This window comes from Epilithonimonas lactis (assembly GCF_900110605.1).
Taxonomy (GTDB): Bacteria; Bacteroidota; Bacteroidia; order Flavobacteriales; family Weeksellaceae; genus Epilithonimonas; species Epilithonimonas lactis.
The window spans coordinates 57,672-115,342 of the sequence record NZ_FOFI01000006.1 but is presented as its reverse complement, the minus strand read 5'-3'; the positions used below and the strand labels follow the sequence as shown (position 1 = coordinate 115,342).

The following is a 57,671-nucleotide window of genomic DNA, read 5'->3' as shown; positions in this document are numbered from 1 at the left end:
AATATATTAACAGCAATGATTTGGAACGTTTGGCTCCGCTTGGAACTTCTTGTCCGGATCACTTCTTAAGAACAAAGATTCAGCCGTTGGTTTTGACTTTAGATAAAAATGAAGACTTGTCTGATTCAAAAGCGATTTTGGAGAAATTAAATCCACTTTTCGAACAGTACAGACAAGAATACAAAGACTACTACGAGACTTGCAAACATCCAAACAGCCCTGCGATGCGTGACCCAAATCCGGTGATCATCATCTATCCAGGCGTTGGAATGTTCAGTTTCTCAAAAGATAAGCAGACAACACGTGTTGCGAACGAATTCTATGTGAATGCGATCAACGTGATGCGTGGTGCAGAAGCTATTTCGGAATACACATCTTTGCCAAGACAAGAAGCCTTCGACATCGAATATTGGTTGCTGGAAGAGGCAAAACTTCAAAGAATGCCGAAAGAAAAACCATTGTCCAGAAAAATTGCTATCGTAACAGGTGCTGGTGGTGGAATAGGACAGGCCATCGCAGACAAGATGGTAGCTGAAGGTGCAGTGGTCGTTTTCACAGACCTTAACCAAGAAGCAGCGGAAGCAGTTACGGCGAAATACAGCAAAGATCAGGCAATCGCGGTTCAATGCGACGTGACAAGTGAGCAAGGTATTGCCGATGCTTTCAAAGAAACGGTTTTAGCTTTTGGTGGAGTAGATATTTTGGTTCATTCCGCAGGTTTAGCGATTTCTAAATCACTAGAGGACACAACTACAAAAGATTGGGACCTTCTGGAAAATGTTTTGGTCAAAGGTCAGTTCTTAATCGCAAAGAGCGGAACAGAGATCATGAAAAAACAGAATCTTGGAGGTGACATCGTCAACATCGCCAGTAAGAATGGTCTTGTTGCAGGTCCAAACAACGTAGCGTACGGAACTGCGAAAGCAGCGCAACAACACATGACAAGATTATTGGCCGCAGAATTGGCCGCTGATAAGATCAGAGTGAATGTCGTGAATCCTGACGGTGTGATTGTCGGAAGCAAGATCTGGGAAGGTTCTTGGGCAGAAGGCCGTGCGAAAGCAAACGGAATTTCTGTAGAGGAATTGCCAGCATTCTACGCCAAAAGAAATTTATTGAACGAAATTATTCTTCCTGAAGACATCGCAAACGGCGTTTTTGCTTGCGTTGCGATCTTGGATAAGACCACAGGAAACATCATCAATGTAGATGGCGGAATGGCAAATGCGTTCCCAAGATAAATTTAATTTTTTAGAAGGTTTTTATTTTAATAAATTGAAGGCTTGCTTTTAATATAACCACAAAAGTAAAAAAAGACTCAAATACTATAGTTTTTGAAAATCTTTGATTTTCTTCTTATGTGTACTTTTATTTTCAGTTTTTAAACTTTAATTCCTAAGTTTTTAAATTTTAATAAAACTTTTGTGCCTTTTGTGGTTCAAAAATATTGCAAGTCTTCAGTTTTAAAATTTTAAGATATATCATGATAATAGGAAAAGATATTATTGATCAGTACAACAAAGCAGGCGTTGAAAACTTCAATTCAGATTTCGATTTTCTGCAAAATAAACTGACGAGATCAGGAGCAAACGTTGCTGAGATCGTGAACAAAATTGCCGATTTCCAGGTCGCGATTCCAAGCTGGGCCTTGGGCGCAGGCGGAACAAGATTTGGGAGATTTTCTTACGGTGGCGAACCTGCAGTTTTGGAACAAAAATTAGATGATGTTGGATTGCTTCACGCGTTGACGCATTCTGCCGGAGCGGTTTCTCTTCACATTCCATGGGACATTCCAAGCGATGTGAGTGCTTTGAAAGAAAGTGCAAAATCTCACGGACTTGTTTTCGATGCAATGAATTCCAACACTTTTCAGGATCAGCCAGATGCGAAAAAATCATATAAATTCGGTTCTCTGAATTCTGTGAATGAAGATTCCAGAGCTTACGCCGTTGAACATAACAAGGAAGTGATCAGAATTGGAAAAGAATTAGACTCCAAAAGTTTGACCGTTTGGTTAGCTGATGGCGCAAGTTTTCCAGGCCAATTGAATTTCCAAACCGCTTTATCAAACACTGAAAAAAGCTTGAAAGAGATTTACGCCGATATGCCGGAAGACTGGAAATTGTTCATTGAATACAAACCTTACGAACCAAATTTCTATTCAACAACCATCCAGGATTGGGGAACGTCTTTCATGCTGGCAAATGCTTGCGGAGAAAGAGCTTTCACGTTGGTTGATCTTGGTCACCATTTACCAAATACGAATATCGAGCAGATCGTTGCAACATTGATGTACAAAGGTAAATTAGGTGGTTTCCACTTCAACGACAGTAAATATGGCGACGATGATTTGACGGTTGGTTCCATCAAGCCTTATGCTTTGTTCTTGATCTTCAATGAATTGGTTTACGGAATTGAAAATAACAAAAACAATCCTTATCCAGCTTGGATGATCGACGCAAGTCACAACATCAAAGATCCGTTGGAAGATCTGCTACAATCGTTGGAAGCGATATTGATTGCCTATGCTCAGGCACTTTTGGTAGATCAGAAAGCTTTGAAGACTGCACAACTGAACAATGATGTGGTAGCAGCGCAGGATATTCTGCAGAATGCTTACAGAACAGATGTTCGTCCATTGTTGCAGGCTGCAAGACTACAGTCTGGTGCAGCATTGGACCCAATTGCCACTTACAGAAACCTGAAAGTAAGAGAAACTTTGATCTCCGAAAGAGGTTGGGCAAAAGCCACTGGATTGTAAGATCCAATTTAAATTTGATAATTCGAGCTTTCATGCGATCTGAAAGTTTTTATTATAACCACTCAATTTTTTTTATCATTTAAGGTGAAGTGTTTAGAACATTAGGTTTTTAATAGATTATTTTCTTAATGTCTAAACACGCCTTAATGATGATCAATTTGGCAGCATTGATTTCTGCCATCCACCTATTAACGTATTGCAAGAATGTCCAAAAAAAAGGTAACCATCGTATTTGATATTGGAAAAACCAACAAGAAGTTTTTTTTATTTGATAAAAATTACAAGGAAGTCGTTCGGGAATATACAGAATTGCCATTGACGACGGACGAAGATGGTTATCCAACAGAAGATATTGTCGCGCTTCAGAATTGGATCAAAGATAATTTCAACGCAATCCTTGACGATGAAAATTTTGATGTAAAAGCCATCAATTTTTCCACTTACGGAGCCAGTTTCGTACACTTGGACCACAAGGGAAATGTCTTAACGCCTTTGTACAATTACACCAAACCGATTGACGAAGATATTCTCGATCTGTTCTATGAAAAACACGGCGATAAACTTAAAATTGCCCGCGAAACGGCCTCGCCACAAGCAGGCATGTTGAACTCGGGACTGCAATTGTTTTGGTTGAAGTACAAGCATCCGGAAGTTTTCAGCAAGATCCGTTACAGTCTTCATTTGCCTCAATATTTATCCTATTTGTTTACCGGAATTTGCGTTTCGGAATTTACGTCAATCGGTTGTCACACCAATTTGTGGGATTATGACAAAGGCGATTACCACGATTGGGTTTACGAAGAAGAGATTGATGTTTTGATGCCACCGATTGTGCCAACTTCTGCAAGTATCAATACATCATACAGAAATAAAAAAATTAAAATCGGTGTAGGAATTCATGACAGTTCTTCCGCATTGTTGCCTTATATTTTAAGCAAAAAAAATCCGTTTTTACTATTATCAACAGGAACTTGGAGTATTTCTCTAAATCCTTTTAATGATGAAAGTCTTACGGACGAAGACATCGAAAACAATTGCCTGAATTATATGCGAATCGATGGAAAACGCGTCAAAGCTTCCCGATTTTTTATGGGAAATGAATACCGTGTTCAGGTCGAAAAACTTTGTGCCTACTACGGAAAAGAATATGGTGCTCATCGAGAAGTGGAGTTTGATCAGGAATTATATTTAAATTTAATGAAAAACAAAGCGGTCTATTTCCGTTTTGAAGGCATTATTTTGAAACGTAAATTGATCACCGAAACAGATCTCAAATCGTTCGCAACTTTCGAAGAAGCTTATCATCAATTGATGATCGAATTAATGGATCTTCAGATCCACACGATCAAAAATGCCATTGGAAATTCTGAGATCGACACGATTTACATCGACGGTGGATTTACAGATAATGACGTTTTTATGAAACTAATGTCGCATCATTTTCAGCATTATAATGTGATGTCCACGCATTCTCCGCTAGGTTCCGCACTTGGCGCATCGATGGTGATTTCCAACAAAAAAATCGACGAAACATTTCTACAACAGCATTATCAGATGAAAGTGCTTCAACCTTTGATTCTTAATTATCATTAATTAATCTTTGAAAGTTTTAGTCAAAAAACCATCAACTATCAACCAAAATCCATCAACCAATTATGTCGTTTCCATTTGATACCAATTATGCTTCGCTAGAACTTTTGATTGAAAAAGCCAAAAGTAGAATGCCTCGTTTCGCTTTCGAATATCTGGATGGTGGCTGCAACGAAAATATCAACAGAGATAGAAACACAAGCGAGCTGAGAGATGTTTTGCTTCGTCCACAATATCTTCAGGACCAATACCGTGAAGCCAATATGGAAACGGAATTGTTCGGTGTGAAATATTCTGCACCATTTGGGATTTCACCAGTTGGTTTGCAAGGTTTGATGTGGCCGAATGCACCAGAGATTTTAGCAAAAGCAGCTTTTAAACATAATATTCCTTTCATTCTAAGTACCGTTACGACCAGCAGCATCGAAAGAATCGCTGAATTGACGGAAGGAAAAGCTTGGTATCAACTTTATCATCCAAGAGAAGAATGGCTGCGCGATGATATCCTCGAGCGTTGTGAAGCTTCTGGCTATGACGTTTTGGTAGTTTTGGCCGACGTTCCGACTTTTGGTTACAGAGCCAAAGAGATCAGAAATGGTCTGGCAATGCCACCACAATTGAATCTAAGAACTGTTTCTCAAGCGATGGTAAAACCACAATGGTGTCTGGAAATGCTGAAACACGGCGTTCCAAGCTTTGCCACGATGGATAAATATATGGACAAGAATATGGGCGTAAAACAGCTCGGACAGTTCATGAATTCTACCTTTTCTGGAAGATTGAATTCAGACAGGATCAAAGCGATCCGTGACAAATGGAAAGGGAAATTGGTCATCAAAGGTGTTGCTTCTGACGAAGATGCTGCAGAATCCGTTCGTTTGGGATTTGATGGAATGATCATCTCCAACCACGGCGGAAGACAGTTGGATGCGGGAGAATCTACGATTGCCGTTGTGAAAGACATCAGTGAAAAATACAAAGGTCAGATCAAGATCATGATGGACAGCGGCGTAAGAACCGGTCCGGATGTGGCTCGCGCATTAAGTTGTGGTGCTGAGTTTACCTTTATGGGCAGAACATTTATGTACGCCGTTGGAGCTTTGGGAGATAAAGGCGGAGATCACATCATCGAAATGCTGAAAATGCAATTCCGACAAGTGATGGAGCAACTTTGCTGTAATGAAACGACGGAACTACAAAATTTTAGGGTGAAATAATTATTTTGAATTTATCAATAGGAGCGGGCTTTAGCCCGTTTTCCATTTAAGTAAGTTGCTTGGCTTTAGCCGAAATGATTGCAATAGAATTTCGTCTTATTAAAAACAAGATTTTACAAAGACTCTCTCTCAATAAATTTAAACACATTATTCACCTGCTCTTTTTTATTTTTAAGAACCATGTAAGCTGCAGATTCCGCCATCGCTTTGAAATCTGTCGTGATCACGGTAATTCCCAGCAACTCTTTCAAAGGTGTTTCGTTGTAAGAAATAATGCCGATGTCTTCGCCTAATTTCAGATTCTTTTGTCTGATCTGCTTAACCAGATTCACAAGATCACGCTCTTGGATGGTGATGAAGATATCTTTGTCCTGCAATTCCATGTCAGGATAGATGGCATCCAAAATCTCATAATCCAATTTGAATTCCTTACAAAATTTCTCAAAACCACGGACAATTCGGAAAGGGTAGGGATTGATGGATTTATCAGGATAGACCAAAATGATCTTTTCGTACTTTTTAATTTTTTCTAATCCTTCCTTCAAAGCGTTGTAGATGTCAAGCGCAAAGTCTTGAAAAACAGAGCCATACTCGCCGGAAATATTGGGTTTCGTATTGTCCAGCATGACCAATTTATTCTTCGGGATCTTCTCGATCATATCGATCACTTCTTGCGTAGAACTGGTGTGTTTGGATTGGTCATCACGGAAATGTGGCATTACGACATAATAATCAAAGCCTCCCAAATTTCGCTTCAAAGCGTTGATGAAAAGGGTCTCGTCACAATGGTAGATGTACATCTCCACATTTCCCTTGGTTCCGATGGCGTTTACAAAATAATCGTAGATCATCATTTTGTACGTGCTCGGTTTGTTGATCAAAAAGAAAATATTGATGACATCACTCTTGTTGATGCGCGAAATGTAGTAACCTTTTCCCTTTACAGACTCTATGATCTGCCGTTTCCGAAGTTCTTTGTAAGCCTTTTCTACGGTGTCTCTAGAGAGGAAACAGGCTTCACTTAGTTCATTGATAGATGGGATTTTTTCTCCAATTTTAATTTCTCCACCGTCAATTCCATTTAGGATAGAATCTACGATTTGTTTGTACTTTGGAACTCTGGAGTTTTCGTTAATATTAACTTCGAATATTTCTGACATGGCCCTGGGATAAGGATATTACTTCATTTTCATCATAATCTGATTTTTGACGATCGATTATTTTATGATAGACAAGATAGTAAATTTACAGTAATATGAATTTATTATTTTTAATTGTTAATAAGTCTATTATTTATAGGTGTTTAGCTTGTGATAAGCATAATTTGATGATGATGTGATAATAACATTTTTTGCTATGCAGAACCTAATATTAACCAAATGATAAATTATTTTGAACACAAAAAAAGCCTGCCGTTTCCGGCAGACCTCCTAACTAAAAATATGAATGTGAAATTTTTTAAGGCATCTTTTTAAAACCTTCCGCTTTTATTTTCCAGCTGCCGTCTTTCGGGAAACCTGGAAATTGTCCTGTCGAAGCATCCCAGCCTTCCAGCATCATTGCAACGGTTGTCAAAACACCGCCGTTTCCGGGAAGATAAATTCTAAGACGTTTGTCCTGGAAATTATGTCCGTTTTTCAGATAGGTATTGGTCTGAATGTTCATAAACAAAGCGTCCAAAGCTTTATTTGGAAGTCCCAGTCTCGCAGCGTTCATCGCGGTCATTGGGAAATCCCAACCCCACGTATGTTCCCAGTTCCATCTTTCCCAAACGATATCAAGGGTGTTTTTCATTATTTTTTTATCCAGTTTCGGAGATTCAGGAACCATTCCCAAGGCGCCTAAAACAGCTGGGTGGTCGGTCATCCATTTTGGGAAAGTGAAAGAATCTTTTGCTGATTCTGTCGATAAATAGACACCATCCTGAACCGGAAGGGGTGCCAGTTTATTAATCACATCATCCCATTTTTTATCTCTTGGTTGACCCAATCTTTCTTTCCACTGCTGAGCGATTTTAAGCGACCAATCCCAGTAGGCCACTTCGTAAGTCGGGTTGTAAGTATCTTTCGCAGGGAAAACTTCCTGAGCCGGAATGACGCCTTTCCCTAAGTTGTAGCGGTTTTTCTCCTTGTCATAAGTTGCAAAATCAGCCATAAAATCGGCTGTTGCAAAAATCAAATCTTTATATTTTTCTAAAACCTTTTTGTCTTTACTGTTGCGGTACAAAAGTTCGGTCATATAAATGATGTGCGGTTGTTCCCAAATCAAAAATGCAGCAACAGAGGAAGGACTTTCATTACCTTCATTGTCCGACATTTTAATCCAGCGAACACCTTTATAGCCCTGTCTTTCGGCTAATTTTTTAGCTTTATCAAACGACCTGAAATAATAATCCAGTTGCTTCTCCAAAATCTCCGGTCTTCCCCAAAGTGCAAAGTGAACACCGTGCCACCAATGCATTTCCGTATGCGGTTTTCCGTACCAGCTGTTGAATGTCAAACCCGTTTCCTGAGGCGGATTGTTCCCACCACACTGAACTTTCGTTAAATATTCTGATAAGACAACTCTTCGTTCAAGCTCATTGGCTCTCGGGTCTGTACTTCCTTCAAAATCAACAGCAGCACCGCTTTCCCAGAAGTTTTTCCAGCCAGAAGTACTTTCTTTTTCTGCATCAGCGAATAAAGTTCTGTTAGATTTCGGACTTTTAGCTGAAAATTCAACACTTAATTCTACGGTTTTGTTTTTCGAAGAAGGCTCGTAAACGAAATAATGTTTTCCGGCCTCACGAAGTTTTCCTTCCGTAAAATTCAATTGAGTATAATAATCTGTGCTTTGTAATTTGTGCTGAATCAAACCTTGCGTCGACTGTGAAGAAACAATTTTCGTGGTATGTTCATTTTCTCTTCCATAAAATGCGGCGTCATCCAAAAACTGTCCCGACGGATGTGGATATTTAGCAAAAACTTTAAGCTTTCCTTTAGCCACTAAATCAGATTCAATTTTCACCCCGATTTTATCTGAATTTTGGAAAGAAGCCGTCCATACTTTCACAGGAGTTCCTTCCAGAGAAAATTCGCTGGTGATAATTCCTGTCCACAAATCAATTTTCTGATTGACATTGGTCAGGTCTGAAATTTTTGCTTTTTGACCATCTTTTTTCGTAAGTTCAATCCCGATATTTCCCAGCTGCAAACGGTGTTGGTTCACACGGAAATATTCCACTGCACTTTTATTTCTTTCCGGTTCTTTGATTTGGACGCTGTACAAAGCTTTTCGCCCGTCATTATTGAAATCATAAGGCTTTAATGTTTCCTCAAATTTATAATTCTCTTTATTCGGAAAGCTGTTCCAGCCCCACTCAGACTGCGTGCCGAGAGAAACTCCATTTTTGTAATATTCAGGGAACGACTGCATTCCGGTAATGTCAACCGTGTAGGCAAACTTTCCGTTTCCAACCGTAAAAGTGGAAAGCGTATCTGCTTTTGTGTTGACAATATTATGTCGCTGAACGACTTTTTTCCGGTCAATTTTCTGGGCATTCACTGAAGAAAATCCCATCAGGAAAATCCCAAGATATATTGTAATTTTTTTCATTTTTCTTTTATTTCAGTAAATAAATTTGTTCAATGTTATATTTTATTCGGGGCGGCTATTGATTACCTCGAATGTTAAATTTTTTTTATGGCAGACATTTCCGCCTTCCACTCCCAATCTTTTGTTCGTCGTTCCTCCTCGCAAAAGGATTTCCGTTCAAGTCGGGCTGCAATATCTCACGTATCAAAATAGGACGTCATTTATTTCAAAACCGTCGCACTCATCACTCCAATCACCACATCATTACTCACGGCCGTTAATTTTATCAATTTTAATTCTTTACTCGCATCAATCGGCAAATCCAGAATTGTGGCAGAACCACCATCCACCTGACGGTCGGTAAATCCTTTAATACTCGAATATTTGCTCAAAGTTCCGCCTTTGTACAATTCTCCGGTCTTCAGTTTCACTCTGTACGGAATTTTATCATCCGGAATTTCAAATGCAAAATTATCATCAAACAAATCCTGCTCAATCGGCCACCAGTTCGTCGGATTTTTAAGTTCCAGTTCTATCGTTGAACCATCAACATATTGAACGGTTATTTTTCCATTCACAATTTGCGACTGCATCGGATTGGTAGAACCAGCCATCAGAAAATAAATTTTCTTTCCTTTCCCTGAAATTGGAATTTCTAGAGAATCAGAGTAATTATCCCACTGACTGACAAACGCGATATTTTTATCTGTTTTATCAATTAAAAAAGGAATTCCAAGGAAATCAACTTTGCCATTTTTTCTTTTGTTCATCAATCCGCTGTCATCAATTTGAGCGGTAATTAACGGGTAACACCAGTTTCCGATTCCCTGCCACGGAAGTTGTAAAGTCGGAACTTCCAGTCTCGGCGAAAGGTATTTCTGATTGAAAATTTCAGTCACTTTTTCATTGTATTTTGAGGCTAATGAAATGTTGTTGAATTGACCTTGGTTTTCTATTTCCCAGTCTGTAATTTCATTATTCTGTTTGATTCCGTTGTACTCAAGCACGATTGAATTTGTTCCTTTGCTTAAAACATTCGCAGGAATTTCAATAACTGTATTTTGATTTTTCTGAATCAAAAAAGTTTTGTTTAAACCATTAACAGTCAGTTTTCCACTAATTGGACTGGATGATTTCGACTGAATCTGCAATTTTTTATTCACCCATTCGGTCTCCAAAGGAAAACGGATGTCAACATTCACAGGTTGCCACCAGGTTGTTCCATTTTGTTCCACTTGAACGAAAAAAGTTCCTTTTCTTTCTTCTTGAATTAAGCTAAATTGATTTCCGTTTTTGGTTTTAATCAATTTCTGTGGGTCAAGAATTTCTTTTATTTTCTTTTTTGAATCAAAATTTAACTGAAGATTTTCAGAAACATAATTGACGTAATCGGTTTGCTCGTTTTTCAGTTCTTCTCCGGAATAGTTGATTTCGATTTTAAAGTCTTTTCCTTTCGGAGTTTCAAACTGAATAAATGGTTGCAGAATGGAATTCGGTTTAATCTTCCAATCCACTTTTTTACCGTTTACTTTCACCGATTTGATGTTGGAATAATTTACAGGAATCTGCATTTCCAATGCCACTGGATTCTTATATTTTGATTTAAACAAATATTCCGTCTTTTTTGAAGTTCTGGTAAATTGATAATCCCAATCCGGAAGTTTCAGCTCGGCAGAATTCCAGTCTTTCGGAAAGCCAGGTTTTATGGAGATTTTATTTTCCAATAAATTCGGATAAACTCCGAAAAGTCCTTCTGTCAATGTTCTCGAAGCAACGCCAATCGGGTCGGCAAAATCTCGGTACAATTCACCACGAAAGGCATCGTAATGAGAAAGCTGCTCAAAATTTCCCGGACTGATGCCGTAATACATCGACTCCACCAGATTTCCCTTCCAAAGTTGATATGCATCTTCTGTTCTTCCGGCTTGCCAATACGCCAAAGCGGTCTGTAAATTTTCCGCCAAAGCCACATTGTTAATCGACCAATCGTATGGTTGCCAAGTCGTAGTCGCCAAAGTAAAATAGTCTTTATTATCCGCACCTTTTACCGTAATCGGAATTTTCGGTGTGTGATGATTGATGTACTGTAAGTTTTGATAATCTTCAAATTCATTTAGAATAAACGCATCGGAAACGTGATAAATCGACCATATTCCCGGTTTGTCGTGAACGATTTGATTGCCCAAGGCATCCTTGTATTCAGCAAAATAACCTTTGTCTTTTAGCCAAAGCTGGTTTTTCATTGCCTTTAAAATCGCATCAGCTTCCTGTTCGTAAGGTTGAGGATTTTCGCCAATGATTTTCGCCAGTTTTGCCATTTCACGGTTGGCTCTGTAATTATAGGCCGAAGTGTGCGTAACCTTTCCACCCGAATATTGAAGCGCATCACTTGCCCAAATGGCAGCATACGCATCATACAAATCACCACGTTTGAAATTCCGTTTTTCCCAATCCATATGGCGAACCATTGTCGGCCACATTTTTTTCAGGAATTCTTTGTCGCCAGTGTAATTGAAGTGTGAAAACATCTGGTCGAAAAACACCAGATTCATATCGTAATGGTGAGCTTTTGTGTTGTCATTCGGATTTCTGGAAATATATCCGCTTGAAAAAACAGAAGTTCCCATTTTTTCCTCGTGTCGGGCAAGATGACGCATCGTGTCCATTTCTACGGGTGCAAATTCTGGTTTTAGAACCTGCGAATTGGCATAACTTTCAAAATGTTCTTTTGCTCTGTCGTGCCAGTTCAACGCATCGGCTGTATAAGCGCCACGCCACGCATTCAACCGCATCCTCCAGGCAACGGCTCCGTGAAGAAAGGTTGGACTTTCCCAAATTCCATCCGCTGCAACGGCTAAATTGGCTCCAAAGTTATTTAAATCCGCATCCGGAGTTTTTAGCTGAATTCTGTTAGTTAATGTTAAACGGGTTTTATCCGCTTCATTAAAGATGTTTTTCAAATCTTTATCCGAAAAAGTTTTATCCGATTTTCCTTTGGCAACCTGAATGTAAACCGGTTGTTTTTGTGAAGAATACGAAGCGTAAACTATCGGAGATTTGTCTGTTTTATTTTGAGTAAACTCAGCCAGTTTTTCCAAAGTCTCAGCATCAGTTTGCTGTAAAGAATTAACATTCGAAAAACTTCCGTAAACGGTTTGAGTTTCTTTTTTCTTATTTAAATAATTGAGTTGAAACTGATTTTTATTGAGTTGAAACTGATTGTTCAGACAATATTCAGGCAACAGATAAAATCCGGATTCGGGGTCTGCGCCGATGTCGCCGTTTCTGCTGAAAGTCGTTCCGCTCGCACCGCCGTAAACAGCATAGATTTTTGTGGAAGAATCTACATTCACAGTTTCCATTTTTAAAACCAAACCTTCTTCTTTGGCCTGTGCCAGAACGGTCAGTTTTAAAGTTCCAGTTCCGAGAATCGGGTCTTTGATTTCATATAACATCGAACCAGGTCGGTAACGTGTTTCAATTTTATCAGCCTTTATTAATTGTTTAATTGAATTTCCTTTCTGAATAACGAACTGAAGATTTCCGCCCATTCCCGGAAGATACAATGCGAATTCCGGCAAATCTCCCGCTTCAACTCTCGAAGCACGGTTATCGCCATACAAAGCACGGTTGAATCTGTATTTTCCGTTGACCAGTAAAAAATCGCCTTTGTCTTCTTTGTAATGCAGTTCACGCTCATTATTCTGCCAGTGTTTCGACTGGGAATAGGAGAGTGAGAATGCCGACAAAACCAGAAGTCCGGCGAAAATGGTTTTTCTTCGCATTTTATGGTTTTAACTCAGTTAATGGCTGTCCGTTAACGGTTACATTTTTTAAAGTCACATTTTTCAGATAATCTACTTTGTAAGGAATCTGAACGCCAACCATTTTTGCATTAATCATCGTGAAATCAGTTACTGGCGAAGATTCGTAAGCATCAGAAAATACGGCATATTTACCGCCTTTGTCAACGGTTAAATTTTCAACCCAGATATTTCTGATGGTCGGAATGTGATTTCCCGGCTTTTCATAATGCATATTGAAACGAACGGCCGCTTCTTTGTAAGCACCCACTTTTGTGTTGTAGAAAAATACATTTTCAATCGTTCCGCCACGGCTCGAGCTGGTTTTAATTCTCAATGCCCGGTCAAGATTCTTGCTGTCCATCACGTTTCCGATGGCGTAAATATTTTTAGCACCGCCTGCAATTTCACTTCCAATTACAACACCGCCGTGACCGTCTTTCATTTCGCAGTTTTCGATGATGTGATTTTCTGCAGGTCTACCGATATCTCTTCCATCTTCGTCTCTACCTGATTTGATGGCGATACAGTCGTCTCCTGTGTCGAAATAAGAATCTTTAATCCAGACATTTTTACAGGCTTCAGGGTCGAAACCGTCGTTATTCGGTCCGTGGCTGATGACTTTTACTCTTTCAATTAAAACATTTTCACACAAAACAGGATTCAGATTCCACATTGGAGAATTTTTCACCAAAACATCCGCCATATAAAAGTTTTTAGACTTGTAAGGCTGAACGAAATTCGGTCTTAAATACCATCCGTCTCCAAAAATTCTTTCTCTTGCTGGCGTTCTGTTGGCCATATATTCGTGAAGTTTAGCTCTGGCAGGGTTTTGTCTTCCCGGACGCGATGTGTTGTAGCCATATTTTGTAGCACCACACCAGAACCACCAGTTGTCTAAATCTGAATTTCCATCCAAAGTTCCTTTTCCGGTCACGGCAATGTTTTCTTCTTCGTAAGCATAAATCAAAGATGAATAATTCATACATTCCATTCCTTCCCAACGCGTGAAAACGATAGGGTAGTCGTTGCTGTCCTGACTGAACAGAATCGTTGAACCGTCCGTCAAATGAAGATTTACATTAGATTCAAGATAAATTGCACCGGTGAGGAAAACGCCGTTTGGAACCACAACTCTTCCGCCACCTTCAGAACTGCATTTTTCAATCGCTTTTTTGAAGGCTTCCGTGTTTTTTGTTTTTCCATCTCCAACTGCTCCGAAATCTGTTATCAGATAGTCTGCTTTTCTGAATTTTGGAGCTTTGATTTGTTTCTTTAAAGCTTTAATTTCTTTTAAAGGCTGCTTTGCGGAAGTCCACGGTTTGTATTGAGCGGAAAGCGGTATTGACAGTAGAAATGCGAGGAGAACTAAAGCGAGTTTTTTCATAATGACAGAATTAAATTTTCTTAAAGATGCTAAAAATCTTTAAATAGTTTCTTTATAAACGCAATCTAAAATTATTATGAGTAACGATTGTCCTGCACTGTCTGTATCCTGAATTTTTTGTATTTTAAAGTTGATGACCCGTTTAAAAATTTACTCTTTCAATCGATTGGACCTAGATCATCCATTTCAAATCAGTGATTGAACTAAAAATAATCTTTTGAAAATCTGTGACTTTAATTAATTGCAATCTTATGATCAGAACAATCTATAAAAATGCTTTTGTCCAAAAATATCTTATTGCCTAGCATTCCAGACATTCCGGAGAATTTCATCAAAGAAAATTGTGCATTCGAAAAACCTTCCACGTAAGTCAATTCTTTAACTGGAATTTTGATATGATCAAATTCGATATTCTGATCACAACTGGCGGTGTAAGTGGTCAAAACATTATTCCAACTTTTGGATTTTTCAATCTTCACTTTGGAATTTTTCAACTTTAATTTTTCCCATTCCTCTTTGTAGGTCAAAAATTCGAAGGCGCTGGTTCCAGAATCGTAGAGGAATTTTCGTTGTTCACCTTTCAAAATTCCGGGAATAATGATTTTTCTCTTTTTGAATTTGAAATCGATGAGCTTATTCCTGAAATCTGCAGGAATGCTGGATACATTTAGAACAACGAGATCTTCTCTAAAGTTGATCAGCGTTTTTCGGTCTTCCAACACATCTGCACCCAGCGTTCCAATGATTTTTATCGAATCACTTTTATCGTCTTTATTAGTTTTATATATTTTAAATTGATCTGATGAAATTTCGGTTTTTCCAACAAAGAATGAAGTTTCTGCTTGCTCATTATCAATAGAAATTTCTCTGATGTCCTCTATCGATTGGGAATAAAATACAGTGTAAGCCGAACCTGTATCAAATTGAAGATAATAAGTTTCCGAATTTCCAGAAAAATGAATGGGCAAAAGCAAAACATTTTTATCATTTCCGAGCCAGGTAATTGGGATGTTTCCACTTTCGTTTTTTACAGTCAAGTAATTTTTTTCTGGCGTGAATTTCTGATCAAAATAAATGTAACCTGCAATTGCTGTCAATATCAAAATAACTAAAAATCCGAGTGCGATCTTTTTGAATAACTTCATTGTCAAAATTTTTCTGCAAGATTCGGTTTTACAGATCAATTAACTTTAAAAAGCGATATGACAATTTAACGTCAGTTTTATGACAGAGTTTATAAGAAGTTGTTTTTCAGTTTGATACTGATGTTTTGGTTTTGGTTGAGGCTGATTCCATTTTTGATGATGATGCAGATTTTTGTAATGATAAAGGCAATCAATGGAATCAAAAATAATGGAAATTTGATTGATATTGACCTCTGAATAAACGGAGAAATAATCATCAAAACAGAGAAAACTGAAGTCAGAATGATATGAATGCTCACAATACTTTTCCCTAATTCTCTGTTGTTGGGATCTTTGGTCTTGTAGGTCAAAATCGCTGGGAAAATAATGCTGCCAAATGGAATGATCAATCCGCACAAGGCAGAAAGATTGATGAGTTTTGCTCTGTCGACTGTCGGATTTTCCTCTCCTGTAGAAAACAAATTTTCTGGTTGAATGTCCAACGCTTTTGTAATCGCTTTCAGCGTAAAACCTTTGGGTGGATTCCCAGCTTCGATTCTCTGGATGGTTCGCAAAGAAAGTCCAGACTTTTCCGCTAATTCGGTTTGGGTCAGGTTTTTTTGTTCGCGAAGGATTTTGAGGTTGGATTGCATTTGTTTTCTTTAAAATTGTGATCAAACCTTATCCAAAGCAATCCGTTTCTCCTTAGAATTCAAAAACTGGGTAGGAGAGAAGCCTGTGATCTTTTTGAACTGATTGGAAAGATGCTGCACACTTTTGTAACCCAATTTCAAAGAAATCTCTGTCAGATTGAATTCCTTATAAAGCAAAAGTTCCTTCACCTTTTCAATTTTTTGAAGGATGAAATATTGTTCAAGCGTCACATTTTCATTTTGTGAGAAAAGCTTGGAAATCGCGCTGTAATCTTTGTTGAGCACAGAACTTAGAAATTCGGTCAGAATGAATTCTTCGGTGATATCTTCTTCAGATATTTTTTGGATGATCAGATTTTTGATCTTCTCGATTTGTTTTTTGGATGAATCTTCCAGGATTTCAAAACCAGTGGACTTTAGTTTAGAATTCAGGTTTTGGAGAACTTTGTCGGAAATCTCATTCTTAGTTTCCACTTCACCAAGTTCAATGTTGGAAATCTCAATCTCAAGTTCATCAAAAATAGCCTGGACGGCGGAAATACAACGGTTGCAAACCATATTTTTGATAGAGATTTTCATAACTCAAATTTAATCAATTTATGGATATGAAAAAAGCATCACGATTTGTGATGCTTTTGTGAGATTTGATTTCAAAATCAATTATTTGATGATCAGTTTTGTGTTTGATCTTTTCCCTTCATAATGTTGGGTGATGATGTAAACGCCAGATTGCAAATTGGTGTTGATCTCGTTCTTTCCCTTGTTCACGATTGCAGAATGAACGACTTTACCACTTAGGTCCTGGATCACGATATTTCCGGCATTTTCTGTATCAAGGAAAAAACGATTTTTGCTCGGGTTTGGATAGATCTTCATTGCTGATTTTGAGACATCAGATACAGACAATGGTAATGCACAGTTATAAGGTTTGTAATTTATGGTGTTGGAAGTCTGACTTCCTATAACTTCTTCTACCATTGCGTCTGTCGAAAGTTCGTCTTCTCTCCAACAGTTTCCAACAGCATTGATTGGATTGGTCGTATTGTTAAATAAAGCAACAGTTTCTCCGCCGTTAACATTGTTTTTGAAAATGTTATTTCCAGGATTTTCAATGGTTCCCACATTGGCTGTTCCATTACTTAAGATTGTAATTCCCCAAAGATTACCTCTGATCTGGTTTTCTGTAATGACAACATCTTTCGCGCCATAGATTGAGATTCCGCTACCGCCCAAGTTTGCATCGTTTTGGGTGTTGTTGTTTTCTATAATATTATTTTTGATAGTACCTGTAGAAGTAGAAGCGTAGGATGTAATTCCGTAACGGTTATCTCTGATGGTGTTTCCTTCGATTCGGAATCTGTTTGTTCCGCCAGCCAACGCCGATGCTGAAATCCCACCAACCATTATTTTTGTACGATCTCCGATGATCGTATTATTAATGATCTTCAAAGAATCTGTTCCGCCAGGTCCCATATTGATCTGTGGTGTATTGATATTTTCTGTCACATTGCCAAAAAAATAATTATTGCTGAATGTCCCCGAAACTGTTGCGTTCGCAGCTGATCCGATTGCCGCTTTTGAGTTTTCTAAGAATTGAGAGTTGCTCACAATTGGACTACCTTTAGAAAAACTTAGTGCACCACTCGTAGAAACACCACCATTATTTTTGTAAAGGATACAATTGTCCATTAAGAAATTCGCGGATAAAACCCTTACGCCACCGCCATATTCTACTCTTGTATTTCTTATTTCTGCAACCGATCCATCCTCAAAACGAATCCCTTTGAATGGTGAAGCAATATCTGTCGCTGTAATTGTGAAATTACCCGCTGTAGTTTTGTATTCGCCATAAATAAAAATGGTGATGCCAGAATTGACTTTCAAGGTTGTGTTTTCGTCGATCAAAAGTTTGTCTGTGGCAGAAAGTGTAAGGTCGGCCGTCAAAGTGTAATCTGTACCGCTTTTCACCAAAACGGTCGGTGCAGCAGCAGATAAGCTGGTCAGCGTGTAACTGGTTCCGTTATTCGGACTGGTGAATTGAGCCTTGGCAAAAGCACAACCCAACATCAGTAAAAGAGTAAATTTCTTCATAAACTTAAATTTTTTGAATATCAAATTTATCAATGTATTTTGTGTTTAACATAATATATTTGTAAAAATTTATTAATATGTATTCAGAATTAATAGCTGGAACAATGCGTTGGGGCGTTTGGGGCGCAGATCATCCCGAGAGAAAAGTACAGGAACTGATAGAAGTTTGCCTGGAGGAAGATATCACTACCTTCGATCACGCCGATATTTACGGAGGTCACACTACGGAAGAACTTTTTGGTAACGCTTGGAAAGGAATGAATATCGAAAGAGATAAAATTCAACTGATCTCCAAATGTGGAATCGTGATGGATTCTGAGAAAAAGCCATCGCAACTCAAATATTACAACTATGATTCTGATTATATTTTAAATTGTGTTGATGAAAGTCTCAGCAATTTGAAAACAGATTATCTAGACCTTCTTCTATTGCATCGCCCGTCGCCTTTGTTGGATCCAGAAAAGGTTGCCAAGGTCTTTGAAACTTTGAAGTCCCAAGGCAAAGTGAAGGAATTTGGCGTGAGCAACTTTTCTGCTTCCCAATTCGACCTGTTGAATCAATATTTTCCTTTAGTAACAAATCAAATCGAAGTCTCAGTCAATCATTTGAACGCTTTCTATGATGGTACTTTGGAGCAATTGATGCGCAAAGGTCTGAGACCGATGGCCTGGTCTGTGATGGGAAATTATTTCTCGGAAAAGACAGACCAGAATATGATTATTAGCAATGTTCTGAAAGAGCTAGCTGATAAATATGATGTTGAGGAAAACCAGCTGTTGTTAGCATTTATTTTGAAGCATCCAGCGAAGATCATTCCTGTGATCGGAACCTCTAAAGTGGAAACCGTCCGGCACTTGAAAAAATCATTATTGATTGATTTGGAAGCAATAGATTGGTTCCGCATATTGGAAGCAAGCCGAGGAAAACAGGTGGATTGACAGATTTTCAATTCACTTTAAATTAATTTTCAAAATATATAATTATTCAAAAATAATTGTATCTTGCACTCAATTATATTTGAAATCAATAATCTTCTTTTGTTGTTTTTCCTGATATAATATTAAAACAACAGTTAACTTAATTTTTTTTTAAAATGAACATTTTTGTTTCAAACATCAATTACGCAACTAAAGATTATCAGTTGCAAGAATTATTCGAAGAATTTGGAGAAGTAACTTCTGCAAAGATCATTACTGACCGTGACACTGGGAGATCAAAAGGATTTGGTTTCGTAGAAATGGGAGACGAAGAAGGAAAACAAGCATTAGATGCTTTAAATCAGAAAGAATTTAACGGTAAAATACTAAATGTTACCGAGGCTAGACCAAGAGAAGAGAAACCAAGAAGATCTTTCGATAACAACCGTGGTGGTGGTTACGGAGGTGGTAACAACCGTGGAGGTGGTTACGGTGGTGGAGAAAACCGTGGAGGCGGTGGAGGCGGCCGTTGGTAATATTCCTTAACAAAACAAGAAAGCGATCTATTTTTAGATCGCTTTTTTTGTGCTTGTAATTTATCAAATTGACCTCAGAAAAATGATTTTAAAATCTTACTTTTTCTTGATCAACAAATAGGCGTTTTCAAAATCTATGGTTGGCAAAGGATTTTTTTTGTGCTTTTCAATGATCAGATTTCCCAGTGATATTTTGAGATGGTACTTTTCCAGATGACCTTCCATCGCCATTTCGGGTAAATTTATTTTTCCGATTTTTCCTTTGTATTTTGTTTTTAGATCTATGATTAATGAAGAAAAATCAGCTTCTTCTTTAGAATTTAAAATAACTTTGAACTGCGGTTCCTCATCCGTTATTCTGTCGAAGATCTCAAACGTGTCATTGCCAATAGTTTTGGCGCTGTGGTTATATCTGTTGAAGTAAAAAACATAATTGTAACCGCTAACATCTACAATTTGTTGATTTGAAATTAATTCTAATCTTTGATAATCCGAAGTCGATTTATCTGTCTTTTTAAGATTAGAAAATTGGTCTTTTACAATGTAGTAAAGCGAATATGAATTTGTAGATTGATTGATTTCTTTGGCTAAATCTTCCTGTTTTTTAATATCTATTAATTTTAACAAGGATTCGTTTTCATTTCGTTTGCCCAAAAATTCAAACTTGTTCGCAATTTCCGTCGCTGTGCTATCAACAATTCGTCTTGTAAAATCGATTTTCTGGTTGTTGTCAAGCAATTTATTTTCATTGAGGATTTGAAGCAGTTGATTTTTCTGACTTCGTTTCGCCACAGAAAATGTATTGAGAAATGGGAAAATCAACGCAAACAATCCAAAGGCAAAAAGACTTGTTGGAATGAATTTGATGTTCGCATTTTTATTAATGATAAAATAGAAAACGACAGTAGCCAACCAAATTGAAAGAAGCACGACAAAGTATCTCGGTTCCGTGTATCCATATTCCAGGATCCTTGTAAAAATAGCGGTGAAAAGTAAGATCAATAATGGAATTAAGGTAAAGTAAAAGATTTTCGAAAACATCTTGACCCAAGACTTCGCCGAATTTTCTTTTAAAGGATGAACCAGCAATATCGCCAAAATCCCAACGATCGAATAGGCGAGGACGAGATATGAAACCCAACCTCGCGGCAATTCCCAATTGATGAGGATTTTCGCCGAATAGAAATACAAGATGACAACATATATAATAAGGAGTGGAATTAGAATATATTGTGTGAAGAATTTTAGAACGACTGGATATTTGCCTTCTTTTTCCAAATCCTCCAGACCTTTTTCGTTGAATAAAAGAAAGATAAAACTACTTCCGAATATGGCTAATAAATAAAAAACGCGCAGATATATTTTATCATTAAAATTAAAATCAAAAAGCTTGTCCACCGCGACAATCGCCAATTCTACACCGCCGGTCAAAACGCCAGTGAAGATAACGGTGAGGAAAATATTAATGAAGAGATTCTTGTTGTATTGCCAAAAATGCATCTCGGTTTTCTGCCCGAAAAATGAAGCAAACGAAACGAAAAGATGCGACAAAATAAAAGTCGGAATCAGTAGAAACGCATACACTTCGGTGAAATCTTTTTGCAATTTTGGCAACAGAAAATAGAAGCCGATCAAGAATAAAATTCCGCCAAGTTCGAGCAATATCTGTTTTCCGATTCGCTGCGAAAGGATTTTCAAACCAAACATCAACGAAATTCCCAAACACGAAACCAAAGTCAGTTTGGTCAACGTGAAAACTTTCTCGCTGGTGCGGAAATTTTCCTCAGCGATGAACATCAAACAAATCGACGCCGACAAAGCCATCAATAAAACCAAAGGGAATTGCCGAATGGCAAAACTCGCTTTCCCGAATATTTCGTTTATTTTTTGATTCATGATGTTTGTCTTTTTTTAGTTAGAATTAAAATTACTTATTCTTCTTTTTACCTTTTTTCTTATCCTTTTTTTCTTTCTTCTTAGACTTTTTCTCACCAGTGATCTCTTTGATGAAATCCTGGATGTGATTGTCTTCCTCTGTGTTCTCTCTTATTGAGGCCTTCGTCTTTTTCCCATCCACGAATGGCTCCAGATCTTTAGCTACAACAAATTTTTCGTCAACCAAAACCTGCAGCAATGCGCTTCCGGAATTGTCAAAGTAATTTTCGAGAAAGCGACTCAATACAAATTTTTTGTAATCATCAAAACCGATTGTTGGTGTGTAGAGGTAAATTCTTCCTTGTTTCTCGGTTGAAAGATAATCTTTGTCTACCAGGATTTTCAAGAATGTCGAAACCGTGTTTTGGTGAGGTTTTGGTTCTGGATAAATGTCCATCAATTCTCGGAAGTAGATTTGACCTTTGTTCCAGATCAGTTGCATTATTTCTTCCTCAGAAGGTGTTAAAGATTGTAACATCATAAAAATGAATATTTTAAAAGATAATGGCGTTCACCATTACAAGATAGATTAAAGATACAAAAATAGCGATCGCGCCACCGGACAAAACTTCTTTTGGTGTGTGTCTTTTGAGGATCACTCTGGTAATTCCAATGACGATTGAAAGTAGAAACCAAAAAATGCCGATCACTGGTTCTATGGTGAAGAACAAAGCCGCAACATAAATATTGAGACTCGTGTGCATTGAACTTTTGATGAAGAAATTACTGACCTGCATCAAAATTAATAAAATACAAAGCATAAAAATTGCCCAATCCATTTCCTTGTGAAGGTAAAAATCCACGGCTAAGAAGATGACCGTTGCAATAATAATGAAGATATAAAGCGAATGCCGTTGCTTGCGATTCGAAACATCCATATTAGTGTAATTCCCATTCTTCACATTTCTGTAGATCCAAAGCGCAACTGGAATGATCAACAAGAGTAGGATTGGTAAAAACTTTGCAGAAGCCTGCTCCCAAGTGTAATTCTTGTAACTGTAATAGAAAAAGTAAATGACGAGAGAAACCAACGGGTTGAAGAAATTCGAGATCACTTTCGAAAGCGTAATAATAATTGGGTTTTTGATTTCCATTCAGCAAAATTTCGACCTCAATATACAACATTTATCATTTTCTCCAAACTTCTCCTTTTGAATTAAGTTCATTAATAATGCAATCGATTGCGCAATTTTTTATATTAAATTGACCTAATGAATTTAATCTGTGGAAAAATATGATAATATGCATACAATAAAGAAATATTTTTTTCTTATTTTTGCTACATATTTCGAAATTACAATGAAAGAATTTTCAAAAGAAGTCTACCTTAAATGGTATGAAGAAATGACGATGTGGAGAAGGTTTGAAGACAAATGCCGTTCTCTTTATCTTAAACAGAAAATCAGAGGTTTCTTACACCTTTATAACGGTCAGGAAGCCATTCCAGCAGGTTTTACCCACGCAATGGACCTTTCCAAAGACAGTATGATCACAGCATACAGATGTCACATCCATCCAATGGCGATGGGCGTTGACCCAAAAAGAATCATGGCAGAACTTTGTGGAAAAGCTACAGGAACATCTCAGGGAATGGGAGGTTCTATGCACATTTTCAGCAAAGAGCATCGTTTCTATGGTGGTCATGGTATCGTTGGCGGTCAGATCCCTTTGGGAGCAGGTATTGCATTCGGTGACAAGTATTTTGACAGAAAAGCTGTCAATATCTGTTTTATGGGTGATGGTGCTGTACGTCAAGGTGCGCTTCACGAGACTTTCAATATGGCAATGAACTGGAAACTTCCTGTAGTATTCGTTTGTGAGAACAACGGCTACGCAATGGGAACTTCTGTGAAAAGAACTGCCAACCACGAAGATATTTATAAATTAGGATTAGGATATGAGATGCCTTGTCTTCCTGTAGATGCGATGGATCCGGAGAAAGTAGCAGAAGCTGCTTACGAAGCGATCGAAAGAGCAAGAAGAGGAGACGGGCCAACTTTCATCGAGGCTAGAACGTACCGTTACAGAGGTCACTCTATGTCGGATGCGGAACCTTACAGATCAAAAGACGAAGTGGCGCAATACAAATTGGAAGATCCGATCGAGATTGTGAAACAAAGAATCTTTGATAACAATTGGGCGACCCAAGAAGAATTGGACGCTTTGGAAGAAAAATCAAGAGAGTTTGTAGAAGAATGTGTAGAGTTTATGGAGAATTCTCCGTATCCAGATGCAAATCTTCTTTATGACTATGTATATTCCACTCCGGATTATCCATTCATCAACAAATTAGAAAATAATTAATTTTATAAAAAAAATTATGGCAGAAGTAATTACGATGCCCCGCTTGTCGGATACGATGACGGAAGGCAAAGTTTCAAAATGGCACAAAAAAGTTGGTGACACTGTAAAAGAAGGTGATATTCTTGCAGAGATCGAAACAGATAAAGCAGTTCAGGATTTTGAATCCGAGATCAACGGAACTTTATTATTCGTTGGCGTAGAGGAAGGTTCTGCTGCACCAGTAGATTCTATTTTGGCAATCATCGGTAAAGAAGGAGAAGATATTTCTTCACTAACGAACGGCGGAGGTGCAAAACCAGAAGCTGCTGCTGAAAGCAAGTCCGAAGAAGAATCAAAAACCCAAGGCGAATCTACAGATGTAGAAACTGAAAGCACCGACTCAACGAGCGGAGCCGAAGTGCCTGAAGGTGTAGAGGTGATCACAATGCCTCGTCTTTCTGATACAATGACCGAAGGTAAAGTTGCCAAATGGCAAAAGAACGTAGGTGACACTGTAAAAGAAGGTGACATCCTTGCTGAGATCGAAACTGACAAAGCTGTTCAGGATTTCGAATCTGAAGTGAACGGAACTTTATTATACCAAGGTGTTGCTGAAGGTGACGCTGCGGAAGTAGATAAGATCTTAGCGATCATCGGTCCTGCAGGAACGGACGTTTCCGGTGTGGTTTCCGGTGGCGGTAAAAAAGCAGCTGCTCCAAAAGCAGAAGCAAAAACCGAAACTAAATCTGAAGATAAAAAAGAAGAGGCTCCAGTAGCTGCATCTTCTACAGGCGAAAGAATCGCAATCTCTCCTTTGGCCAAGAAAATCGCACAAGATAAAGGTGTAGATTTCTCAGCTATCAAAGGTTCTGGTGAGAACGGAAGAATCGTGAAAAAGGATGTTGAAAACTATCAGCCGTCTGCTCAGCCAGCAGCTGCAGCTTCAGCGCCGAAAGCGGTTTCTGCTCAGCCAAGCGTAGCATTCACGCCAGGAGAAGATTCTGAAACTGTGAATTCTCAAATGAGAAACATCATCGCGAAGAGATTGGGTGAAAGTAAATTCACTGCGCCACATTATTATCTGACGGTTGAGATCAACATGGATAAGGCGATCGAAGCGAGAAAAGAAATGAACGCTGTGCCAGACACCAAAGTATCGTTCAACGATATGGTGATCAAAGCGGTTGCAGTGGCATTGAGAAAACATCCACAAGTGAATTCTTCTTGGGCAGGTGACAAGATCATCCACCACGGGAATATCAACGTTGGGGTAGCAGTAGCTGTTCCAGACGGATTGGTAGTTCCAGTATTGAAGAATACAGACTTTATGTCTTACAACGACATCTCCGCATCTGTAAAAGATATGGCTGGAAGAGCGAAAACAAAAGCGCTTAAAGCTAACGAAATGGAAGGTTCTACTTTCTCCGTTTCAAATCTTGGAATGTTTGGGATTGAGACGTTTACATCGATTATCAATCAACCGAATTCTGCGATCCTATCTGTAGGAGCCATCGTTGAGAAACCAATCGTTAAGAACGGACAAATTGTTGTTGGAAACACCATGAAATTGTCATTGGCTTGTGACCACAGAGTAATTGATGGAGCAACAGGTGCTCAGTTCTTGCAAACGCTTAGAACTTATCTGGAAAGTCCATTGACGCTTTTATTAGGATAAAAACTTGTTCGAAATATTTTATAAAACCTTTCAATTCTGTTGAAAGGTTTTTTTTGTTTCTGAATTTAAATTTTTAAGAATTGGTATTAGGCTGTAATTTTGTTTAATGATTTGAATTATATTAAAAACAGATTGTTTATAGAAAACCACAACTTGTATTTAGTTTAAACAGGTTGTTTGGAGAAAACCACAACTTGTATTTAGTTTAAACAAGTTGTTTAGAGAGAAACACAACTTATTTTTTGTTTAAACAAGATGTTTAGAGAAAAACACAACTTGTATTTAGATTAAACAGGTTGTTTGAAGAAAACTACAACTTGTATTTAGTTTAAACAAGTTGTTTGGAGAAAAACACAACTTGTATTTAGTTTAAACAGATTGCGTAGAGAAAACCACAACTTGTATTTTGTTTAAACAAGTTGTTTGGAATGGATTACACTTAAATATAAGTTTAGAATAAATTTTAATTGATGGACTCACGTCGTGCTGATAACCCAAGCTGCGTAAGGGATGGAAGCGGTTATCCTTTTTGTCTTTGGATTAATATCAATTTGGATGGGAAACGTTCTAGACAAAAAGATAATAGTGGACAGCCCGACCCGCTTGTTTTTTGCTAAACTGAGAGCTTTCTATCAAAATGGAGAAACGTCTTGGCAAAAACAAAGGGTTACGCCCAAATAATTAGCATTTCAATTTGGGATTTGATTATATTTGTGCCGTGAAAAAGCTTAGTTTTTTATTTCTTTTCGTAGGAAGTTTGGTGTTTGGACAAGATCATTTGTCGGGGTTCAATATGATGTCTTTTACGTACAAAGCGAGTCCGAAATGGATGGCTTATGTAGAGCTTCAAACGAGAGCCAGACGGGATTACACCGTGATCGACTATTATGAGACAAAAGGTGGAATTGGCTACAACATCACGAAAAACAATCAGGTTTTTGTAGGCGCCGGGCGTTACGGAACTTATGAGAAGATGAAGATATCTCAGGAGGAATTCCGGATGTGGTTGCAATATACTTTTACGCAGAGGCTTGGAAAGTTGAAGCTGGATCACAGGGGTAGGGCAGAGCAGCGCTATTTCTACGCCAGCCAAACGGGTGAACATACCAAGGCGAACCGTTTCCGCTACCGACTGAGCGCAACTTTGCCGATCAATAAAGATAAGGTGCAGGAAGAAACTTTTTTTGTGAATGCTTTTGAGGAGATCTTCCTTGGACCTGTGGACCCAAACTTCAAGCGTAACCGGACCTTTGCAGGTTTTGGTTACCAGTTCAACCACAGTTTGTCTGTGACTTCAGGTTATATGTTCCAGCGGGAATTTGCGGCGAAAGGGAATGATAATTTTCACTTCCTCTATTTCGCGCTCAACTTTACGATTGATGGGACGGATGACGAGAAGGATATTGTGATCCCGATGGTGGATTAAAAATTGTTTCCCCAACCCTAAAGGGTGCAATTTTTCTGAAATTTTCCTCCCTTTAGGATTGGGGAAAGAAAATTTCAGAATTAGTATTTCTAATATTTTTCAATCAGATAAAGATAGGCTTTCAGATATTTGTTGAAGCGCTTCAAATCTTTTTCTTCGAGCAATGTTGTGCATCTGGTGAGGTCCATATTGTCGCGCAGATCATTCAGTTTTACAGCAATCGCCAACGGACTTTTCTCTATCCTTGCCACGAATGCGTCATAATCCAAATGTTCCTCTTCCCGTTTCGTCAGACATTCCACAGCTTCTAGAATGTGCTCTGGAAAACCTTTTTCTCGGAGAAATTCTAATGGGAATTCCGGGTTGTCTTCCACAACATCGTGCAGTACGCCAACGATCTTTTCGTCGATGGTCTTTCCCGCATTCATCACGCGGAAAACGTGACCTAAGTAAGGCGCATCGTATTTGTCGGTTTGTTTTTTATGTGCTTTGGTAGCGATTTTTATGGCTTTGTAGAGAAGTTCGTGTGTGGACATTTAGTTAGTTTAATATAATATTTTCCTGATGTATATTTCGTATAATTATTTTCTCTCACAAAAATCAATTAAGTAATTTCTGATTTCAAAGTCTGTTTTATCACCTATTTTATTAAAGATTTTACAAGCGTTATCATTATTACCAATTGCTAAATAAGATACACCTAAATTAAGTAATGATTCCTTTATCAATGTTTTAAACCTATTATTTTTAATCTGTAAATCTTGAATCTGTGAAAATTCCACTATAGCTTTCTCAAATTTATTATTTCTGAAATATTCTAGGCCATTTGCTCTTGATTTATATAACTTTTTTTCCTCCTTATCATTTAAATCATTTGCCCATTTTAATTGATTAACTTCTTTGAAGATAAGTAAATCTTTTCCAGAAATATTTTCCAAAAAAGGTTCTGCTTTTTTCAAAGCATTTATATAATCATTGTCAAAATCATTGTCAATAGAATTTAAGATTTTAATATCCTTAATTTTATTCTCTGCAGTTAAAATAAATTCAACTTGAAAATTTAAATTTTTAAAATCTTTTGAAGATCTGTCTCTAGTATTTTTATCTATAAATTCTTCAAAAGAATGTTCATTATTGAATTCATATCCTGATAAATCATTATCAACATAGAAAGTAATTCCATTTCTTTGAGCCTCTTTAAGTGAAAACTCAGGAAATTTCTTAATGAAATCTTTTATTTTCAAAAAATAACTTATTTTATTATCTCCCTCATCTTGGATTAATAAATAGTTTTCTCTCAATGAATAATTTATAATTCTAAAAGGAGTCTTAATCTTATTGGATGTAAAAGTAGAATTAAAGGACTGACTATTGATTTTTAATTTATCTGGACTTATGGTATAGGTTAATTTTGAAGAGTAATTCGGACTATTTATTTCAATTTTTTTTCCGGTGTCAAATAAGGTTCTAACTAATATCCATTTTCCAATTAAATTATTCTCCTGAGAATAGCAAAAGGATGATGAAAACAATAAAATTATTAATGAGCTTTTAAGGTTCAAATAAGAGCTTAATCTATTATTAGTTTTATATAATTTTTTCATTTATCTCCCTTTCAATTCATCAAACAAACGTTCCAAAGAACCAAGGTCGGAGATCAAAACCTCTCTCGCTTTCGCACCGTTAAAACCACCAACTACGCCAGCGGCTTCCAGCTGATCCATAATTCTTCCAGCCCTGTTGTATCCTAATTTCAATTGTCTTTGAAGCATGGATGTTGAACCTTGTTGTGTCGAAATGACGATTCTTGCCGCCTCTTCAAAAAGCTGATCTTTCTCGTTCGGGTCGAAGGCACCAACGGTTGAACTGCCTTCGTCGCTGGAATATTCTGGAAGAAGATAAGCGTCTGGATAACCTTTTTGTTCACCCACAAATTCAGCAATTCTCTCTACTTCCGGCGTATCTACAAACGCACATTGCAAACGTGTCAGATCATTTCCATTGAAGTAAAGCATATCACCACGTCCAACCAATTGCTCCGCTCCAGGCGAATCCAAAATCGTCTTAGAATCGACTCCCGAAATTACACGGAACGCGATCCTCGCAGGGAAATTCGCTTTGATCATACCTGTGATGACGTTTACGGAGGGTCTTTGTGTTGCAACGATCAAGTGGATTCCAATCGCTCTTGCCAGTTGTGCTAGACGTGCAATCGGATGTTCAACTTCTTTTCCTGCCGTCATGATCAGATCGGCAAACTCATCGACCACCAAAACGATGTAAGGTAAATATCGGTGTCCGTTTTCAGGATTCAGTTTTCTTTGAGCGAATTTGGCGTTGTATTCTTTTATGTTTTTACAGAATGCATTTTTCAAAAGGTCATAACGCTGATCCATTTCGATACAAAGTGAGTTCAAAGTATTGATCACTTTTGCATTGTCTGTAATGATCGCATCTTCTGTATCAGGCAATTTAGCTAAATAATGTCTTTCAATTTTTGAATATAAAGAAAGCTCTACCTTCTTCGGATCCACCATTACAAATTTCAGTTCGCTCGGATGTTTCTTATATATTAAAGAAGTCAAGATCGCATTGATCCCAACCGATTTTCCTTGTCCGGTTGCTCCAGCCATCAATAGGTGAGGCATTTTAGCAAGATCCGCCACGAAAACCTCGTTGGAAATGGTCTTTCCAAAAACGATTGGAAGATCCATATCCGCAGTTTGGAATTTCGGCGATGCAACAACGGAACGCATAGAAACCATGGTCGGATTTTTTCTTGGGACCTCAATTCCTATGGTTCCTTTTCCTGGCATTGGCGCGATGATACGAATTCCAAGCGCGGAAAGATTCAAAGCAATATCATCCTGTAATTTCTTGATCGCTGAAACTCGGATTCCAGCTTCTGGTACGATCTCGTAAAGAGTAACTGTTGGTCCAATCGTCGCTTTGATCTCAGAAATTCCAACGTTGAAAGTTTTTAGCAAGCCAACAATCCTGTCTTTATTTTCTTCTAATTCGTCGTGGTTGATGGTGATCTCTTCGTTGCCATAATCTTTTAATAATTCAACCGAAGGCATTTGGAACTTCGCCAGATCCAGTTTATGGTCGTACAATCCATGTTTGCTGACAAGGTCGTCGGATTTTTGCTGTTCCGCTGTTGGAACATAGACTTCCTCTTTTTTAACTTCTATATTTAAAGTGATATCGTCATTTGCTTTTACAGCTGGCGTTTCTACTAAAGGTTTCTCTATAACAATTGGTTTGTCAACGATTGGTTTTTCAATCGGAGCTTCAGTTGATAGAACGATTGATTCAGGCTGCGTTTCCTGGACGTCTTCAACAAACGTTGTTTTATTAGGCGTTTTGATCGGCTCAAAATCCTGGGTCACTTTGATGTTGCTAAAATCATTGTCGCTCTTGGCTGGAACTTCGTTAACAGCTAATTTTTCTGGAACAATTTCTCTATCCAATTCTTCATCCGCTTCAAAATCTTCATTGGAATCTGGCATCAGACCTTTCAGCTTGCCGAACGTGTTATCATTAATATCGTTCAGTTTATTTTTAATGGAACTTGGTCTTAGATTAAATTCCAAAACAAAATACAAAGCGAAACTTACAAAAAGTACCATCCAAAGTCCGACAGAACCGATGTAAGATTTCAGATAATCCATGATCTGATAACCGTAAACACCGCCAAGAACGCCTTCACCGCCAGTCACAGCGCCGAAGAAGATCGGCGTCCAGCAAATGAAAAATAAACTGTGAGATATGGTCTTCCAAGGTTTGAAATAGTTTTTTTTGAAGATCAAAGTTCCAAAGACAAAAAACAAGAATGCGACCACAAACGCCGCAACACCAATACTTTCGAAGATAAATAGATTACCCAACCAATCGCCGATCTTCCCAAAAATATTGGAGGACTGAATGGTTTTGTCCGCCATCGTTCCAGCCTGACTTTGGTCTGCTTTCCAATTCATCAGATAAGAAGCGAAGGAAAGCGTCAAAACAATGGATAAGACGATGAAAGTAATACCAGAAATGATTCTTGGTTTGGAGATGATCTTGCTCGTGTTGGAAGTTGTGTTTTTGTCGTTGTTCATTTTTCAAAAAAGGTCAATAGTTGCAAATTTAATGTTTTTTATCAGTCATCTAAATTGTTGACGCTTATTTTTATTTTTTTTGGTCTAATAAGTATTTTAGGCTTCTAATTTACAGTTCAAAACCTGTTATTAAGAATGTTTCAAAATAAGCGCATCGCCTTTTAAAGTGACAAAAAACAGTTTTTTTTAACGCCTTTGTGGTTTATCATCCTTATTTTTGTAAACTTATAAATTTCAGAATGAAAGCGCCAGGAACTAAGCTGATCATAAATGTTGATGAGCATTTGGCGACTACCTCTGACAAACAAAAAACAATAGATATCTAACTATGAAAAAGATTCAGGATATTCTTATTTCTACGCGGACGATGGCGCTTCTCTTGCTGGTTTTCGCAATTTCTATGGCTGTTGCCACTTTTATTGAAAACGATTACGGAACACCAACAGCGAAGGCATTGATCTACGAAGCCAAATGGTTTGAAGCCGTAATGTTTTTATTGATATTAAACTTCATTGGTAATATAGGACGTTACAGGCTTTTCCGAAGAGAGAAGTGGCCAATTTTGGTTTTCCACCTGGCTTTCATTTTAATATTCATCGGAGGTGCGATCACGCGATACATCAGTTTTGAAGGGACAATGCACATCCGTGAAGGTGAAACGAATAATGAGATTATTACAGACAAACATTTCTTCAAAATCAAAATTGAAGAGAAAGGAGAGCAACAGAATTACCACGATGTTCCTTATCTAATGTCACCACTTCACCACGATTTCCAGGCAACTTATGATTTCTTAGGAAAGGAAAAAATCGTTGTGAAAGCTGTGGATTATATCCAAAGAAAGAAAGATAGTTTGGTTGCAGGCGCTGGAAAGGAATATCTGCACTTGGTTTCTACGAGTGATATGGGCGGCCGTCAAAATATCTATTTGGGTGAAGGAGATGTCCAAAATATTAATGGAACTTTGGTAAGTTACAACAGAACAGCCATTGAAGGCGCGGTTGAATTCCAAAAGAAGGATGGACAACTTTACATCAAAACACCAACTGATGCAGCCTTTATGACCATGGCAACTCAGGCAACCGGAACAACTAAGAAAGATGAATTCCAACCTTTGGTCTTAAGAAGTCTATATACGATCGATCAATTGAAATTGGTAATTCCGGAAGGAACGAAAAAAGGGAAACTGGTGAATTACGAAGGTGATAAGCAAAAAGATAAAGATGTTCCGGATTTGTTGAGGGTGGAAGTCTCTGGACCAAAAACGAAGCAAATGGTTGACCTTGTGGTAGAAAAAGGAAATCCAAATAACTACAAACAGATCAAAGTTGATGGATTGGATATTATGTTAGGATTCGGTCCAAAAGTTTATTTTACCCAACCTTTCGCATTGAAATTAGAAAAATTCGTCATGGAAACTTATCCAGGAAGTTCTTCGCCATCTGCGTATGAATCTCATGTGAAGATCGTGGACGAAGGCAAAGAAACGCCTTACAATATTTATATGAATCACGTTCTTAATTATAAAGGTTACCGATTCTTCCAGGCAAGTTTTGATCCAGACAGAAAAGGAACGGTTCTTTCTGTGAACCACGATTTCTGGGGAACTTTGATCAGCTACATCGGTTACGCCTTCTTATTCATAGGAATGTTCGTGACCATGTTCTGGAAAGGTTCTAGATTCTGGAGTCTCAACCAAATGTTGAAAACGATTAGCAAGAAAAAAGCAAAAGTTGCTGTTATGCTATTATTAAGTTTCGGACTTAATGCTCAGGAGATCGATATGCACGGAAAGGACGGAAGTCACGAAGGTCATTCCAATTCAACCGAAGCAAAAGCTACCGCTCCGAATAAAAACCCAATGGTTTTGGATGCGGACGAAATGGTGAAAAATATCACGATCAACAAGGAACATGCAGACAAGTTCGGTTCTCTATTGGTTCAAAATTATGAAGGTCGTATTGTTCCGGCCAATACACAGGCGCTTGATATTTTACATAAATTAACTTTACGTTCGACTTTCCAAGATTTGGATGCCAATCAATGGTTTTTGGCAGCGACAATCGATCCTATGTTCTGGGCACAGGTCAATATCATCAAAATTGAAACGGCAGGTAAAGTTGGAAAAGACCTAAGAGCTAAAACAAAAGCTACTGAAGAAGGTTTCACCAGTTTGATCAAATTATTTCCAGCCGACAAAAACGGAAATCTACGTTTCGTATTGGAAGATGATTATAATGACGCCTTCCGAAAGAAACCAGCAGAAAGAACAAGATACGATGAAGCGGTGATCAAACTGAATGACAAAGTTCAGGTTCTTAATGGGATCATGTCTTACCAATATTTCAGAACAATTCCAGTTAAAAACGACTCGAATCATACCTGGAGTTCTGTGATGACGCCAACTTTTGAACCAGATGAAAATGCACAGTCCGTTCTAGGTCCATATTTGTCTAGCGTTTTGATGGCAACACAAGGTGGAAGTTGGGCAAAAGCCGATGCTGAACTTAAAAAAGTAGAGGCGTATCAACAGAAATGGGGCAAAAATGTAGTGCCTTCCGAAACCAAAGTTAAAATTGAAGTTCTGATCAACAAGCTTGACATCAATTTCAAATTATTGATTTTCTATACGATGATCGGTGGTTTGCTTTTGATTTTAGGTTTTGCGCAATTGTTCAAGCCGAGCAAGATCCTTAATAATGTGATAAAAGCATTGATCTACATTGGTGCAATTGGTTACACCTTCCATTTCTTAGGATTGGTGGCGAGATGGTATATTTCCGGACATGCACCTTGGAGTAATGGTTATGAGGCGATCATCTTCATCTCTTGGGTTGGGATTTCAGCAGGATATGCCTTGTACAGAAACTCGAATACCTTGATTCCTGCAGCTGGATTTTTGGTTGCGGTGATTATGATGGGATTTGCGCACGGTGGTTCTGCTTTGGATCCGCAGATTACACCATTAGTTCCTGTTCTTAAGTCTTATTGGCTCGTGGTTCACGTTGCGATCATTACATCCAGTTATGGATTCTTCTCTTTGTCGATGTTGATTGCCATGATCTCTCTGATCTTCTACATCATCGCCAACAAAGACACTTTCAAAAGACATAACGATACGACGCTGAAAGAACTAGCCATTGTAAGTGAGATGTCTCTAAATATCGGATTGTTAGCATTGACCATCGGAAACTTCTTGGGAGGAATTTGGGCCAACGAATCTTGGGGCCGTTATTGGAGCTGGGATCCGAAGGAAACTTGGGCGTTCATCTCAATCATGATCTACGCATTCGTGATCCACATGAGATTGGTTCCAGGTTTGAGAGGAAGATACACTTTCCACGTGGTGACGATGTTTGCATTTTGTTCCATGGTCATGACCTATTTCGGCGTGAATTACTATCTTTCCGGATTGCACTCTTACGCAAAAGGAGATCCAATTCCGCTTCCACTTTGGGTTTATGTGAGTATTGGATATATGATCGTGCTTTCGATTTTTGCCTGGATAAAATATAAAAAACTGCACAATGATCTTCAGATCAAAAAAGATGAAAGAACGCAGGTTGAGCCTTAATTTATGATGAAAGCCATAACTCTTTTAAACAAACGAGTTTTAAAGCTATAATAGAAATACCGCCAGAACAAGTTAAATTGTTTTGGCGGTATTTTTTTTGTTTTTCCATTCACAAAATAAAACAAAAAACCCTGCCGAAGCAGGGTAAAAACTAATAACCATGAAAACTCAAATTAAACATGAGAATCGAATATTAAGTAGCAAACTGTGTGCCAAAAAATATTTTTTCCCAGAAAAGAATTTCCGAGGACAAATTTAAAGGAAAATTATCGTAAATTTGCACTTCTTTAAAACAAAAATTAAAAATAATGTCAGGAAAAATCACATTTACCATGATCAAGCCAGATGCTGTTGCAGATGGTCACATTGGTGCGATCCTTGGAAAAATCAGTGAAGCTGGTTTTAAGATCAAAGCTTTGAAATTGACGCAACTTACTGTTGCTGATGCTAAGAAATTCTACGAAGTACATTCTGAAAGACCTTTCTACGGAGAGTTGGTAGACTTTATGTCCTCTGGTCCGATCGTAGCGGCGGTTTTGGAAAAAGACAATGCAGTAGAAGATTTCAGAACTACAATTGGTGCTACCAATCCTGCTGAAGCGGCTGAGGGAACTATCAGAAAGCTTTTCGCAAGAAGCATCGGAGAAAATGCAGTTCACGGTTCTGACTCAGACGAGAACGCTTTGATCGAAGCGCAATTCCACTTTTCTGGAAGAGAGATCTTCTAATTTCTTCTGAAATTAAATATAAAAAATGGGCTATCAAAACTGATAGCCTTATTTTTTTGTCGTCACGTCTCAATAGCCCCGATAGAAGCGGCATCCTTTTTTGCTGGGGAAAAAGCCTGGGCAAAAAAGATATAGCGGATAGCGGGATCAAGCTCCTAAAGTTTCAATAACTCTATGGTTCTCTCTGGATCTGCGGAAGAGAAAACTGCATTTCCGGCTACCAGAACGTCTGCGCCAGCATCGAACAACTTGGAAGCATTGTCAAGATTCACGCCGCCATCCACTTCGATCAACGCGGTGGAATTGTTGCTTAGGATCAGGTCTTTGGTCTCGCTGATCTTTTTGTAGGTGTTCTCAATGAATTTCTGTCCGCCAAATCCTGGATTGACGCTCATCAACAAAACCAGATCCACGTCTGCAATGATATCCTCCAACATCAAAACAGGAGTTGCAGGATTGAGGACAACGCCTGCTTTTGCGCCTTTGCTTTGAATCAAATTAATGGTTCTGTGAAGGTGAATACAAGCTTCGTAATGCACGGAAACCAGGTCTGCTCCCAGATTGATGAATTCCTCGACATACTTTTCCGGCTCTACGATCATCAAGTGAACATCCACGAATTTCTTTGCGTGCTGCTGAACGGTCTTCATCACAGGGAATCCAAACGAGATGTTTGGGACAAATCGGCCATCCATCACATCTACGTGAAACCAGTCTGCCTGGGAGTTGTTGAGCATCTCGATGTCTCTCTTTAGATTTCCAAAATCTGCGGAAAGAAGGGAAGGTGCAATCAGTTTTGTTTTCATTTTTACTTAATTACTTGATTTATTAATGGTATTTCAGCTTCATTGTCGGCTCTATTTTCAGAAGCGTTTCGTAGATCAATTTGATAACGTTGCTAACATCTTCTTTGGAAACCATTTCCACAGTTGTGTGCATATATCGCAAAGGCAATGAGATCAAAGCACTTGGAACGCCGCCGTTGGAATGGGCGAAAGCATCTGTGTCGGTTCCTGTGGCTCTGCTGGCTGCTGCTCTTTGGAAAGGGATCTCTTTGGTTTTCGCAGTGTCGATAATCAATTCACGGATGGTGTGATGTACGCTTGGCGCAAAAAACACAACTGGTCCGTCACCACATTTTTGGTCGCCTTCTTTTTTCTTTTCAATCATTGGTGTTGTGGTGTCGTGGGTCACGTCTGTCACAATGGCAATGTTCGGTTTGATGGTGTCAGCGATCATGTCTGCACCATAAAGTCCAACTTCTTCCTGTACGGAATTGGTAATGTACAGTCCGAACGGTAATTTATTTTTGTTCTCTTTCAATAATCTTGCAACTTCCGCGATCATAAAGCCACCGATTCTGTTGTCCAATGCGCGGCAAACGAAATATCGGTCATTCAGTTCAAAAAACTCGTCGGGATAAGTGATCATACAGCCAACGAAAACTCCCAATTCTTCAACTTCTTTTTTGGATGTTGCGCCACAATCAATGAAGATGTTTTCAATTTTTGGCGTTGGTTCGTTTTGATTGGCGCTTCTGGTGTGAATTGCTGGCCATCCGAAAACACCTTTTACGATGCCTTTTTCGCCGTGAATATGGACAACTTTCGATGGGGCGATGGTTTGGTCGGATCCTCCATTTCTGATGACGTAGATCAATCCATCGTCGGTAATGTAATTCACGTACCACGAAATTTCATCTGCGTGCGCTTCTATCACCACTTTGAAGTCGGCTTCTGGATTGATGATGCCGTACGCGGTTCCATAGTGATCCACTTCGATCTTTTCAACATAGGGTTTGATGTAATCCATCCAGACTTTTTGTCCATTGTGTTCGTAACCTGTTGGCGAAGCGGTATTTAAATATTGCTCTAAAAACTTAATTGATTTCTTTTCGAATTTCATATCTATTGGGAATGATTTTTGATATTAATCTTTGTTAATTTTGATGACGTAAAAGTAATGATTTTTCATAAATTGATTCCGATTGTTTTCCTGTTTGTAGGTGTATTTTGTTTTTCGCAGCAAGATACTTTGCAGGTAAAATCCTTCGATGATATTCCTAAAAGTAAATTGCAAAAAGATGAGTCCGGAAATGAGTATTTTTATGATGAAGCTCAAAAGGCTAAAATCTATAAAATAAATGGTGAACAGGTGATCGTGATGGACGAGTTGACCTTGAGAGCCAATCCACATTTCAATAACCAACTGGATAAGAATTTCTATTTTTTTCTTAATAAAAAGCTGAATAGAGTCTATCCTCTTTTTTTAGATGCATTGGAGCAATATCGTGACATCCAGAAAGAAAGTGCGGACATGAAAGGATCAGATAGAAGTAGATACATGAAACAGCGACAAACCGAATTGGCTGCAAGTTATGAAAAACAACTTCGTCAACTTACCACAACAGAAGGTCAGGTTTTTGCCAAATTGATGAGTCGAGCAACGGGAAAAACAGTCTATGAGATCATCAAAGAACTTAGAGGCGGCTGGAGTGCTTTTTGGTGGAATGTGAAAGGAAATATTGCAGATGTCAGTCTCAAAACGCCTTATGATCCGCATAAATTCAGAGATGACCTTTTTATTGAGTCGCTTCTGCAGTCCAACTGGAATCTCGGTTATCTACAACCTTATCCTGGCGCTAATGATTATAAGGTAAATAAATAAAATCTTATCTATATAAATTAAAAACCTCCCAATTATTGAGAGGTTTTTTTATTTTAAATTTAGAATATTATATTTTTATTTAAAATTCTTCGGTGAGTAGAAATATAGAAACTTCTTGCTTGCCGTTGCAAAGTCGCTCCAATTATCACAATCGATCTCGTAGCCTACAACGCCTGATGTAGGTAAATTGACAATCTCATCGGTCAATGAATTGGCAAAATTTGAGATGCCATTGTTATGAGAAAATATCGCAATTGAATTGATCGTGTTGTCCAATCCGAAAATAAGATTCTCAAAATTGCGTTCTCGTGGGTTGTACAAGCTAGCGTCGGTAGAGTAAGGTCTCTCATAGACTTGTGAGAACAATTCGCACGTATGCAAAGCACGTTTGGCTGGGCTGGAAATAAAATTTTCTATGACAATCGATTTATCCTTTAACAAATTTGCCATCTTTGGTGCATTGATTATTCCCAACTCATTGAGAGGGCGGTCAAAATCTTCGACGTCTACAGGCCAATCACTCTTGGCATGTCTCACAAGTAAAAGTGTTTTCATTTGTTTTTTTTAATTATTTTTTTATGTTCAGATGAAACTACAAACAAAGTGTTTCATTAACAAATGATTAATAATAAATTAAAATTAGTAAAAAAAAATTACTTCGTATCTCTTATTGATATAAATTTATATGTCATTTCTCATAAGTGCTGATGGAGAAGGGCGCATCAGAATCCGATAGTCCTCTTTTGAGATTGGGTTTTTCTGTCATTTCAAACTTTAGTTTTGCACCTTTCAGCAATTCAAAATGATCTAACCAATTTTTTGAATGATTTTTCCCATTCAGCTTCAGCTGGTCAACATAAATATTTTTGTCAGAATTTTTTGGAGCATCAATGGTAATTGAATTGTTATTCTCTAAATTAATTTTAATCGATTTGAAAAGTGGTGCGCCCAAAACATATTGCATACTGGCTGGCGTCACGGGATAAAAGCCCAATGCGGAGAAAACGTACCAGGCAGAAGTTTGTCCATTGTCCTCGTCGCCACAGTAGCCATCGGGCGTTGGTTTGTAAAGTTTGTCCATCGCTTGTCTTACCCAATATTGGGATTTCCAAGGTTGTCCTGCATAATTGTACAAATAAAGCATGTGCTGGATCGGCTGGTTCCCGTGTGCGTATTGTCCCATACCTACGATCTGCATTTCTCGCATCTCATGAATCACTTCCTTATAATAATTGGTGTTGAAGGTTGGCGGCATCACAAAAACAGAATCCAGCATTTTTACAAAATTGTTCTTTCCTCCCATTAACTCTTTAAGTCCATCAATATCCTGAAAAACACTCCAGGTGTAATGCCAGCTATTGCCTTCTGTAAAAGCATTTCCCCATTCGAAAGGATCGAAGTTGTCTTGGAAATCACCATTTTTCTTTTTTCCGCGCATCAGATTATACTTTGGGTCGAAGAGTTTTTTGTAATTCATCGCCCGTGATTTGTAGGGCTGAAGTTCGGCTTCTGATTTCTTAAGTGCTTTTCCGAATTCATAGATCGCATAATCATCGTAAGCATATTCGAGTGTTCTGGCTGCACTTTCGTTGATGCCAGTATCCGTTGGGACATAGCCCATTTTATTATAATCCTCAACACCTTTTCTTCCGACCGCACTGATTGGACCTTCGTTGTTCGCGCCATGTTTCAAAGCTTGCCACAAAATTTCGGCGTCGTAACCTCGCAATCCCTTGAGGTAAGCTTCTGAAACCACGGAGGCAGAATTGTTGCCTATCATAATATCTGCATAACCTGGACTGCTCCATTCGGGCAAAAATCCACCTTCTTGATAAACTGATATCAAACCTTTTTGCATTTCCACATTGATGGAAGGATAGACCAGATTCAAAAGCGGATAAAGCGCTCGGAACGTATCCCAAAAACCTGTTCCTCCGAATAGATATCCTGGCAAAACCTTACCGTTGTAAGGACTGTAATGTTGGATATTTCCATGTTTGTCTTTTTCATAAAGTTTCTGGGGAAATAGTACACTTCGGTAGAGGCAACTGTAAAAAGTTTTCGCCTGTTCCGGGGTTGCGCCCTTGATCTGGATTTTGTTCAAGGTTTGGTTCCATATATCTTTGGCTTCAGACTTTACTTGGTCAAAATTTTTATCATTAATTTCATTAAGGTTAATTTCAGCTTGTTCCTGGCTAATGAATGATGATGCGACTTTAACGGTAACTTGTTCACCTTTTTTCAAATGACCGAATTGGACCAAAGCACCAACGTGGTCAGCTTTGATCTCTGTGTTTGAAGCCAATATTTCTTTATCATTCCAAACATTTTGAGCGACAAAATCATGATCAAATTGAAGCACGAAATAGTTTTTGAAGTTCTCCATCTTTCCTCTCGCATATCTTGTAGAGTAACCGATTACTTTTCGTTCGGATGGAATGATCTTGACATAAGAACCTTTGTCGAAAGCATCCAGGATGACATTCGCTTTGTCGGTCTCAGGAAAAGTGAATCTCATGACTGCTGCACGTTCTGTCGGCGCAATCTCTGTCCAAACATCATAATCCGCCAAATAAACTTTGTAGAAATAAGGTTTGGCCTCTTCGGTTTTATGGGAGAACCAGCTTGCTCTTTTTTCCTGATCTATTTCTGGTTTGCCGACCGTCGGAAGAATCGAGAATTGCCCGTAATCATTCATCCAAGGCGAAAGTTGGTGCGTTTGTTTGAATCCTTGGATCTTGTTGGAATTATAAGTGTATTGCCAGCCATTTCCATTTTTCCCCGTTTGTGGTGTCCAGTAATTCATTCCCCAAGGTAAGCCGATGATGGGATAGGTATTTCCATTGGACAGCTCGTAAGACGATTGTGTTCCCATCAAAGGATTCACATATTCCACAGGGTCTTTGATCCAATCTTTGATGTCCTGAGATTTTACTGCAATTGAAATAATGGAGCAGAATAGAACTAGTTTCAAACTTCTCATTCAGAATTTATTTATATCAAAAATAAAGTTTTATGACTAAAGAAAATCACTCATTGAATATTTTTATTTGACTATTATAAAATATAAAAGCAACAATCTTTTAAATTGTTGCTTCATATTAATTACTGATTCTTATTACAATTAATCTCTAAAAAACTGCCCGATTCCTGCTGAATCAAAAGTGTAGGTACTAGAATTTTCGGATTTGTCTAGTTTTTTGCTGATGGTCAAAGCCCATAAAACCAATTCTTTACAGAAGTTTTGGTCATCTACACTCAGTTCAGAGGCATTTTCTTCAATTAGATTGACCAAAGGTGAAATGCTATTCAGCTTCTCATAAAATACTTCATCTGAATCAGCATAATTCAGTTCAAGATGATTTTTGTTGAACCATTTGATCAGATCGGTATAAGGCGTTTTGATACCTTCTTTTTCTAATTTTGAAATGCGTGGAAAACTACTTTCAAACTGCGTCATTACAGCTTTGTCAATCAGAATTTTGGCTACAAAGTCAGCACCTTCCTGTTCACCTTCATAGACCAATTCGATTTTCCCGGTGATTGATGGAATAATAGACATAAAATCTAACAAACGAACGGAAGTTTTTGGCGCTTCAGTTTCTATCAAACGTAGCTTTGCAGCGGCAATCAGATTTTCCATCGCACTGATAGTCAATCTTGCACTGACGCCACTTTTCGCATCAACATATTCACTTTCACGGGCTGCGAAAGCAACTTCTTCCAAGAGATTTTTCGCCAAATCTGGAATTTGAATTTGAGAGCGATCTTCTGCTGAAATTTGCGCTTCCTGTTCCGTAATATGTTTTGCTAATTCAATGGTTTTCGGATAGTGTGTGAAAATTTGTGACCCGATTCTATCTTTCAAAGGTGTCACAATGCTTCCACGATTTGTGTAATCTTCCGGATTTGCTGTAAATACAAACTGAATATCCAAAGGCATTCTCAACTGAAATCCACGGATCTGAATGTCGCCTTCCTGCAAAATATTAAACAAAGAAACCTGGATTCTCGCTTGCAGATCGGGTAATTCATTCAATACAAAAATAGAACGGTTAGCTCTCGGGATCATTCCGTAATGCAAAACGCGCTCGTCAGAATAAGGTAGCTTCAAAGTTGCAGCTTTGATCGGGTCGATGTCGCCAATTAGATCGGCAACATTCACATCTGGTGTTGCCAACTTTTCGAAGAAGCGATTGGAACGGTGAACCCACGAGATCGGTGTTTCGTCGCCCAATTCAGCGATCAGGTCTCTCGCAAATTTTGAAATAGGCTGGAATGGACTGTCATTTATTTCCGAACCTTTTACAATCGGCATGTACTCATCCAAAAGATTGACCATGCTTCGTGCAATTCGGGTTTTTGCCTGTCCTCTTAATCCTAACAAATTGATGTGATGACCAGCCAAAATCGCTTTTTTCAATTGCGGAACCACAGAATCTTCGTAGCCCCAAAGTCCTTCGAAAACTGGCTCTTTCGCTTTGATCTTTGAAATCAAATTGGCTTGAATTTCTTGATTGATGGTTTTATCTGTGTAACCAGAATTTTTCAATTCCTTGAATGTGATATCGTTTTTCATTATTTTAAATTCTCTTTATTCTATTTTTTTCGTAATCTTCAAAAATCATTTGTCCCAAACCTGAAAGTCCGGTGAGAAAAGCTTTCCCTTTGTTTTGGGCTGTAAAAGCTTCAACAAACCTTCTCAGATATGGGTCTTGCGCAATCATAAACGTGGTGATCGGGATTTTAAGTTTTCTGGCCTGCGCTGCTTTACTCAGACATTCCGAAACGATTCTTTCGTCCAGACCAACACTGTTCATGTAATATTCTCCATTAGGCAGTTTAAGACAACTCGGTTTTCCGTCGGTGATCATGAAGATCTGTTTGTTCGTATTTCGTTTTCTGCGAAGTATATCCATCGCCAATTCCAGTCCAGCAACTGTATTCGTGTGAAATGGCCCGACCTGCAAGTAGGGTAGGTCTTTGATCTTTATTGGCCAGGCTTCGTTTCCAAAGACGATGATGTCGATGGAATCTTTGGGATATTTTCTGTTGATCAATTCTACCAAAGCCATCGCCACTTTTTTTGCGGGCGTAATCCTGTCTTCGCCGTACAAGATCATCGAGTGGCTGATGTCAATCATCAGAACCGTGCTCATCTGTGCTTTGTGCTTGGTTTCTTCTACGATCAGGTCGTCCTCTGTCATTCGAAGGTCAGAGATTCCATTGTTGATTTGGGCATTTTTTAGACTTTCGGTCATATTCACAGTGGAAAGGTCATCACCGTACTGAAAGTTTCTGTTTTCGCCATCGCGCTCGTCGCCTACACCAGATTTGTTGGTTCGGTGATTTCCGATGCCGCTTTTTTTCAGCTTTCCGAAAATCTGGTCTAATGCATATTCACGTAAGGCCGCTTCCAGTTTTGCGGTCAAGATGCTTTTGCCATTTCCGGTTCCTGTATTTCCACCTTCGGAATCGTCTTCTTTTTTGATGTAGCCTCGCTTGATCAGGTCTTTTTCAAAATCTTCAAGCGTATAGTCATCGGTAAAAATATCGTACTCTTTATCCAGCATATCCAGCCAGTCAAAAGCCTCCTCGATATCGCCGGAAGTGTGGGTCAGCAAGTCTTTGAACACGTCAAAAACCCTGTCAAAGTGTGATATTTCTTCAGGCACGTGTTTGCTAAATGTGAAACCCTGTTGAAAGTTGCGTTGTTTATTTGTCATGAGATGAATCTCGTTTTTTAGAAAGTACAAGTTATGGAAATATTAGACCAATTCTCCACCATTGAATATAGAAAATCCTAATGGTTGTGATATGAAATGAGAATTGTATTGAAATAGACTTTTTTGAAATTCAATTATTCTAATATAATTTTTGAAGCATTATATATCAATTCATTATTCAAATAATACAAAAAACTAGCGTTGCGATGTAAAAGTTCTTTGATTTAATTTATATTTGCAACCCAATTTAATTTTTAAAACAATAAACTTATGAAAGAACTTATTGAAAAGATCAGTGCAGAATTCGAAGCATTTTCTAGTGAAGCTAACCAACAATCTGAAAAAGGAAACAAAGCAGCTGGAACTAGAGCTAGAAAATCTGCTTTGGAACTGAGCAAACTGTTCAAAGAATTCAGAAAAATTTCAGTAGAAGAATCTAAGAAATAAAAGATTTTCCAATTGATCCCTGCCATTTGAGCAGGGATTTTTGTTTTACATGATCTCGATAATTAAATTGGTTTTTAAGGTCATTAAACAAGTTACTTTCTCGACCAATATTTCTATTTTATTCCATTAGATAGATACTTTAATATTTACCTTTGTTTATAATTTTTTTGAAGCGTGAATAAAATTCTCATAATCGACGACGAAGAAAAGATCAGAACTTTGCTTTCCCGAATCATCAGTTTGGAAGGCTTTGAAGTTTTTCAGGCCTCTGATCTCAGAAACGGAAAAAAAAGACTGGAGATCTCTGAGATCGATGTTGTGATCTGTGATGTCAAACTTCCAGACGGCAGTGGCGTTGATTTTTCCAAATTCATCAAAGATAAATATCCTTCGCTCGAAGTCATCCTGCTCACTGCCTTCGGAAACATTCCAGATGGGGTTCAGGCCATAAAAAACGGCGCTTTCGATTACATCACAAAAGGTGATGATAACAACAAAATTATTCCATTGGTTTACAAAGCCATCGAAAAAGTTGTTCTGAACAAACGTGTCCTGCAATTGGAAAAACAATTGGGAAACAAATATTCTTTTGAGACCATTCTAGGAAAGTCAAAACAAATAAAATTTGCGATAGATTCCGGGAAAAAAGTGGCTGTGACGGACGCTACAGTTCTATTGACCGGCGAAACTGGAACAGGAAAAGAGGTTTTTTCACAAGCCATCCATAACGCAAGCAACCGAAGCAAACAGAATTTTGTGGCGGTCAATTGCTCTGCATTCAGCAAAGAATTATTGGAAAATGAATTGTTCGGACACAAAGCTGGTGCTTTTACAGGAGCCATCAAAGATTCCAAAGGGATTTTCGAAGAAGCTAATAACGGAACGGTTTTCCTTGATGAAATAGGAGAGATGCCACTCGATCTGCAGGCCAAACTACTGCGGGTTCTGGAATCAGGTGAATTTTTGAAAGTTGGTGACAACAAAGTGACCAAAATCAATGTCAGAATCATTGCGGCCACCAATAGAGATCTGGGAAAAGAGATCGAAGCCGGAAACTTCCGCGAAGATCTGTTCTACAGGATCAATATTTTTAATATTTCACTTCCATCACTTCGGGAAAGAGTTTCTGATATTGAGGAATTGGCTTATTACTTCTTGAAAAATTTCTCTCTCAAGACAGGAAAGAAAATAAATTCTATCAGCCAAGAATATCTTGAAGCTTTGAAACATCATCCTTGGAAAGGCAACATCCGCGAACTTCGGAATGTGATAGAAAGAAGTGTGATCCTCACGGATGATTCTGAGTTAGGGCTGATTTCGCTTCCATCAGATTTTCAAAATGTAAATTATAATATATCTGATAATAAAAGTCTGTCGGCGTTCTCGCTTGCCAGCGCGGAGAAAATTCAGATCCAGAAAACGCTGAACTATACCAATGGAAACAAGGCAGAAGCAGCCAGACTGCTCGAGATTGGCATCGCCACATTGTACCGCAAAATTGAAGAATACAAAATTTCATAAGATTAATTATCATATTGAGAAAAAGCCTATCATTTTGATAGGCTTTTTTATTGGTTAAAAATTAAATTTTTATTTTAATTCATTGATTAATAGTTGTTTATAAGTTTTGTCTGCTTGCGGGAATATTTATTGGCATTAGTGATTCAAAACAATTACTAAAATGAATCACACAGAAGCAATACAGGAGATCATCCAAGTGGTTCCGGATTCCAAAGCGGAGTTCGAAGAAGTCTATAAAACCAAAAATTCCTTTATGGTGATCAATGTCTTTACGAGGCAGATCAGAAACCTTATCAGGAAAGGTGAAACCACGATTTTGATCCGGTCATTCGACAAAATGAATGACCTCTACCAAAAGGGCGATCAGGCCTTGAAAAACGCGGTGGAAAATGTGTTTGTCTATTCTCTCGACAGCCTGACATATTCCTGCGACAACAATTACAAGAATTTGATCTTTTCGAAAATGCCGACAAGCTTACATCAAGTTTACCTGCGTCAGATCTACAAATCAGGACTTTAAAACAAACCATATCATGCATAGAAAAATCATAAAATCGGGAAACTGGGAAAGTTGGAAAAGATCCAAAACCAAACATGACTTCGAGATACTCATCATCAACGTCGCGGTAATCCTAAGTGTTTTTGTGTTTGCAGCCATTATTCAACCTTAATACATAAACGATTATGACAGCGATTTTAATTCTCTTGGGAGCTGCGCTATTTGCCCTTTTTTTCTTGTTGATCAGAACTTTCGAAAAAATTTGAGCCATGCAAAAGATCAATCAAAAAAAGACAGTCGAATATCTAAAGGCTTTTTATCCTGATATCAAGAATGAAATTACCAACCTCTCGGACCGAAACAATTTTGCGGGGATCATGCAAACCACGGTAGATCACATGAAAGATCTTCTGGAGCAGACCAAGATCCAGTCTATGATCCGCAATCTCAAAAGAATGGACTGGATCTACAAACGAGGCAATTCCTATGTGAGATACCTGATAGAAAATATCTTCATCCGATCATTTGAAAGCCTGAAAAGAAAAACAAATCCGCAGCAATGGCGATTTCTCTTCCAGGAGATTCCTGCAGATTTTAAGAACATTTATATGGAACAGACAAGAAGAGACCACCAATTAATCAACAGATCATGATCACATTATTCATTATTGCCATTGCCGTATTCGGCTACATAGGCTACGTTTTGATCAATCCGGAAAAATTCTAGAAACGATGAACAAAAGGACTAAAAATGAAATGAAAGACTGGCTCGCGATATTCGGCTGGATATTTTTCGTCATCGCATTCCTCTTTATCATCATTAAGATCAAAACAATCAATTAAATTTTAAAGAAACTATTAATAAAATGGACAAAGAAATATTAGGAATTATATTGATGTTCGCCCTCGCAGTCGGTATTGCACTGCCGCTTGGTCGCTACATCTCAAAAATTTTCGGAAACGAAAAAACCTGGCTGGACAAGCTTTTAAATCCTGTAGACAAACTATTCTACAAAATTTCAGGCATCGACCCAGAAAAAGAAATGACCTGGAAACAGCATTTAACTGCATTACTGACCATCAATCTTGTTTGGTTTTTAGCCGCAATGTTCGTCCTTACAAATATGAGTTGGCTCCCAATGAATCCGGACAACAATCCATCGATGAGTGGTGATCTGGCTTTCAATACGGCAGTTAGTTTTGTCACCAATACCAATCTTCAGCACTATTCGGGAGAAACTGGAATGTCGTATCTAGGACAATTGACCTTGATGCTGTGGCAGTTTATCAGTGCCGGATGCGGAATAGCAATCGCAGCTGTCGTATTTTTTGCAATGAAGGAAAGAACGACCGATAAACTCGGGAATTTCTACTTTTTTTTTGTGAGAAGTTGCACAAGGATTTTATTTCCAATTGCAATCGTTGTTGCTTCATTACTGGCATTCAACGGAACGCCGATGACTTTTGAGGGTAAAGATTCGATCATCAATTTACAAGGTGATAAAGTGGAAGTTAGCCGTGGTCCGGTGGCGGCGTTTGTCGCAATCAAACATCTAGGGACCAACGGCGGTGGATTTTTCGGACCTAATTCCGCACATCCACTAGAAAATCCGAATTACTTTACAAACATTGTTGAGATTGTCACTCAGATGCTGATTCCTTTAGCTATGATATTTGCAATGGGATTTATTATCAAAAGAAGAAAACTTTCTTGGACGATTTTTGGCGTAATGACCATCGGATTTTTAATGTTAATGATCCCGACCGTCGTTTCCGAAGTCAATGGCAATCCTGCGATTTCCGAGATGGGAATTTCTCAATCGATGGGAAATATGGAAGGGAAAGAGGTCCGTTTCGGTGCTGCAGCTTCTGCTTATTGGAGCATTGCAACCACTGTTATTTCTACAGGAAGTATCAATTCGATGCACGACAGTTTTATGCCACTCAGCGGAATGAATCAATTGCTTGGAATGATGGTGAATTGCTTCTATGGCGGTGTCGGCGTCGGTTTCCTCAATTTCTACATCTTCATCATTCTCGCCGTTTTCATCAGTGGATTGATGGTAGGAAGAACACCGGAATTTCTGGGTAAGAAGATTGAAGCCAGAGAAATGAAGATCGCAATGATCATCGCACTTCTACACCCGCTTTTGATTTTGGCAGGAACCGCGATCGCGAGTTATACTTTCGCGAATGATCCTGAAGCTTATGCCAGTTGGCTAAATAATCCAGGCTTTCACGGCTTCAGCGAAATGCTGTATGAATTCACATCGTCGAGCGCCAACAATGGAAGTGGTTTCGAAGGTCTCGGAGACAACACACCTTTTTGGAACATTGCCTGTGGCATCGTGATGTTGATGGCAAGATATCTTCCAATCATTGGTCCAGTAGCAATTGCCGGAAGCCTCGCTGCCAAAAAATACATCCCGGAAAGTGCTGGTACGTTGAAAACCGACACGCCAACTTTCGGATTGATGGTCTTCGCCGTTATCGCACTTGTTGCTGCGCTGTCTTTCTTCCCGGCTTTGGCTTTGGGACCTATCGCAGAACATTTTTTACTTAAATAATTGAATTAAAATGAAAGGAAATCAAAATAATTTGTTTCAGGCCGAATTGGTCAATGAAGCATTGAAACAGTCTTTTATAAAACTAAGTCCATCCAAAATGTTCCGCAATCCTGTAATGTTCATGGTGTGGATTGGAACATTGGTAATGGCCGGCGTTTGTGTCTGGATCGCACTTGGCGAGAAAGACCAAGGAAGTTTGATTTATAATATCATCGTAACTGCTGTCTTATTTATCACCTTATTGTTCGCCAATTTTGCAGAAGGCATCGCAGAAGCAAGAGGCAAAGCGCAGGCAGATTCACTCAGAAAAACGAGAGAGGAAACGCCTGCAAAATGGATTCAGCCGGTGGGGGATATTTTTAATGATGAAATCACCATTGTTCCTTCGTCTCAGCTTAAAAAAGGCGACGTGTTCCTATGTGAGCCAGGCGACATCATTGCCTCAGATGGAGAGATCATCGAAGGTCTTGCAACGATTGATGAAAGTGCGATCACTGGAGAAAGTGCGCCTGTGATCCGTGAATCTGGCGGTGACAAAAGCAGTGTGACCGGCGGAACAAAAGTACTTTCTGACAAGATCAAAGTCAAAGTGACCACAGAACCAGGCGAAAGTTTTCTGGATAAAATGATTGCTTTGGTAGAAGGAGCTTCCAGACAGAAAACACCAAATGAAATTGCCTTAACAATACTTTTGGCAGGTTTCACATTGGTATTCATCATCGTGACGGTAACCCTCAAACCTTTTGGAGATTACGCAAATACGCCAATCACTATTTCTGCTTTTATCTCATTATTTGTCTGCTTAATTCCGACTACGATTGGCGGACTTCTATCAGCCATCGGAATCGCGGGAATGGACAGAGCCTTGAGAGCCAACGTGATTACGAAAAGTGGAAAAGCGGTTGAAACTGCCGGTGACGTGGATGTCCTTTTATTAGATAAAACCGGAACCATCACAATCGGGAACAGAAAAGCGACCCATTTCCATATTGCAAAAGGGATCGACGAAAAACATTTCCAGAAAGCGGTGGTCTTAGGTTCGATGGCAGATGAAACGCCGGAAGGAAAATCAATCATAGAATTGGCGGGAATTGATCCTAAAACTTATGATATCAAAAGTCCCGAATTCATCAATTTCACAGCAGAGACGAGAAGTTCAGGTGTGGATTATGAAAACATCAGAATCAGAAAAGGCGCTTCGGATTCCATCAAAAACTTGGTTGAAAAAGCAGGCAATCCTTTTCCGAAAGAAATCGAGGAAGCAGTAAAAACCATCTCCAGCAACGGCGGAACACCATTGGTCGTTTCCGAGAACGAGAAAGTTTTGGGTGTGGTGGAACTTCAAGATATCATCAAACCGGGCATTCAGGAGCGTTTTGAACGTCTGAGAAAAATGGGCATCAAAACCGTGATGGTCACTGGAGACAATCCTTTGACCGCCAAATATATCGCTGAAAAAGCGGGCGTGGATGATTTCATTGCAGAAGCGAAACCTGAGGACAAAATGAACTACATCAAAAAAGAACAAGCGGAAGGTCGATTGGTCGCCATGATGGGCGATGGAACCAACGATGCGCCAGCGCTTGCCCAGGCAGATGTCGGCGTTGCGATGAACAGCGGAACACAAGCGGCAAAAGAGGCCGGAAATATGGTGGATCTGGACAACGACCCGACCAAACTGATCGAGATCGTGGAAATCGGAAAACAACTCTTGATGACCAGAGGAACGCTTACCACTTTCAGTATTGCGAATGATGTCGCTAAGTATTTTGCAATCGTTCCAGCACTTTTCATCGCCTCGATTCCAGCGTTGCAAGGATTGAACATCATGAACCTTCATTCCCCGGAAAGTGCCATTCTGTCGGCTGTTATCTTCAATGCGATCATTATTCCGGTCTTAATTCCGTTGGCTCTGAAAGGTGTGGCCTACAAACCGATCGGTGCGAGTGCATTGCTCAGAAGAAACCTTTTGATCTACGGTCTGGGCGGCGTTTTGATCCCATTTGTCGGAATCAAGATCATCGACCTGATTGTGTCACTATTTATTTAAATGATTTGGGCAGCTATTCCGTCCTCCGTTCCCGCTATTTTTTGCCCAGCTTTTCCAGCCACAAAAAAATGAGCTCCACTCAGGCCGGGCTGCAGATCCAGTGTCAAAAGACGGCACAACATAAAATCGAACTTTAAAATTAAATCAAATGAAACAACATATTCTTCCTGCCTTGAAACTGACATTGGTTTGTCTTCTGTTTTTCTCAGGATTTTACACGCTCATTATTTTCGGGATCGCACAATTTTCTCCCAACGACGGGAAAGGCGAGATCATCACGGTCGGCAACAAAAAATATTACACAAATGTCGGACAGGCATTCACAGAAGATCAGTATTTCTGGTCACGCCCTTCAGCTGTAGATTACAATGCAGCAGGAGCCGCGGGAAGCAACAAAGGACCTTCCAATCCGGATTATTTAAAAACCGTTCAGGAGCGAATTGACAACTTCATCAAACACAATCCTGAAGTTTCAAAATCCGAAATTCCATCTGATCTCGTCACCGCCAGCGGAAGTGGGTTGGACCCGAATATCTCCGTGCAGGCCGCTGATGTGCAGGTGAAAAGGATTGCGAAGATCAGAAATCTTAATGAAAACAAAATTCAAGATCTGGTAGCATCCAATACAGAAAAACCTTTTCTGGGATTGTTCGGAACGGAAAAGATCAATGTGTTAAAACTCAATATCGCGCTTGACGGTTTGAAATAATAAAAAAATGAAATTAATTAAAATGAAAAATATAAAACTATTGACATTGATGATGTTAGGCGCTTCCGCATCTTTGTTTGCACAGGAAGACGATGTGAAACCATTGAAAATTTCGGCTTACGCTGAAGTCTATTACCAATTTGATTTCAGCAATCCTCAGAACAACACACGGCCAGGCTTCATCTACAGCCACAACCGGAACAATGAGGTCAATCTGAATCTCGGATTCGTAAAAGCCAATTACGAGACGGAAAGACTTCGAGCCAATCTGGCCTTGGCAACCGGAACGTACATGAATGCCAATTATGCTGCAGAACCCGGCGTCCTCAAAAACATTTATGAAGCCAACATCGGTTTGAAAATTTCCAAGACCAAAAATCTTTGGGTCGATGCCGGAATTATGCCTTCACACATCGGTTTTGAAAGTGCCATCAGCAAAGATTGTTGGACTTTGACCAGAAGTCTTTTGGCAGAGAATTCACCTTACTTTGAAAGTGGCGCAAAAATTTCCTACACCAGCGACAGCGGAAAATGGTTGGTCAGCGGTTTGGTTGTTAATGGCTGGCAGCGGATCCAACGTGTGGATGGAAATTCGACGCTCGGTTTTGGACACCAATTGACCTACAGACCTACCGATAAAATCACTTTGAACAGCAGCTCTTTCATCGGAAATGATAAGCCGGACAGCATCAGGCAGATGCGGTATTTTCACAATCTATACGGTATTTTTCAGCTGAGTAAAAAGTTGGCTTTGACCACAGGTTTCGATATCGGAGCCGAGCAAAAGATGAAAGGCAGCAATCAGCATAACATTTGGTTTTCGCCTGTGATCATTGCAAAATATGCGGCCACAGACAAGTTGAGTTTTGCGGCAAGATGCGAATATTACAGTGATGAAAAAGGCGTCATCATTGCGACGGGAACAGAAAATGGATTCAAGACCTTCGGCTATTCTGTGAATGCAGATTACTGGATCCTTCCAAATCTCGTTTGGCGTACTGAACTGAAGAATCTCAGCAGCAAGGATGATATTTTCCTCGACAGAGATGATCATTTGAACAAAAATAATTTTATGGCGGTCACATCGCTTGCCGTAAGTTTTTAATAGTTTCCATATTACCAAATCCCTTGTTGAATTTTTGACAAGGGATTTACCTAAATTTGATATAGATAATCTGTTATGGATGAAAAAAGGTCAGCTCAGGATTTTCTTAATTTAATAAAAAAATCAAGACGCGGGAAATTCAAGATCTACATTGGGATGAGTGCCGGTGTGGGAAAAACGTATCGAATGCTCCAAGAAGCGCATTCCCTACTAACAAACGGCATCGATGTGAAAATCGGCTACATCGAAACGCACAACCGCAAGGAAACGCATGCTTTGCTGGACGGAATACCAATCATTCCGAGAAGAAAATTATTCTATAAAGGAAAAGAGCTTGAAGAATTGGATGTTCAGGCAGTAATCAACCTTCGCCCAGAAGTCGTGATCGTAGATGAATTGGCGCACACCAATATCGAAGGCAGCAAAAACGAAAAACGCTGGCAGGATGTGATGGAAATCCTTGATGCGGGCATTAATGTCATCAGCGCGGTCAACATCCAACATATCGAAAGTCTGAATGAAGATGTCAAAAACATTACTGATATCGAAGTTAAGGAAAGAATTCCGGACAGCGTTTTGGCCCAGGCCGATGAGGTCGTAAACATCGATCTGACAGCAGAAGAATTAATTGACAGATTGAAAGCTGGAAAAATCTACGATGCTGCCAAAATCAATTCGGCGCTCAGCAATTTCTTCAAAAATGACAATATCCTGCAGCTTCGCGAACTAGCGTTGAAAGAAGTGGCTTCGCAGGTTCAACGTAAAGTGGAAACCGAGGTTTCAAATGTCAAAAATATAAGAAAGGAAAAATTTCTGGCGTGCATCAGTTCCAACGAAAAAACAGCGAAGAATGTCATCAGGAAAGCAGCGAGGCTGGCCAATTATTACAACAGCAAATGGTATCTTGTCTATGTTCAGATCCCGAGAGAAAGTGCAGATAAAATTGCGCTGGACAAGCAACGGCATTTGATTAATAACTTTAAATTAGCCACCGAATTGGGAGCTGAGATCATCAAGGTAGAAAGTACTAATGTCACACGAGCGATCATGGAACAATGCGAAGAGCGGAAGATTACAACCGTTTGTATCGGGAAACCACATCTCAATCTTTGGAAAGTCATTGTCGCCACGGATACTTTCAATTCACTTTTGAATAAATTATCACAGGAAAATATCGACCTTGTAATTTTAAGTTGAAATTAAAATGAAAATCAAAACAAAACTCAACGCTGGCGTAGGCTTGCTTTTTTTAATGATCATCGTGCTTTCTGTGCTCAGCGGCTGGTACATCAATCAACTGAAAAAAGATACCAATAACATATTGGTAGCCAATTACAATACACTGCAATATTCCAGAAATATGCTGCTGGCCTTGGAAGAGATCAGTTCCGATTCTGCGGCCTTCGGTGTTTTCGAAAGGCATCTCGAAAAACAAAAGAAAAATGTGACCGAACCTGGCGAGAAGGAAGCGACAGAAAATATTGCCACGCATTTTCTATTATTAAAACAAAAATCAGACAATCCCAAACTACTGTCATCCATCAGAAGAGATATTGCCGAGCTGATGCAACTCAATATGGTCGCCATCGAGCATAAAAGTAGTGTGGCTGATGCGACCGCGAAAAGCGCAATTGCCATCATTTCAGCTGCAGGAATGTTGTGCTTCATCATCGCCTTTATCATGATGGTGAATCTGCCTTCCAATATTGCCAATCCAATTCAGGTCCTGACAGGAAGTATCAAACAGATCGCAAATCAGAATTACAAAGAACGGGTTCATTTTGAAAGCAAAAGTGAGTTCGGTGATCTGGCAATGTCTTTTAACATCATGGCCGAGAAACTTCAGGAATATTCTGAAAGCAAGCTGGACAAGATCATCCGTGGAAAACGCCGCATCGAAACTTTGATCGATAATATGCACGATCCTGTGATAGGCATTGATGAAGGCAAAAAAGTCCTTTTCGTCAATGATGAAGCCCTGAAGATCGCAGGTCTTAGAAAAGAAAACTTCGTAGGAAAACTGATTCAGGATGTGGCTGTGACGAATGATCTTGTGAGAACCATCATCAAGGATATCATTCAGGAAAATGGCTACAACAAGAGCGAAACAATGAAGATCTACGCCGATGGGAAAGAAAGTTATTTCGAAAAAGAGATCATCGATATCAACGTGGTTCCGACGGGAGAGAAGGAGAGCCAATTCATAGGGCAAGTGATCATGTTGAGGAATATTACGCCATTTAAAGAATTGGATCTAGCCAAAACCAATTTTCTGGGAACAGTTTCACATGAGTTCAAAACGCCGATCTCATCCATCCAAATGGGACTTCAATTGTTGGAAAATAAACAGATCGGAATAATGAATGACGAACAGAAAACGCTTGTCAATGGCATCAAAGAAGACGCTAACAGGTTACTGAAGATCACGGGCGAACTTTTGAATATCACACAAATAGAAAGTGGTGCAATACAGCTAAACATACAAGCCTCTGATATTAGGATGATCATCGAGGATGCGATTAATGCAAACAAATCGGCAGCAGAGCAGAAGCACATTATTTTCAAGATCAATATAGAAAATGGTCTGAAGGAAGTTTTGGCTGATGCTGAGAAAACATCTTGGGTTCTGAACAATCTACTGTCAAACGCGGTGCGCTATTCTCACGATAATTCCGAGATAGAATTGAATGTCATTAAAGTTGAGGGCAGGATTCAATTTGCCGTTATCGACAAGGGTCAAGGCATTCCTTCACAATATCTTTCTAAGGTTTTTGATCGCTATTTCAAAATCCCGGGAACCAAAAAAGAGGGTACAGGTCTTGGGCTTAGTATTAGTAAACAATTCATTGAAGCGCAAGGTGGTAAAATATTGGTGGATAGTGAATTGGGAAATGGAAGTAAATTTTACTTTAACTTAAAATCGATTTGATTATCAAGTTCCTTATTGGAGATTATTAATATTAAATATCAAATAAAAAAGCGAAGAGAATAAATCCCTTCGCTTTTTGTTTCAATAAAATTAAGTTGATTTCAGGTGAACTAGTATCCAGGATTTTGGCTAAATTCCTTTGATGCATCCAATGTTGCCTGTGGAATTGGAAATATTCTTCTGTATGGTTGCGAAGCTGGTTTTGCTGTTCCTGCAATGTCAAACCTTCCAAATCTGATCAAAGCTTTTCTTCTGTACATTTCCCAGTACAATTCGTAGCCTGACTCGTTCAGTAGTTTGGTTGCCGTCAGTTCTGCGATCGCTACACCTGGCGCATTGCCGTACAATGCCTCACGCGTTCTACTGGTTCTTAGAATGTTGACATCGGCTAGAGCTGCTCCTACATTGCTCTTTCTGAAATAGGCTTCTGCTCTCATCATGTAGATCGTTCCCAATCTGTACAATGGCACATCCATGCCACTGGTTCCGTTGTTTCCATATCCGGGATCAAACTCGAATTTGAAATTTCTCACACCTTTGTTGATCTGCGATTGTGTCAGTACAGATTCCATTGGCTTATCAAAATTAAGTTCCGGTGTGAAGTCTGCAGCCAAGGTTGTATTTTTCTCGGTATATAACTTATAGACTTTGATCCTTTCATCTGCTGTCATATCAAAATTTCCGTTGGCAAGGATCTTTGGTCCATATTGCTGACCTACCTGCAAACCTCTGTTGAAGTGGAACCAAGGTTTTCCGGTGCCTTCTACTTTGCTCGTTGATGGTACGCTAACGTCTGTCCCATCATTTCTGAACCAAGTGCCATCCGCATATTGATAAGTTCTGTGAAAACGAGGATCACTGAAATTGCCTACCCAAGTGTTATAAAATTCTGGCGTGATGCAATTCGCATTGGTTCCTCTGTTGTCGGGAGAAGGTTTTTGGATTCTTTCCATAGACATGTAAGCCAAGTCGTTGTCTGCATTTCTATTGGAGTTTTTCTTCTGAACGATGGAGAAGATCATCTCTTTGCTATCGCCATTATTGATGTCAAAATTATGGAAGTAATTGGACTCTAAACTGAAAAATCCAGAGTTGATGATCAGGTTGGAATACTCGATCACTTTGTCCATGTCGTTTCCTGTTCCGCTAACTGCTGGTTGCAAGAAATCAAAAGATGCCGCTTCTCTCTTTTTCAAGACCGCTCTGTTGAGGTACATGTCTGCAAGGAAAGCGTACGCTGCCTGCTTTGTAAATCTACCGGCGTGTGTATTTTGCGCTTTGAAGTTTGCCAAGTTTGGGATCAGGGATTCAACTTCGGTGATGAGTTCATCTATCGAAGTATCTGCTTTTTTGATCTCGATAGGTGCGTTCAGGTCAGCAGGATCTCTATAAGGCGCTTGACCGTACATTTCCAGCGTGTTGTACGTGTAGAAAGCCAACAGTGCTTTTGCTTCTGCCAAAAATAAAGCCTTCTCGCTCACGTTGCTTTTTTCTATACTTCGGATTGCGGTCAGAGATTTGGTGATCCCAAGTGTCAAATTATTCCAAGTTGTCTTCACTACGTCATTGTTGGCATCCCAAGTGAACTCGTGCATGGCGCGCCATTTTCCGCCGTCGCCCCAGTCGCTTCCTCTGGTTGGTAGCAATGCTTCATCAGTAGAATATTCCTGCAAAGCGAAAACATTCCCGTGATCCACAAATGTTCCGTCTCCCAATTGTCCGTATGCAGCTGCCAATGCACTTTCCGGGGCCGAAGTCTCCGAACCTAGAACTTCATCTATCACCTGTTCTTCCAGATTTGTACAGCTAAGAATTCCTATAGATAATATTGCCAGTAACGGCAGATTTATATTTAAAAATTTAGATTTCATAATTAGATTTTATTGTTTTTGTTTGTCATATGTTATCGCTCTATCTTCATTGTCTGCCTGCGTTTCGGAATCAAGGCGATTTCATAATTAGATTAATTAAAATTTAACAGTTGCTCCAAATAAAAAGGTTTTTGCAGACGGGTAAGTTGTATAATCAATTCCCAAAGACTGATTGCCGGCTGCCTGCTTATTGGTATCCACAAG

Annotated in this window: 46 protein-coding genes (2 of these 46 cut by a window edge); 24 read left to right on the top strand and 22 right to left on the bottom strand. The window is 39.0% G+C overall.

What is annotated here, in order from left to right; genetic code table 11:
* The 4 genes from BMW39_RS17735 to BMW39_RS17720 all read left to right on the top strand — a co-directional run.
* Positions 1-1,241 carry the 3' portion of a bifunctional rhamnulose-1-phosphate aldolase/short-chain dehydrogenase gene (locus tag BMW39_RS17735; protein WP_034978812.1) on the top strand. Its footprint begins 862 nt before the window's first position, so 1,241 of the gene's 2,103 nt are visible here — the last part of the coding sequence; the start codon falls outside the window, past its left edge; the stop codon is at positions 1,239-1,241.
* Positions 1,242-1,483: 242 nt separating this feature from the next.
* The gene (locus tag BMW39_RS17730) at positions 1,484-2,761 is read left to right on the top strand and encodes a TIM barrel protein (RefSeq protein WP_034978814.1); all 1,278 of its coding nucleotides are present in this window, start codon (positions 1,484-1,486) and stop codon (positions 2,759-2,761) included.
* Positions 2,762-2,965: 204 nt separating this feature from the next.
* Positions 2,966-4,354 (top strand): FGGY-family carbohydrate kinase, encoded by a 1,389-nt coding sequence (locus BMW39_RS17725; protein ID WP_034978816.1) that lies wholly within the window; start codon positions 2,966-2,968, stop codon positions 4,352-4,354.
* Positions 4,355-4,416: 62 nt separating this feature from the next.
* Entirely contained in the window at positions 4,417-5,568 is a 1,152-nt protein-coding gene (locus BMW39_RS17720; RefSeq protein ID WP_034978818.1) for an alpha-hydroxy acid oxidase, read from the top strand.
* A gap of 113 nt (positions 5,569-5,681) precedes the next feature.
* On the opposite strand, the gene BMW39_RS17715 is transcribed toward BMW39_RS17720, so the two are convergent.
* From BMW39_RS17715 to BMW39_RS17680, 8 genes are all read right to left on the bottom strand, one after another.
* Complete coding sequence (locus tag BMW39_RS17715; protein ID WP_034978820.1) at positions 5,682-6,728, bottom strand: GntR family transcriptional regulator; 1,047 nt, start codon at positions 6,726-6,728, stop codon at positions 5,682-5,684.
* Positions 6,729-7,026: 298 nt separating this feature from the next.
* On the bottom strand, positions 7,027-9,162 hold the full coding sequence (locus BMW39_RS17710) for a hypothetical protein (protein ID WP_034978822.1): 2,136 nt from the start codon (positions 9,160-9,162) through the stop codon (positions 7,027-7,029).
* A gap of 200 nt (positions 9,163-9,362) precedes the next feature.
* The gene (locus BMW39_RS17705) at positions 9,363-12,926 is read right to left on the bottom strand and encodes a DUF4450 domain-containing protein (protein WP_034978825.1); all 3,564 of its coding nucleotides are present in this window, start codon (positions 12,924-12,926) and stop codon (positions 9,363-9,365) included.
* Between the two features lies 1 nt (position 12,927).
* Positions 12,928-14,331 (bottom strand): glycoside hydrolase family 28 protein, encoded by a 1,404-nt coding sequence (locus BMW39_RS17700; RefSeq protein WP_034978827.1) that lies wholly within the window; start codon positions 14,329-14,331, stop codon positions 12,928-12,930.
* 233 nt (positions 14,332-14,564) lie between these two features.
* Positions 14,565-15,476 carry a hypothetical protein gene (locus tag BMW39_RS17695; protein ID WP_034978829.1) on the bottom strand — a complete coding sequence of 304 codons (912 nt, stop codon included), beginning with the start codon at positions 15,474-15,476 and terminating at the stop codon, positions 14,565-14,567.
* An 89-nt stretch (positions 15,477-15,565) separates the two neighbouring features.
* Complete coding sequence (locus tag BMW39_RS17690) at positions 15,566-16,108, bottom strand: helix-turn-helix domain-containing protein (RefSeq protein ID WP_034978831.1); 543 nt, start codon at positions 16,106-16,108, stop codon at positions 15,566-15,568.
* A gap of 21 nt (positions 16,109-16,129) precedes the next feature.
* Positions 16,130-16,687, bottom strand: a complete 558-nt coding sequence (locus BMW39_RS17685; RefSeq protein WP_034978834.1) for a helix-turn-helix domain-containing protein — start codon at positions 16,685-16,687, stop codon at positions 16,130-16,132.
* A gap of 81 nt (positions 16,688-16,768) precedes the next feature.
* Positions 16,769-18,199, bottom strand: a complete 1,431-nt coding sequence (locus tag BMW39_RS17680) for a right-handed parallel beta-helix repeat-containing protein (RefSeq protein ID WP_034978836.1) — start codon at positions 18,197-18,199, stop codon at positions 16,769-16,771.
* A gap of 77 nt (positions 18,200-18,276) precedes the next feature.
* Between BMW39_RS17680 and BMW39_RS17675 the strand changes: the two genes are divergently transcribed.
* A complete protein-coding gene (locus BMW39_RS17675) occupies positions 18,277-19,137 on the top strand; it encodes an aldo/keto reductase (RefSeq protein ID WP_034978839.1) in 861 nt (286 codons plus the stop codon).
* Positions 19,138-19,292: 155 nt separating this feature from the next.
* Positions 19,293-19,652 (top strand): RNA recognition motif domain-containing protein, encoded by a 360-nt coding sequence (locus BMW39_RS17670; RefSeq protein ID WP_034964648.1) that lies wholly within the window; start codon positions 19,293-19,295, stop codon positions 19,650-19,652.
* 96 nt (positions 19,653-19,748) lie between these two features.
* On the opposite strand, the gene BMW39_RS17665 is transcribed toward BMW39_RS17670, so the two are convergent.
* From BMW39_RS17665 to BMW39_RS17655, 3 genes are read right to left on the bottom strand one after another with little or no spacing between them, the layout of a single operon-like run.
* Positions 19,749-21,548 carry a DUF4153 domain-containing protein gene (locus tag BMW39_RS17665; protein WP_051880066.1) on the bottom strand — a complete coding sequence of 600 codons (1,800 nt, stop codon included), beginning with the start codon at positions 21,546-21,548 and terminating at the stop codon, positions 19,749-19,751.
* Between the two features lie 31 nt (positions 21,549-21,579).
* The gene (locus BMW39_RS17660; protein WP_074719381.1) at positions 21,580-22,068 is read right to left on the bottom strand and encodes a BlaI/MecI/CopY family transcriptional regulator; all 489 of its coding nucleotides are present in this window, start codon (positions 22,066-22,068) and stop codon (positions 21,580-21,582) included.
* A gap of 13 nt (positions 22,069-22,081) precedes the next feature.
* Positions 22,082-22,681 carry a phosphatase PAP2 family protein gene (locus BMW39_RS17655; protein WP_051880068.1) on the bottom strand — a complete coding sequence of 200 codons (600 nt, stop codon included), beginning with the start codon at positions 22,679-22,681 and terminating at the stop codon, positions 22,082-22,084.
* 205 nt (positions 22,682-22,886) lie between these two features.
* Here BMW39_RS17655 and pdhA point away from each other — a divergent pair, with 205 nt between their 5' ends.
* The 3 genes from pdhA to BMW39_RS17640 all read left to right on the top strand — a co-directional run bounded on the left by pdhA (position 22,887) and on the right by BMW39_RS17640 (position 26,971).
* Complete coding sequence (gene pdhA / locus BMW39_RS17650; protein WP_034978841.1) at positions 22,887-23,891, top strand: pyruvate dehydrogenase (acetyl-transferring) E1 component subunit alpha; 1,005 nt, start codon at positions 22,887-22,889, stop codon at positions 23,889-23,891.
* Positions 23,892-23,907: 16 nt separating this feature from the next.
* Positions 23,908-25,545: a pyruvate dehydrogenase complex dihydrolipoamide acetyltransferase gene (locus BMW39_RS17645; RefSeq protein ID WP_034978843.1), complete on the top strand. Its 1,638-nt coding sequence runs from the start codon at positions 23,908-23,910 to the stop codon at positions 25,543-25,545.
* Between the two features lie 793 nt (positions 25,546-26,338).
* On the top strand, positions 26,339-26,971 hold the full coding sequence (locus BMW39_RS17640; RefSeq protein WP_083391961.1) for a DUF2490 domain-containing protein: 633 nt from the start codon (positions 26,339-26,341) through the stop codon (positions 26,969-26,971).
* Positions 26,972-27,060: 89 nt separating this feature from the next.
* Here the strand turns inward: BMW39_RS17640 and BMW39_RS17635 are convergent, their stop codons facing one another.
* From BMW39_RS17635 to BMW39_RS17625, 3 genes are read right to left on the bottom strand one after another with little or no spacing between them, the layout of a single operon-like run.
* The gene (locus BMW39_RS17635) at positions 27,061-27,507 is read right to left on the bottom strand and encodes a phosphohydrolase (RefSeq protein WP_034978845.1); all 447 of its coding nucleotides are present in this window, start codon (positions 27,505-27,507) and stop codon (positions 27,061-27,063) included.
* 45 nt (positions 27,508-27,552) lie between these two features.
* Positions 27,553-28,575 carry a tetratricopeptide repeat protein gene (locus tag BMW39_RS17630; protein ID WP_034978846.1) on the bottom strand — a complete coding sequence of 341 codons (1,023 nt, stop codon included), beginning with the start codon at positions 28,573-28,575 and terminating at the stop codon, positions 27,553-27,555.
* A complete protein-coding gene (locus BMW39_RS17625; RefSeq protein WP_034978848.1) occupies positions 28,576-31,074 on the bottom strand; it encodes an FtsK/SpoIIIE family DNA translocase in 2,499 nt (832 codons plus the stop codon).
* A gap of 328 nt (positions 31,075-31,402) precedes the next feature.
* On the opposite strand from BMW39_RS17625, the gene ccsA reads away from it, so the two are divergent.
* Positions 31,403-34,648 (top strand): cytochrome c biogenesis protein CcsA, encoded by a 3,246-nt coding sequence (ccsA, locus tag BMW39_RS17620; RefSeq protein ID WP_034978850.1) that lies wholly within the window; start codon positions 31,403-31,405, stop codon positions 34,646-34,648.
* Positions 34,649-34,956: 308 nt separating this feature from the next.
* Positions 34,957-35,376: a nucleoside-diphosphate kinase gene (locus BMW39_RS17615; RefSeq protein ID WP_034965572.1), complete on the top strand. Its 420-nt coding sequence runs from the start codon at positions 34,957-34,959 to the stop codon at positions 35,374-35,376.
* A 155-nt stretch (positions 35,377-35,531) separates the two neighbouring features.
* Here the strand turns inward: BMW39_RS17615 and rpe are convergent, their stop codons facing one another.
* Both rpe and chrP read right to left on the bottom strand, forming a co-directional pair.
* On the bottom strand, positions 35,532-36,182 hold the full coding sequence (gene rpe / locus BMW39_RS17610; RefSeq protein WP_034978852.1) for a ribulose-phosphate 3-epimerase: 651 nt from the start codon (positions 36,180-36,182) through the stop codon (positions 35,532-35,534).
* A gap of 22 nt (positions 36,183-36,204) precedes the next feature.
* Complete coding sequence (chrP, locus tag BMW39_RS17605; protein WP_034978854.1) at positions 36,205-37,281, bottom strand: chryseobasin maturation metalloprotease ChrP; 1,077 nt, start codon at positions 37,279-37,281, stop codon at positions 36,205-36,207.
* Positions 37,282-37,338: 57 nt separating this feature from the next.
* Between chrP and BMW39_RS17600 the strand changes: the two genes are divergently transcribed.
* On the top strand, positions 37,339-38,043 hold the full coding sequence (locus tag BMW39_RS17600) for a DUF4294 domain-containing protein (RefSeq protein ID WP_034978856.1): 705 nt from the start codon (positions 37,339-37,341) through the stop codon (positions 38,041-38,043).
* Between the two features lie 75 nt (positions 38,044-38,118).
* Here BMW39_RS17600 and BMW39_RS17595 read toward each other — a convergent pair whose 3' ends face one another.
* The 4 genes from BMW39_RS17595 to BMW39_RS17580 all read right to left on the bottom strand — a co-directional run bounded on the left by BMW39_RS17595 (position 38,119) and on the right by BMW39_RS17580 (position 43,769).
* Entirely contained in the window at positions 38,119-38,598 is a 480-nt protein-coding gene (locus BMW39_RS17595; protein ID WP_034978858.1) for a SixA phosphatase family protein, read from the bottom strand.
* 133 nt (positions 38,599-38,731) lie between these two features.
* Positions 38,732-41,026 carry a GH92 family glycosyl hydrolase gene (locus BMW39_RS17590; protein WP_034978861.1) on the bottom strand — a complete coding sequence of 765 codons (2,295 nt, stop codon included), beginning with the start codon at positions 41,024-41,026 and terminating at the stop codon, positions 38,732-38,734.
* A gap of 141 nt (positions 41,027-41,167) precedes the next feature.
* Positions 41,168-42,622: a sigma 54-interacting transcriptional regulator gene (locus BMW39_RS17585; protein WP_034978863.1), complete on the bottom strand. Its 1,455-nt coding sequence runs from the start codon at positions 42,620-42,622 to the stop codon at positions 41,168-41,170.
* Positions 42,623-42,626: 4 nt separating this feature from the next.
* Positions 42,627-43,769, bottom strand: coding sequence for a vWA domain-containing protein (locus BMW39_RS17580; RefSeq protein WP_034978865.1), 1,143 nt, complete (start codon positions 43,767-43,769; stop codon positions 42,627-42,629).
* A 270-nt stretch (positions 43,770-44,039) separates the two neighbouring features.
* Between BMW39_RS17580 and BMW39_RS17575 the strand changes: the two genes are divergently transcribed.
* The 12 genes from BMW39_RS17575 to BMW39_RS17525 all read left to right on the top strand — a co-directional run bounded on the left by BMW39_RS17575 (position 44,040) and on the right by BMW39_RS17525 (position 55,596).
* On the top strand, positions 44,040-44,216 hold the full coding sequence (locus tag BMW39_RS17575) for a histone H1 (protein ID WP_034978867.1): 177 nt from the start codon (positions 44,040-44,042) through the stop codon (positions 44,214-44,216).
* A 174-nt stretch (positions 44,217-44,390) separates the two neighbouring features.
* Positions 44,391-45,737 carry a sigma-54-dependent transcriptional regulator gene (locus BMW39_RS17570; RefSeq protein WP_034978869.1) on the top strand — a complete coding sequence of 449 codons (1,347 nt, stop codon included), beginning with the start codon at positions 44,391-44,393 and terminating at the stop codon, positions 45,735-45,737.
* Between the two features lie 160 nt (positions 45,738-45,897).
* Positions 45,898-46,257: a DUF7674 family protein gene (locus BMW39_RS17565; protein ID WP_034978871.1), complete on the top strand. Its 360-nt coding sequence runs from the start codon at positions 45,898-45,900 to the stop codon at positions 46,255-46,257.
* Positions 46,258-46,270: 13 nt separating this feature from the next.
* Complete coding sequence (locus BMW39_RS19375; RefSeq protein WP_165569371.1) at positions 46,271-46,408, top strand: hypothetical protein; 138 nt, start codon at positions 46,271-46,273, stop codon at positions 46,406-46,408.
* A gap of 97 nt (positions 46,409-46,505) precedes the next feature.
* Positions 46,506-46,889, top strand: coding sequence for a DUF7674 family protein (locus BMW39_RS17560; RefSeq protein WP_034978873.1), 384 nt, complete (start codon positions 46,506-46,508; stop codon positions 46,887-46,889).
* Positions 46,886-46,963, top strand: a complete 78-nt coding sequence (locus BMW39_RS19770) for a potassium-transporting ATPase subunit F (RefSeq protein WP_074719383.1) — start codon at positions 46,886-46,888, stop codon at positions 46,961-46,963. Before BMW39_RS17560 ends, BMW39_RS19770 begins: the two co-directional genes overlap by 4 nt.
* 139 nt (positions 46,964-47,102) lie before the next feature.
* The gene (gene kdpA / locus BMW39_RS17550) at positions 47,103-48,803 is read left to right on the top strand and encodes a potassium-transporting ATPase subunit KdpA (RefSeq protein ID WP_034978875.1); all 1,701 of its coding nucleotides are present in this window, start codon (positions 47,103-47,105) and stop codon (positions 48,801-48,803) included.
* 10 nt (positions 48,804-48,813) lie between these two features.
* Entirely contained in the window at positions 48,814-50,853 is a 2,040-nt protein-coding gene (kdpB, locus tag BMW39_RS17545; protein WP_034978876.1) for a potassium-transporting ATPase subunit KdpB, read from the top strand.
* Positions 50,854-51,001: 148 nt separating this feature from the next.
* On the top strand, positions 51,002-51,562 hold the full coding sequence (locus BMW39_RS17540) for a K(+)-transporting ATPase subunit C (RefSeq protein ID WP_034978878.1): 561 nt from the start codon (positions 51,002-51,004) through the stop codon (positions 51,560-51,562).
* Between the two features lie 22 nt (positions 51,563-51,584).
* Positions 51,585-52,667, top strand: a complete 1,083-nt coding sequence (locus tag BMW39_RS17535) for a porin (protein ID WP_083391960.1) — start codon at positions 51,585-51,587, stop codon at positions 52,665-52,667.
* 75 nt (positions 52,668-52,742) lie between these two features.
* A complete protein-coding gene (locus BMW39_RS17530) occupies positions 52,743-53,864 on the top strand; it encodes a histidine kinase (protein WP_034978884.1) in 1,122 nt (373 codons plus the stop codon).
* Positions 53,865-53,871: 7 nt separating this feature from the next.
* Positions 53,872-55,596, top strand: a complete 1,725-nt coding sequence (locus BMW39_RS17525; RefSeq protein WP_034978886.1) for an ATP-binding protein — start codon at positions 53,872-53,874, stop codon at positions 55,594-55,596.
* A 110-nt stretch (positions 55,597-55,706) separates the two neighbouring features.
* On the opposite strand, the gene BMW39_RS17520 is transcribed toward BMW39_RS17525, so the two are convergent.
* Together BMW39_RS17520 and BMW39_RS17515 are read right to left on the bottom strand one after the other, a co-directional pair.
* Positions 55,707-57,467, bottom strand: a complete 1,761-nt coding sequence (locus BMW39_RS17520; RefSeq protein WP_034978888.1) for a RagB/SusD family nutrient uptake outer membrane protein — start codon at positions 57,465-57,467, stop codon at positions 55,707-55,709.
* Between the two features lie 96 nt (positions 57,468-57,563).
* On the bottom strand, positions 57,564-57,671 hold the 3' end of the coding sequence (locus BMW39_RS17515; RefSeq protein ID WP_034978890.1) for a SusC/RagA family TonB-linked outer membrane protein. 2,928 nt of this gene lie beyond the right edge of the window; only the last 108 of its 3,036 coding nucleotides appear in the window; the start codon falls outside the window, past its right edge; it ends in the stop codon at positions 57,564-57,566.

Coding starts and splice junctions, on each gene's coding strand:
- BMW39_RS17730 (WP_034978814.1), top strand. CDS start 1,484: ATGATAATAGGAAAAGATATTATTGATCAGTACAACAAAGCAGGCGTT.
- BMW39_RS17725 (WP_034978816.1), top strand. CDS start 2,966: ATGTCCAAAAAAAAGGTAACCATCGTATTTGATATTGGAAAAACCAAC.
- BMW39_RS17720 (WP_034978818.1), top strand. CDS start 4,417: ATGTCGTTTCCATTTGATACCAATTATGCTTCGCTAGAACTTTTGATT.
- BMW39_RS17715 (WP_034978820.1), bottom strand. CDS start 6,728: ATGTCAGAAATATTCGAAGTTAATATTAACGAAAACTCCAGAGTTCCA.
- BMW39_RS17710 (WP_034978822.1), bottom strand. CDS start 9,162: ATGAAAAAAATTACAATATATCTTGGGATTTTCCTGATGGGATTTTCT.
- BMW39_RS17705 (WP_034978825.1), bottom strand. CDS start 12,926: ATGCGAAGAAAAACCATTTTCGCCGGACTTCTGGTTTTGTCGGCATTC.
- BMW39_RS17700 (WP_034978827.1), bottom strand. CDS start 14,331: ATGAAAAAACTCGCTTTAGTTCTCCTCGCATTTCTACTGTCAATACCG.
- BMW39_RS17695 (WP_034978829.1), bottom strand. CDS start 15,476: ATGAAGTTATTCAAAAAGATCGCACTCGGATTTTTAGTTATTTTGATA.
- BMW39_RS17690 (WP_034978831.1), bottom strand. CDS start 16,108: ATGCAATCCAACCTCAAAATCCTTCGCGAACAAAAAAACCTGACCCAA.
- BMW39_RS17685 (WP_034978834.1), bottom strand. CDS start 16,687: ATGAAAATCTCTATCAAAAATATGGTTTGCAACCGTTGTATTTCCGCC.
- BMW39_RS17680 (WP_034978836.1), bottom strand. CDS start 18,199: ATGAAGAAATTTACTCTTTTACTGATGTTGGGTTGTGCTTTTGCCAAG.
- BMW39_RS17675 (WP_034978839.1), top strand. CDS start 18,277: ATGTATTCAGAATTAATAGCTGGAACAATGCGTTGGGGCGTTTGGGGC.
- BMW39_RS17670 (WP_034964648.1), top strand. CDS start 19,293: ATGAACATTTTTGTTTCAAACATCAATTACGCAACTAAAGATTATCAG.
- BMW39_RS17665 (WP_051880066.1), bottom strand. CDS start 21,548: ATGAATCAAAAAATAAACGAAATATTCGGGAAAGCGAGTTTTGCCATT.
- BMW39_RS17660 (WP_074719381.1), bottom strand. CDS start 22,068: ATGATGTTACAATCTTTAACACCTTCTGAGGAAGAAATAATGCAACTG.
- BMW39_RS17655 (WP_051880068.1), bottom strand. CDS start 22,681: ATGGAAATCAAAAACCCAATTATTATTACGCTTTCGAAAGTGATCTCG.
- pdhA (WP_034978841.1), top strand. CDS start 22,887: ATGAAAGAATTTTCAAAAGAAGTCTACCTTAAATGGTATGAAGAAATG.
- BMW39_RS17645 (WP_034978843.1), top strand. CDS start 23,908: ATGGCAGAAGTAATTACGATGCCCCGCTTGTCGGATACGATGACGGAA.
- BMW39_RS17640 (WP_083391961.1), top strand. CDS start 26,339: ATGATGTCTTTTACGTACAAAGCGAGTCCGAAATGGATGGCTTATGTA.
- BMW39_RS17635 (WP_034978845.1), bottom strand. CDS start 27,507: ATGTCCACACACGAACTTCTCTACAAAGCCATAAAAATCGCTACCAAA.
- BMW39_RS17630 (WP_034978846.1), bottom strand. CDS start 28,575: ATGAAAAAATTATATAAAACTAATAATAGATTAAGCTCTTATTTGAAC.
- BMW39_RS17625 (WP_034978848.1), bottom strand. CDS start 31,074: ATGAACAACGACAAAAACACAACTTCCAACACGAGCAAGATCATCTCC.
- ccsA (WP_034978850.1), top strand. CDS start 31,403: ATGAAAAAGATTCAGGATATTCTTATTTCTACGCGGACGATGGCGCTT.
- BMW39_RS17615 (WP_034965572.1), top strand. CDS start 34,957: ATGTCAGGAAAAATCACATTTACCATGATCAAGCCAGATGCTGTTGCA.
- rpe (WP_034978852.1), bottom strand. CDS start 36,182: ATGAAAACAAAACTGATTGCACCTTCCCTTCTTTCCGCAGATTTTGGA.
- chrP (WP_034978854.1), bottom strand. CDS start 37,281: ATGAAATTCGAAAAGAAATCAATTAAGTTTTTAGAGCAATATTTAAAT.
- BMW39_RS17600 (WP_034978856.1), top strand. CDS start 37,339: ATGATTTTTCATAAATTGATTCCGATTGTTTTCCTGTTTGTAGGTGTA.
- BMW39_RS17595 (WP_034978858.1), bottom strand. CDS start 38,598: ATGAAAACACTTTTACTTGTGAGACATGCCAAGAGTGATTGGCCTGTA.
- BMW39_RS17590 (WP_034978861.1), bottom strand. CDS start 41,026: ATGAGAAGTTTGAAACTAGTTCTATTCTGCTCCATTATTTCAATTGCA.
- BMW39_RS17585 (WP_034978863.1), bottom strand. CDS start 42,622: ATGAAAAACGATATCACATTCAAGGAATTGAAAAATTCTGGTTACACA.
- BMW39_RS17580 (WP_034978865.1), bottom strand. CDS start 43,769: ATGACAAATAAACAACGCAACTTTCAACAGGGTTTCACATTTAGCAAA.
- BMW39_RS17575 (WP_034978867.1), top strand. CDS start 44,040: ATGAAAGAACTTATTGAAAAGATCAGTGCAGAATTCGAAGCATTTTCT.
- BMW39_RS17565 (WP_034978871.1), top strand. CDS start 45,898: ATGAATCACACAGAAGCAATACAGGAGATCATCCAAGTGGTTCCGGAT.
- BMW39_RS19375 (WP_165569371.1), top strand. CDS start 46,271: ATGCATAGAAAAATCATAAAATCGGGAAACTGGGAAAGTTGGAAAAGA.
- BMW39_RS17560 (WP_034978873.1), top strand. CDS start 46,506: ATGCAAAAGATCAATCAAAAAAAGACAGTCGAATATCTAAAGGCTTTT.
- BMW39_RS19770 (WP_074719383.1), top strand. CDS start 46,886: ATGATCACATTATTCATTATTGCCATTGCCGTATTCGGCTACATAGGC.
- kdpA (WP_034978875.1), top strand. CDS start 47,103: ATGGACAAAGAAATATTAGGAATTATATTGATGTTCGCCCTCGCAGTC.
- kdpB (WP_034978876.1), top strand. CDS start 48,814: ATGAAAGGAAATCAAAATAATTTGTTTCAGGCCGAATTGGTCAATGAA.
- BMW39_RS17540 (WP_034978878.1), top strand. CDS start 51,002: ATGAAACAACATATTCTTCCTGCCTTGAAACTGACATTGGTTTGTCTT.
- BMW39_RS17535 (WP_083391960.1), top strand. CDS start 51,585: ATGAAAAATATAAAACTATTGACATTGATGATGTTAGGCGCTTCCGCA.
- BMW39_RS17530 (WP_034978884.1), top strand. CDS start 52,743: ATGGATGAAAAAAGGTCAGCTCAGGATTTTCTTAATTTAATAAAAAAA.
- BMW39_RS17525 (WP_034978886.1), top strand. CDS start 53,872: ATGAAAATCAAAACAAAACTCAACGCTGGCGTAGGCTTGCTTTTTTTA.
- BMW39_RS17520 (WP_034978888.1), bottom strand. CDS start 57,467: ATGAAATCTAAATTTTTAAATATAAATCTGCCGTTACTGGCAATATTA.